At 57.3% G+C, this 56889-nt stretch carries 53 protein-coding genes (2 of these 53 cut by a window edge); 32 read left to right on the forward strand and 21 right to left on the reverse strand.

Annotated features, from left to right (window positions below):
- The 5 genes from EM595_RS16755 to EM595_RS16775 all read right to left on the reverse strand — a co-directional run.
- A protein-coding gene (locus tag EM595_RS16755) for a molybdopterin-dependent oxidoreductase (RefSeq protein WP_067434759.1) crosses the window boundary here: on the reverse strand, nt 1-645 show its 5' portion. Its footprint begins 105 nt before the window's first position; the window shows 645 of its 750 coding nt (coding positions 1-645); the start codon lies at nt 643-645; the stop codon falls past the left edge of the window.
- On the reverse strand, nt 638-1249 hold the full coding sequence (locus EM595_RS16760) for a cytochrome b/b6 domain-containing protein (protein WP_067434762.1): 612 nt from the start codon (nt 1247-1249) through the stop codon (nt 638-640). Before EM595_RS16760 ends, EM595_RS16755 begins: the two co-directional genes overlap by 8 nt.
- Before the next feature lie 11 nt (nt 1250-1260).
- On the reverse strand, nt 1261-1875 hold the full coding sequence (locus tag EM595_RS16765) for a hypothetical protein (protein ID WP_067434765.1): 615 nt from the start codon (nt 1873-1875) through the stop codon (nt 1261-1263).
- 130 nt (nt 1876-2005) lie between these two features.
- Nucleotides 2006-2434: an organic hydroperoxide resistance protein gene (locus EM595_RS16770; RefSeq protein WP_067434770.1), complete on the reverse strand. Its 429-nt coding sequence runs from the start codon at nt 2432-2434 to the stop codon at nt 2006-2008.
- 82 nt (nt 2435-2516) lie between these two features.
- On the reverse strand, nt 2517-2975 hold the full coding sequence (locus EM595_RS16775) for a MarR family winged helix-turn-helix transcriptional regulator (RefSeq protein ID WP_067434773.1): 459 nt from the start codon (nt 2973-2975) through the stop codon (nt 2517-2519).
- A 62-nt stretch (nt 2976-3037) separates the two neighbouring features.
- Between EM595_RS16775 and EM595_RS16780 the strand changes: the two genes are divergently transcribed.
- Nucleotides 3038-3622, forward strand: a complete 585-nt coding sequence (locus EM595_RS16780) for an HD domain-containing protein (RefSeq protein ID WP_067434776.1) — start codon at nt 3038-3040, stop codon at nt 3620-3622.
- 63 nt (nt 3623-3685) lie between these two features.
- Here EM595_RS16780 and EM595_RS16785 read toward each other — a convergent pair whose 3' ends face one another.
- Nucleotides 3686-3982, reverse strand: coding sequence for an HTH-type transcriptional regulator (locus EM595_RS16785; protein WP_067434779.1), 297 nt, complete (start codon nt 3980-3982; stop codon nt 3686-3688).
- Between the two features lie 545 nt (nt 3983-4527).
- Here EM595_RS16785 and EM595_RS16790 point away from each other — a divergent pair.
- From EM595_RS16790 to EM595_RS16855, 13 genes are all read left to right on the forward strand, one after another.
- On the forward strand, nt 4528-5235 hold the full coding sequence (locus tag EM595_RS16790) for a FadR/GntR family transcriptional regulator (RefSeq protein WP_067435589.1): 708 nt from the start codon (nt 4528-4530) through the stop codon (nt 5233-5235).
- A complete protein-coding gene (locus EM595_RS16795; protein WP_067434782.1) occupies nt 5232-6239 on the forward strand; it encodes an ABC transporter ATP-binding protein in 1008 nt (335 codons plus the stop codon). The genes EM595_RS16790 and EM595_RS16795 overlap by 4 nt, the downstream gene beginning before the upstream one ends.
- Nucleotides 6236-7309, forward strand: coding sequence for an ABC transporter ATP-binding protein (locus EM595_RS16800; RefSeq protein WP_067434785.1), 1074 nt, complete (start codon nt 6236-6238; stop codon nt 7307-7309). The genes EM595_RS16795 and EM595_RS16800 overlap by 4 nt, the downstream gene beginning before the upstream one ends.
- 4 nt (nt 7310-7313) lie before the next feature.
- Entirely contained in the window at nt 7314-8828 is a 1515-nt protein-coding gene (locus tag EM595_RS16805; RefSeq protein ID WP_173645385.1) for an ABC transporter substrate-binding protein, read from the forward strand.
- A gap of 15 nt (nt 8829-8843) precedes the next feature.
- The gene (locus tag EM595_RS16810; protein ID WP_067434787.1) at nt 8844-9785 is read left to right on the forward strand and encodes an ABC transporter permease; all 942 of its coding nucleotides are present in this window, start codon (nt 8844-8846) and stop codon (nt 9783-9785) included.
- A 2-nt stretch (nt 9786-9787) separates the two neighbouring features.
- The gene (locus EM595_RS16815) at nt 9788-10663 is read left to right on the forward strand and encodes an ABC transporter permease (RefSeq protein ID WP_067434790.1); all 876 of its coding nucleotides are present in this window, start codon (nt 9788-9790) and stop codon (nt 10661-10663) included.
- Between the two features lie 16 nt (nt 10664-10679).
- On the forward strand, nt 10680-12281 hold the full coding sequence (locus EM595_RS16820) for a gamma-glutamyltransferase family protein (protein WP_067434793.1): 1602 nt from the start codon (nt 10680-10682) through the stop codon (nt 12279-12281).
- A gap of 1201 nt (nt 12282-13482) precedes the next feature.
- Nucleotides 13483-14199, forward strand: coding sequence for a DUF3053 domain-containing protein (locus EM595_RS16830; RefSeq protein WP_067434799.1), 717 nt, complete (start codon nt 13483-13485; stop codon nt 14197-14199).
- Between the two features lie 440 nt (nt 14200-14639).
- Nucleotides 14640-16577, forward strand: a complete 1938-nt coding sequence (locus tag EM595_RS16835; protein WP_067434802.1) for a PTS mannitol transporter subunit IICBA — start codon at nt 14640-14642, stop codon at nt 16575-16577.
- A 91-nt stretch (nt 16578-16668) separates the two neighbouring features.
- Nucleotides 16669-17817, forward strand: coding sequence for a mannitol-1-phosphate 5-dehydrogenase (gene mtlD / locus EM595_RS16840; protein WP_067434805.1), 1149 nt, complete (start codon nt 16669-16671; stop codon nt 17815-17817).
- An 80-nt stretch (nt 17818-17897) separates the two neighbouring features.
- Nucleotides 17898-18431 carry an MltR family transcriptional regulator gene (locus tag EM595_RS16845; protein ID WP_067435593.1) on the forward strand — a complete coding sequence of 178 codons (534 nt, stop codon included), beginning with the start codon at nt 17898-17900 and terminating at the stop codon, nt 18429-18431.
- An 87-nt stretch (nt 18432-18518) separates the two neighbouring features.
- Nucleotides 18519-18881, forward strand: a complete 363-nt coding sequence (locus EM595_RS16850) for a YibL family ribosome-associated protein (RefSeq protein ID WP_067434808.1) — start codon at nt 18519-18521, stop codon at nt 18879-18881.
- A 515-nt stretch (nt 18882-19396) separates the two neighbouring features.
- The gene (locus EM595_RS16855; RefSeq protein ID WP_067434811.1) at nt 19397-21172 is read left to right on the forward strand and encodes a sensor domain-containing phosphodiesterase; all 1776 of its coding nucleotides are present in this window, start codon (nt 19397-19399) and stop codon (nt 21170-21172) included.
- Between the two features lie 6 nt (nt 21173-21178).
- Here the strand turns inward: EM595_RS16855 and EM595_RS16860 are convergent, their stop codons facing one another.
- The 3 genes from EM595_RS16860 to EM595_RS16870 form a co-directional block, all read right to left on the reverse strand.
- Nucleotides 21179-22120, reverse strand: a complete 942-nt coding sequence (locus tag EM595_RS16860; protein WP_067434814.1) for a VirK/YbjX family protein — start codon at nt 22118-22120, stop codon at nt 21179-21181.
- 222 nt (nt 22121-22342) lie between these two features.
- Nucleotides 22343-22960 carry a superoxide dismutase [Mn] gene (gene sodA / locus EM595_RS16865; protein WP_067434817.1) on the reverse strand — a complete coding sequence of 206 codons (618 nt, stop codon included), beginning with the start codon at nt 22958-22960 and terminating at the stop codon, nt 22343-22345.
- Between the two features lie 164 nt (nt 22961-23124).
- Nucleotides 23125-24471: an aspartate aminotransferase family protein gene (locus tag EM595_RS16870; RefSeq protein WP_067434820.1), complete on the reverse strand. Its 1347-nt coding sequence runs from the start codon at nt 24469-24471 to the stop codon at nt 23125-23127.
- 182 nt (nt 24472-24653) lie between these two features.
- Here EM595_RS16870 and EM595_RS16875 point away from each other — a divergent pair, with 182 nt between their 5' ends.
- The gene (locus EM595_RS16875) at nt 24654-25436 is read left to right on the forward strand and encodes a DeoR/GlpR family DNA-binding transcription regulator (protein ID WP_067434823.1); all 783 of its coding nucleotides are present in this window, start codon (nt 24654-24656) and stop codon (nt 25434-25436) included.
- On the opposite strand, the gene fdhD is transcribed toward EM595_RS16875, so the two are convergent.
- The gene (fdhD, locus tag EM595_RS16880) at nt 25428-26207 is read right to left on the reverse strand and encodes a formate dehydrogenase accessory sulfurtransferase FdhD (protein ID WP_067435595.1); all 780 of its coding nucleotides are present in this window, start codon (nt 26205-26207) and stop codon (nt 25428-25430) included. The two genes, EM595_RS16875 and fdhD, sit on opposite strands and share 9 nt — an antisense overlap.
- Nucleotides 26208-26511: 304 nt before the next feature.
- On the opposite strand from fdhD, the gene fdhE reads away from it, so the two are divergent.
- Both fdhE and EM595_RS16890 read left to right on the forward strand, forming a co-directional pair.
- On the forward strand, nt 26512-27438 hold the full coding sequence (gene fdhE / locus EM595_RS16885; protein ID WP_067434826.1) for a formate dehydrogenase accessory protein FdhE: 927 nt from the start codon (nt 26512-26514) through the stop codon (nt 27436-27438).
- Between the two features lie 30 nt (nt 27439-27468).
- Nucleotides 27469-28080, forward strand: a complete 612-nt coding sequence (locus EM595_RS16890; protein WP_067434829.1) for a glutathione S-transferase — start codon at nt 27469-27471, stop codon at nt 28078-28080.
- 58 nt (nt 28081-28138) lie between these two features.
- Here the strand turns inward: EM595_RS16890 and glyS are convergent, their stop codons facing one another.
- Both glyS and glyQ read right to left on the reverse strand, forming a co-directional pair.
- Entirely contained in the window at nt 28139-30208 is a 2070-nt protein-coding gene (gene glyS, locus EM595_RS16895) for a glycine--tRNA ligase subunit beta (protein ID WP_067434832.1), read from the reverse strand.
- A gap of 9 nt (nt 30209-30217) precedes the next feature.
- Nucleotides 30218-31129, reverse strand: coding sequence for a glycine--tRNA ligase subunit alpha (glyQ, locus tag EM595_RS16900; protein ID WP_067434835.1), 912 nt, complete (start codon nt 31127-31129; stop codon nt 30218-30220).
- Nucleotides 31130-31344: 215 nt separating this feature from the next.
- Between glyQ and EM595_RS16905 the strand changes: the two genes are divergently transcribed.
- A complete protein-coding gene (locus tag EM595_RS16905) occupies nt 31345-32340 on the forward strand; it encodes an acyltransferase (RefSeq protein ID WP_067434837.1) in 996 nt (331 codons plus the stop codon).
- Here the strand turns inward: EM595_RS16905 and EM595_RS16910 are convergent.
- The 4 genes from EM595_RS16910 to xylA all read right to left on the reverse strand — a co-directional run bounded on the left by EM595_RS16910 (nt 32325) and on the right by xylA (nt 36752).
- On the reverse strand, nt 32325-33260 hold the full coding sequence (locus EM595_RS16910) for a GlxA family transcriptional regulator (protein ID WP_067434840.1): 936 nt from the start codon (nt 33258-33260) through the stop codon (nt 32325-32327). The genes EM595_RS16905 and EM595_RS16910 overlap by 16 nt on opposite strands.
- On the reverse strand, nt 33257-33805 hold the full coding sequence (locus EM595_RS16915; RefSeq protein ID WP_067434843.1) for an isochorismatase family protein: 549 nt from the start codon (nt 33803-33805) through the stop codon (nt 33257-33259). The genes EM595_RS16910 and EM595_RS16915 overlap by 4 nt, the downstream gene beginning before the upstream one ends.
- 143 nt (nt 33806-33948) lie before the next feature.
- A complete protein-coding gene (xylB, locus tag EM595_RS16920; RefSeq protein WP_067434846.1) occupies nt 33949-35415 on the reverse strand; it encodes a xylulokinase in 1467 nt (488 codons plus the stop codon).
- 14 nt (nt 35416-35429) lie between these two features.
- Nucleotides 35430-36752 (reverse strand): xylose isomerase, encoded by a 1323-nt coding sequence (xylA, locus tag EM595_RS16925; protein WP_067434849.1) that lies wholly within the window; start codon nt 36750-36752, stop codon nt 35430-35432.
- A 369-nt stretch (nt 36753-37121) separates the two neighbouring features.
- On the opposite strand from xylA, the gene xylF reads away from it, so the two are divergent.
- The 5 genes from xylF to cybB all read left to right on the forward strand — a co-directional run bounded on the left by xylF (nt 37122) and on the right by cybB (nt 42809).
- Nucleotides 37122-38114 carry a D-xylose ABC transporter substrate-binding protein gene (gene xylF / locus EM595_RS16930; RefSeq protein ID WP_067434852.1) on the forward strand — a complete coding sequence of 331 codons (993 nt, stop codon included), beginning with the start codon at nt 37122-37124 and terminating at the stop codon, nt 38112-38114.
- 57 nt (nt 38115-38171) lie between these two features.
- Nucleotides 38172-39698 (forward strand): xylose ABC transporter ATP-binding protein, encoded by a 1527-nt coding sequence (locus tag EM595_RS16935; protein WP_067435598.1) that lies wholly within the window; start codon nt 38172-38174, stop codon nt 39696-39698.
- Nucleotides 39691-40866: a xylose ABC transporter permease XylH gene (gene xylH / locus EM595_RS16940; RefSeq protein WP_067434855.1), complete on the forward strand. Its 1176-nt coding sequence runs from the start codon at nt 39691-39693 to the stop codon at nt 40864-40866. Before EM595_RS16935 ends, xylH begins: the two co-directional genes overlap by 8 nt.
- An 83-nt stretch (nt 40867-40949) precedes the next feature.
- A complete protein-coding gene (gene xylR, locus EM595_RS16945) occupies nt 40950-42128 on the forward strand; it encodes a D-xylose utilization transcriptional activator XylR (RefSeq protein WP_067434858.1) in 1179 nt (392 codons plus the stop codon).
- A gap of 141 nt (nt 42129-42269) precedes the next feature.
- Nucleotides 42270-42809: a cytochrome b561 gene (gene cybB / locus EM595_RS16950; protein WP_067434861.1), complete on the forward strand. Its 540-nt coding sequence runs from the start codon at nt 42270-42272 to the stop codon at nt 42807-42809.
- A gap of 14 nt (nt 42810-42823) precedes the next feature.
- Here cybB and EM595_RS16955 read toward each other — a convergent pair whose 3' ends face one another.
- Nucleotides 42824-43036: a hypothetical protein gene (locus EM595_RS16955; RefSeq protein ID WP_067434864.1), complete on the reverse strand. Its 213-nt coding sequence runs from the start codon at nt 43034-43036 to the stop codon at nt 42824-42826.
- A gap of 221 nt (nt 43037-43257) precedes the next feature.
- Here EM595_RS16955 and EM595_RS16960 point away from each other — a divergent pair, with 221 nt between their 5' ends.
- Nucleotides 43258-44343 (forward strand): aldo/keto reductase, encoded by a 1086-nt coding sequence (locus EM595_RS16960; RefSeq protein ID WP_067434867.1) that lies wholly within the window; start codon nt 43258-43260, stop codon nt 44341-44343.
- A 466-nt stretch (nt 44344-44809) separates the two neighbouring features.
- Here EM595_RS16960 and dnaC read toward each other — a convergent pair whose 3' ends face one another.
- From dnaC to EM595_RS16980, 4 genes are all read right to left on the reverse strand, one after another.
- A complete protein-coding gene (gene dnaC, locus EM595_RS16965; RefSeq protein ID WP_067434870.1) occupies nt 44810-45550 on the reverse strand; it encodes a replicative helicase loader DnaC in 741 nt (246 codons plus the stop codon).
- 2 nt (nt 45551-45552) lie between these two features.
- A complete protein-coding gene (gene dnaT / locus EM595_RS16970) occupies nt 45553-46095 on the reverse strand; it encodes a primosomal protein DnaT (RefSeq protein WP_067434873.1) in 543 nt (180 codons plus the stop codon).
- Between the two features lie 114 nt (nt 46096-46209).
- Nucleotides 46210-46869 (reverse strand): hypothetical protein, encoded by a 660-nt coding sequence (locus EM595_RS16975; protein ID WP_067434876.1) that lies wholly within the window; start codon nt 46867-46869, stop codon nt 46210-46212.
- Between the two features lie 111 nt (nt 46870-46980).
- A complete protein-coding gene (locus EM595_RS16980) occupies nt 46981-48969 on the reverse strand; it encodes an autotransporter outer membrane beta-barrel domain-containing protein (RefSeq protein ID WP_067434879.1) in 1989 nt (662 codons plus the stop codon).
- Nucleotides 48970-49111: 142 nt separating this feature from the next.
- On the opposite strand from EM595_RS16980, the gene EM595_RS16985 reads away from it, so the two are divergent.
- From EM595_RS16985 to EM595_RS17020, 8 genes are all read left to right on the forward strand, one after another.
- Nucleotides 49112-49672 carry a DNA-3-methyladenine glycosylase I gene (locus EM595_RS16985; protein WP_067434882.1) on the forward strand — a complete coding sequence of 187 codons (561 nt, stop codon included), beginning with the start codon at nt 49112-49114 and terminating at the stop codon, nt 49670-49672.
- 108 nt (nt 49673-49780) lie between these two features.
- On the forward strand, nt 49781-50440 hold the full coding sequence (locus tag EM595_RS16990) for an OmpA family lipoprotein (RefSeq protein ID WP_067434885.1): 660 nt from the start codon (nt 49781-49783) through the stop codon (nt 50438-50440).
- 139 nt (nt 50441-50579) lie between these two features.
- Nucleotides 50580-51602, forward strand: coding sequence for a LacI family DNA-binding transcriptional regulator (locus EM595_RS16995; protein ID WP_067434888.1), 1023 nt, complete (start codon nt 50580-50582; stop codon nt 51600-51602).
- 180 nt (nt 51603-51782) lie between these two features.
- Nucleotides 51783-52532: a sugar phosphate isomerase/epimerase family protein gene (locus tag EM595_RS17000; RefSeq protein WP_067435601.1), complete on the forward strand. Its 750-nt coding sequence runs from the start codon at nt 51783-51785 to the stop codon at nt 52530-52532.
- A 3-nt stretch (nt 52533-52535) separates the two neighbouring features.
- Nucleotides 52536-53489 carry a sugar kinase gene (locus EM595_RS17005; protein ID WP_067434891.1) on the forward strand — a complete coding sequence of 318 codons (954 nt, stop codon included), beginning with the start codon at nt 52536-52538 and terminating at the stop codon, nt 53487-53489.
- A 59-nt stretch (nt 53490-53548) separates the two neighbouring features.
- Nucleotides 53549-54832, forward strand: coding sequence for an MFS transporter (locus tag EM595_RS17010; protein ID WP_067434894.1), 1284 nt, complete (start codon nt 53549-53551; stop codon nt 54830-54832).
- A gap of 60 nt (nt 54833-54892) precedes the next feature.
- Nucleotides 54893-55867: a glyoxylate/hydroxypyruvate reductase GhrB gene (ghrB, locus tag EM595_RS17015; protein ID WP_067434897.1), complete on the forward strand. Its 975-nt coding sequence runs from the start codon at nt 54893-54895 to the stop codon at nt 55865-55867.
- A gap of 111 nt (nt 55868-55978) precedes the next feature.
- On the forward strand, nt 55979-56889 hold the 5' portion of the coding sequence (locus tag EM595_RS17020) for a valine--pyruvate transaminase (RefSeq protein ID WP_067434900.1). 340 nt of this gene lie beyond the right edge of the window; only the first 911 of its 1251 coding nucleotides appear in the window; the start codon lies at nt 55979-55981; its stop codon lies beyond the right edge, outside the window.

A 56889-nucleotide genomic window follows, 5' to 3' on the forward strand; every position in this document is an offset into this window, starting at 1 on the left:
CTTAGTCGGCACACGCAGTCGCAGCGGATAGCCGTAATCGGGCGGTAACGGTTTACCATCAAATTCCAGGGCCAGAATAGTCTGCGGATGTAGCGCAGTGGCCATATCCAGACTGGAGTAATAGCGGTCGTCGCATTTGAAGCCGACATAGCGCGCATGGGTATCGGCACCCACCTGCTGCAACAGCGTGCGCAGCGGCACCCCGCGCCAGTGGCCAATGGCGCTCCAGCCCTCAATGCAAATCAGGCGAGTGATCTGATCGTCCTGCGGCAGACGTTGCAGCTGTTCCAGCGTCCAGGAAGCGGGTTTCGCTACTTTGCCGCTGACTTCCAGCCGATAGTTAGGCACGTCAATCTCCGGCACGTTGTATTCCGGATAAAAAGCGTTGAAGCGAAAAGGCCGGGTAATCTGATCGGGGCGATAGGTTTGCGCCAGCTTGTCACCGCTGAACAGCCACGCCTGCACGCGATCGTTCCAGCGTGACATCGCCCACAGGGCGCGATCTACGCTGTCGCCATCCTGCAGATTACAGCCGGTAAGCATAGAAACCGCACCCAGCGTCAGGCCGCCGCGCAACAGCATGCGGCGCTGTAAATTGATCAGCTGTTTACGCTGATCGGGCTCCAGCGGCCGATTGTCAGCCATCCTGATGTTCCTCTTTTCGCCCACCGGTGATCATCGCCACCAGCGTTTTGGGGACCAGCAGCACCATGATTGCGTGAATGAGCGCAAACAGCAGCACGGCGGCCATACAGTAAAAGTGCACGTAACGGGCGATGTCAAAGCCGCCCATCAGCGCCACCAGCCCGCTGAGCTGCACCGGCTTCCAGATCGCCAGCCCTGACAGCACCAGCAGAAATCCCACCACCAGCACGCCGACATACATCAGCTTTTGCACCGCATTATAACGGCCTGGCGTATGGTGTAATTTGCCGCGCAGCGCCTGCCAGCCATCAATAACCAGCTGGCGCGGCGTAAAGGAGAAGAAATCGCGCCGGAAATGCCCACTGCTCACACCCCAGATCAGGTAGAGCAGCGCGTTGCCTGCCAGCAGCCACATTACCGCAAGATGCCAGGCGATGTGCCCACCCAGCCAGCCGCCGAGAGTCAGCCAGGCTGGAAAGGAAAAATCAAACAGTGGCGAGGCGTTATAAATGCCCCACCCGCTCATGACCATAAGCACCATCACCAGCACGTTGAGCCAGTGGCACAGGCGAACAGGCCAGCTATGTTGGCGATCTCTCTTCACAGGCGCACTCTTTACATTGGCGGTGTTAAGCCATCTTTACCGGCAGAAATGCCACGCGCAACCAGCTTGCCATCGTCGCCTTTCTGACCAAACAGCACCACTTTAGTGCCTGGCTTGAGTAGCGAGGTGTTACCTGGCTCAATCAATACCACGGGCACATCGTCCGGCACGTTAACGGTTTTGGCTTTATCACCATATTTGACCGTCAGAGTACGGCCCTGGCTGTTTACCAGTTTACCTACGGTGCCGTTGGTCATGGTATTGACCTTGCCATCGGCGGATTCAAACGGGTTGAAGCCTTCACCGCTGCCGCGCAGCGAGGGTGCAAAAACGTGAACTTCCAGCGCGCGCAGCGTGCCGTTAGGCTGTGGTACCGCGGCGGTGCCGATAAAGCTGTCGGGTTTGATGTCGCTCATCTGCGCTTTGCTGACGCTGTTAACGCGCGTTTTATCGGTCACGTCGACGCTGAGCTTTTCGCCCTGGCGAGTGGTCAGCTGCAACGTATGGCCGTTGAACTGGTCAATGGTGCCGCGAGTCGGCTTAATCACCTGATCGGCAGGCACGGCGGCAGCACCAAAGGTGGCGAACAGCGAGCCGAGTACCAGCGCACGGAAAGGATGCATCATAAAAAACTCCGGAAAGAGAAAGAGATGTGTGCGTTAAGCGTAGGCAAAGGCGGATAAAGCGGGGTGCAAAGAGTGTATTTAAACGTAACGATAAAACGGTAGCGGACCGGCGAACCGGCCCGCGCGATCATCAATTTTTGATATTGAGGGTCACATCGATGTTGCCACGGGTGGCGTTAGAGTAAGGGCAAACGATATGCGCTGCATCAACCAGCTTTTTCGCTTCCGCTTCGTCCATGCCCGGCAGGTGAATATCCAGCTCAACTTCAATACCGAAACCGGTTGTGATTGGGCCAATACCCACTTTGCCTTCAATAAACGCCTCTTTCGGCAGGGTGATTTTGTCGCGGCCAGCAACAAACTTCATGGCACCGAGGAAACACGCAGAATAACCCGCAGCAAACAGCTGTTCCGGGTTAGTGGCTTCGCCGCCCGCGCCGCCCATCTCTTTTGGCACGCCCAGCTTCACGTCCAGCACGCCGTCAGAGGAGGTCGCGCGTCCGTCACGGCCGCCGGTGGCTTTTGCTTCTGCGGTATAAACAACTTTTTCTAATGACATGGTGAATCCTCTTTTATACGCGATTCAATCGCGAGCGATTTACATGATTAAGGAAGATGATGACGCGGCCACGCTGGCAGCGTTATCGATTTAAGTTATCGCGCAACATATCAAGCTGCGCCTTCAGCGTGCTGATGGTGTCGATATCACAGGAGGATGCGCACTGCACCGCCTGCGGAATCGCCTGCGCCTCTGTTTTCAGCGCCTGGCCTTTGGCGGTTAACGTGACAACCACCTGCCGCTCATCGCGACGCGAACGCTGGCGATTCAACAGTCCGGCCGCTTCCAGTCTTTTCAGCAATGGCGTCAGCGTGGCGGAATCCAGAAACAGCCGTTCGCCAATTTCCGACACCGTAATATCATCCTGTTGCCACAGCACCAGCATCACCAGATATTGCGGATAGGTGATCTCCAGCGGCAGTAGCAGCTGACGGTACACTTTATGCATCGCCAGATTCGCGCTGTAAATCGCGAAACAGAGCTGCTGATCGAGCAGCAGTGGCGCGCCTTGTTCTTTTTTGTCATCTTGAGATGTCGTCATGAAAGAAAATATAGATAGCGCACTACATAATTGCAAACTATTTTTTACCGGGAAGGGTAATAATGAAAGATTCTCTGGAAGAGCAGGCGCGGCAATACGCCACTACCGTGCATGCTGAAGCGGGTCAGCGGCGGAAATATACCGATGAACCTTATATTGTGCATCCTGCTGCCGTGGTCGAGCTGGTGCGCAGCGTCACGGATAATGAGCATCAACTGGCCGCCGCGTGGCTGCACGACACGGTGGAAGATACCGGCAGTACGCTGGCCGACATTGAAAATTTCTTTGGCGCGGAGGTTGCCCGGCTGGTGGGCATGTTAACCGACACCACACAGCCAAAAGCGAAAAATCGCGCGGCGCGTAAGGTGGCGCATTTCCGGCATACCGCGGAGGCATCGCCACAGGCGCAGACCATCAAGCTGGCGGACATCATCGACAATACGCGTGCCATCGTGCAGTTCGACCCGCATTTTGCGCGGATTTATCTGGTGGAAAAGCGCGTGCAGATCGACCTGCTGAAAGCGGGCGATGAAACGCTGTGGCAGCAGGCGTCAACGATAATTGAACGTGGCATTGCCCAGCTCAGAGAGCCGCCTTATAACGTGCCGGAGAGTTGGTTTGCAAAACAGGAAGGAAAGTATCGTTAATTCACGGGGCTGAGTTGGCGTGCGCCACAAAACAATAACCCGCCAGCGGCGGGTTACTTTGCTTTATTCCAGCAACTGCTGGCCGAGGCGCGGGTTGGCATGCAACAGCTGCATCAGTTTGCGTGCGGTAGCCGAAGGCTTCGACTGGCTGGTTTCCCACTTCTTCACTGAGGAAACCGTAACGCCCATCACACGAGCAAACTCGTCAATTTTCATGCCGGTCAGTTCACGCAAACGCTGTGGTTCAGGCACGATTTCAGGCTGGGCCTGGAGAGCAGGAGCCACTTTGATTGTGTCACGCGATAAAACTATCTGCTCAAGGCTGCTGAGCAGTTCACCCATTGGGTCTTTAAACTCCATAGAGAACTCCTTAAAACTCACTATGTACCACGCGAAAGAGACAGAGGTGGGGGCCTGAGGGCCAGGCCCAAAAGCCGGAATGGTGGAGCCCGTAAAAAAGAGAGGAGCATCACAACAACAAACCGGGATCCTAATTATTAGATGAAGAATTATTTTTTGCCTGAGCTTTTTTGACTATTTTTTGATCCTGCTTTCTGGCCTGCCAACCCCCCTTCACCCGACAGAACAGCTAGCAATTTCCATGCCTGAAAATATTCCCATTTACATCAAAGAGCTAGCGCTGAATCGCATCAGTTCTCTGCCTCTTTTTGCAGCAGCCTGCACCAGAAAAAGGCACCTTTTTCTCGCATTTTGCTGCGGAAAAATTACCGATGGTGACGCGATAAATTAAAAAGCCTTGTTAATCAATCCTTAACGAAAATTTCTCCGCTATTTTCCTGAACCACTTCCAGATTGGTTCGGATATTGCCTCTCTTATCCTCATCAACTCTGTGATGCGTGCCGTCGGATTGGCGGGCAAAGGTGAAAAAGTGAGCGAACCAATTCTGGGTGATTCTGCTGTAAGTTCCAGCTCTGCGCTGGAAAAGCTACGTCAGCTGATCCTGCAACATGAAAAGACGCCAGAAGTGGCGCTGCCAGGCGAACGCGAGCTTACCGAACGCTTTTGTGTCGGCCGTAGGGCGCTGCGTCGGGCGCTGGACGTACTGGAAGAAGAGGGTCGCATCTGGCGCAAACAGGGCAAGGGCACCTTTGTCGGCCCCGCTGCCCCGGTTCAGCCGCTGATTTTGCAGGGTTTGCCGCAGCAGTCGAACCTGCTGGAAGTGATGGAAGCGCGCCTGCAGCTGGAACCGGGCCTGGCGCGACTGGCGGCACTGCGCGCCACACGTGAGCAAATTGCCCTGCTGCAACGCCTGAAAGAGCGCATGCATGACATCAGCCTTAGCGATGGCGATCAGCATGAGCTGTGGGACAGCGCCTTTCACCGCGCCATTGCCGAAGCAGCAGGTAACCGACTGATGCTCAGCCTGTTTGACGCCATTGATGCCGTGCGTCGCGATCCGGGCTGGCAGCATTTGCGTATCCGCGCCCGCACGCCAGCGCGTCTCGACAACTACGACAATCATCATCATCAGCTGGTGACGCATATCGCTCGTCGTGAACCGGCCGCCGCCGCCGCGGCGATGCGCGAGCATTTACTGGCGTTGCAGCAGGCGCTGATGGAAGCCATTCATCAGCAGGAGGATCTGACATGACGCTTTCCCCGCACGCTGCCCCGGTGCTGACCATCAACCAGCTACGCGTACAGTTTCGTGGCTCACCGGTTACCGTGCTCGACAACATTTCGCTTAGCGTGCAGGCCGGCGAAACCCTGGCGCTGGTTGGCGAATCGGGCTGCGGCAAAAGCATCACGTCTCTGGCGCTGATGGGTTTGCTCCCGGCCAGCGCCACCATTCTTGAGGGTGAAATGCGCTTTGCTGGCGAGGATCTCCGCCACATTAGCCCGCGACGTTACGCCGATCTGCGCGGCAACCAGCTGGCGATGATTTTTCAGGAGCCGATGACCTCGCTCAATCCGGCGTTCACTCTTGGCGATCAGCTCAGCGAGGCGGTGATGCGTCATCGCCAGGTCAGTCGTCGTGAGGCGATGGCCGCGGCGCTGGAGATCCTGCACAAGGTGCAGATACCGGCAGCAGAGATGCGGCTGAAAGCCTATCCGCATCAGCTTTCCGGTGGCATGCGCCAGCGCATTATGATCGCCATGGCGCTGATTAACCGCCCGCAGCTGCTGATTGCTGATGAGCCAACTACCGCACTCGACGTCACCATTCAGGCGCAGATCCTGGCGTTATTAAACCGGTTGAAAGCTGAAACCGGCACCGCGGTGCTGATGATTACGCACGATCTCGGCGTGGTCGCCGAAGTGGCACAGCGCGTGGCGGTGATGTACGCCGGGCAGGTGGTGGAAACCGGCGATGTCGCAGCCATTTTCAACGATCCCCAGCATCCGTACACCATCGGCCTGATGGCCTCGATTCCCGGCAACGGCGCGCGCCACGGCGATCTGGCCACCATTCCGGGCAGCGTGCCGTTACCGGAACAGATGCCTGCGGGCTGCCGTTTTGCCACCCGCTGCCCGTTTGCGGAAATGCGTTGTCATCAGGCGCGACCGCCGCTGCAGGATATTGGCGTGGCGCATCAGGTCGCCTGTTTTCGCGCGCCGCTGGAACATCATCTGTCGCTGGAGGAGCGTGCATGAGCATCCCTATTCTGGAATGTCGCGATCTGAGCAAAACCTTTTCCGGCCCGCCGCGGCTGTTTCACCGCACCAGCCAGGTTACGGCGGTGGATCGTATTTCATTGCAGGTGCGGGCAGGCGAAACGCTGGCGATAGTCGGAGAATCTGGCTCCGGCAAATCGACGCTGGGCCGCCTGCTGTTGCGCCTGCTCACCGCCAGTCAGGGCGACGTTTTTTATCAGGGCGAGGCGATCACCCAGGCCAGCGGCGCCCGTCTCAACCAGCTGCGGCGCGAACTGCAAATCATCTTTCAGGATCCCTTTGCCTCACTCAATCCACGCATGAACGTGGAGTCGATTGTTGGTGAACCCCTCTGGCTGCATGAATCGCTCTCTCGCGAGGCGCGGCGTGAGCGAGTGCATGAATTACTCCGTACCGTTGGCCTGCCCGCCGCCTGGGCGCAGCGCTATCCGCATGAGTTTTCCGGCGGCCAGCGGCAGCGCATCGGCATTGCCCGGGCGCTCGCCTCCGGCCCCAAACTGCTGCTCGGCGATGAGCCGGTATCGGCGCTGGACGTCTCGGTGCAGGCGCAGGTGGTCAATCTGCTTGAAGGGCTAAAACAGCAGTTTGGCCTGACGTTAATCATCGTGGCGCACGGTCTGGCGGTGATTCGCCACATGAGCGATCGCGTGGCGGTGATGTATCTCGGGCAAATTGTCGAGCTGGCCAGCGTCGAAGAGATTTTTGATGCGCCGCTGCACCCTTATACCCAGGCACTGATCGCCTCAGCGCCGCAATTGCAGCCCGGTGCCAGCCGTACGGTGCCGATGCTGCAGGGCGATCTGCCCAATCCCGCCGCACCGCCTTCCGGCTGCCGTTTTCATACTCGCTGTCCGTGGGCGACCGACGAGTGTCGTCGGCTGGAGCCAATCAACCAGATTTTACCGGGCGGGCGCCAGGTGGCTTGCCATCGCTGGCAGGAGATTAACCGCGACCGCAGCGTCATTACGCTGGCGCCGCCTTCCGCCAATTTTTTGCGTCGCCGCGCCCTGTTTGAGCGGGCCGTTACCCTTAACTCTGTGGAGAAATAACCTGATGAAGCTTCGCCATTCTCTGTTAACCGCCCTCAGCGGCCTGATGTTGCTTGGTGCCAGTGCCCAGACGCAGGCGGAAAGCGTGATCCGCATTGGTCTCGGTGCCGATCCCGATATGCTCGATCCCCATCTGGCGCGCACCTATTACGGACGCTTTGTGTTTGCCGCGATGTGCGATCGTTTGGTTGATATCGATGAGAAGTTGCAGGTGGTTCCCGGCCTGGCCACCAGCTGGGCATGGAGCGATGAGGGGAAAACCCTGACCATGAATCTGCGCGAAGGCGTCACCTTTCACGACGGCGAGAAGTTCGATGCCAGCGCGGTGAAGTTCAACCTCGAACGCGCGCTGACGCTGCCTGGCTCGCTGCGTAAAAGCGAGCTTTCGTCGGTGGAAAGCGTTGAGGTCAGCGGCCCGTTGCAGGTGAAGATTCACCTGAAAACCCCCGATGCTGCGCTGCTCAGCCAGCTGACCGATCGTGCTGGCGCCATGCTGGCACCGCAGGCGGCGGGCAAAGCAGATTTTGTCACCCATCCGGTCTGTTCCGGCCCCTATCAGTTCGACAGCCGCGTACAGCAGGATCGTATCGTGCTGAAGCGCTATGAAGGCTACTGGAACAAGGCGGCCTATCATTTCGACAAGGTGATTTTCCTGCCAATTCCTGACGCCTCGGTACGCCTCGCCAACCTGCGCGCCGGCGATCTCGATCTCACCGAGGGCATCGCCGCCAGCGATGTCAAAACCCTGCAGGGCGATGCGCGTCTGAGCATGGCAAAAGTCACCGGCCTGGGGTATCAGGGCATTACCTTTAACATCGCCAACGGCAAAGTGGACGCCAACAGCCCGCTGAAAGATGCGCGCGTTCGTCAGGCATTCTCACTGGCTATCGATCGCGATGCGCTGAATCAGGTGGTGTTTGAAGGCTTATATACCCCGGCCAATCAGGCCTTCTCTCCGGTCAGCCCGTACCATGTCAAACTGCCGGTGGCACCGCGCAACGTTGAAAAAGCCAAAGCGCTGTTGCAGGCCGCAGGGGTGAAAACGCCACTCAACGTTACGCTGCTGGTCACCAATAATCCCACCGCGCAGCAGGTCGGCCAGGTGATTCAGGCAATGGCCAGCGAGGCGGGATTCAACGTCAATCTGGAGATGAGCGAATTCGCCAGCCTGCTCGATCGCCAGCAGCGTGGCGATTTTCAGCTCAGCCTGTCGGGTTGGTCAGGTCGTCCCGATCCTGACGGCAGCATCTACGCCTTTATTAACAGCAAGGGTACGCTCAATGACGGGCACTACAGCAATGCGCAGGTAGACAGCTGGCTCAGCGAAGCCCGCCGCACCAACGACACTGCGGCCCGCCAGACGCGCTACAACGACGTGGTGAATCAGCTGCAAACCGACATGCCGATCGCGTATCTCTATTTTGAGCCACGCATCTTCGGCATGAGCAAAAAGCTGCAGGGCTTCAAGGCCTGGCCAGATGGTCTGGTTCGCCTTGCCGGTGTCACTCTGGCTCCCTGATGATGAGGTGCATTGATGCTTGAATTGATCGGTAAACGTCTGCTGCTGGCGATTCCTACACTGCTGCTGGTTAGCATGATGGTCTTCGCTCTGCAAAAGCTCCTGCCGGGCGATCCGGTGCTGGCGATGGCGGGCGAAGAGCGCGATCCGGCGGTGATTGCCCAACTGCGGGCGGAATATCATCTGAACGATCCGATTCCGCTACAGTATCTGCACTGGATCGGTAACGCGTTGCAGGGAGATTTAGGCATCTCGCTGCGCACCAAAGAGCCGGTGACCGCGCTGATCGCCAGCAAGCTGCCGGTGACGCTGGAACTGTCGCTGCTGGCGATGCTGGTCGCGCTGCTGGTGGGTATTTCAATGGGTATTGTCGCGGCGGTGCGCAAAGACAGCTGGGTCGATCACACCACCAACTTTGTGGCGCTGTCCGGTATTTCAGTGCCGCATTTTTGGCTCGGCATTCTGCTTATTCTGCTGTTTTCGGTGCATCTGCAATGGCTGCCCGCCTCTGGCTACGTGCCGCTCAGTGAAGGCGTGCGACAAAACCTGACCACCCTGCTGCTGCCAGCGCTGGTGCTGGGTACCGGACTGGCCGCCACTCTGATGCGCCACACACGCGCCGCGATGATTGGCGTGTTGCAGGCTGACTATATCCGCACCGCACGCGCCAAAGGCTTGCTGCCAAAACGGGTGATTTTCAAGCATGCCTTTCGCAACGCGCTGGTGCCGGTGATCACGCTGACTACGCTGCTGTTCGGCGAGCTGCTGGGGGGAGCGGTGTTGACCGAGCAGGTTTTTACCCTGCCCGGCTTCGGCAAGATGATCGTTGATGCGGTATTCAACCGCGATTATGCCGTGGTGCAGGGCGTGGTGCTGGTGGTGGCGATCGGCTTTTTGCTGCTTAATCTGCTGGCCGACGTGCTCTATGTGTTGATTAACCCGAAAATGCGAGGCTGACAATGAGCGAAGTCTTAACCGCCGGTGAGGCCGCGCCGCTGCGAAAAGCGGAAAATCGGGTGCTGAAAAAATTTCTGCACAACAAAAGCGCGATGGCCGGTGCCATTATCGTGCTGCTGTTTGTCGCGCTGGCGCTGCTGGCGCCCTGGCTCGCGCCTTTTGATCCGATCAAAGCTAACTTTCTGGCGGTGCGCAAGCCGCCTTCGGAACTCTACTGGTTAGGCACCGATGAGCTGGGACGCGACATGTTATCGCGGCTGATTTGGGGAGCGCGCACCTCGCTGATGGCCGGTTGCGTCTCTGTGCTGATCGCTATCTTGATCGGCGTGCCGCTTGGGCTGATTGCTGGCTACTGGCAGGGAATCTGGGACGGCGTGATTTCACGCTTTATTGAAGCGCTGCTTGCCTGTCCTTTTTTGATTCTCGCCATCGCGCTGGGCGCGTTTCTCGGACCCAGCCTTGGCAACGCGATGATCGCTATCGGCCTGTCGGCGATGCCGATTTTTGCCCGTCTGACCCGCGGTCAGGTGATCGCTATTCGCAATGAAGAATATATTGAGGGTGCACGGGCCATCGGGCTGCCGGACCGCTGGATTGTGCTGCGTTACGTGCTGCCTAACGTGATGTCGCCGATTCTGGTGCAGGCCACGCTGGCCATCGCCTCTGCCATCATTACCGAAGCGAGCCTCTCTTTTCTCGGTCTTGGTCAGCAGCCGCCAAACCCCTCCTGGGGCGCCATGCTGAACACCGCCAAAGGCTATCTTGAACAGGCGCCGTGGATGTCGATTTTTCCGGGCGTCGCCATTTTTCTTGCCGTGCAGGGCTTCAACCTGCTGGGCGACGGATTACGTGATGCGCTTGATCCGCGCAATGACTGACTATTAAGGAACCGCGATGAGTGGAGAACTGGATTATCTGTCGGCTTACGCCTCCTGGCGCGCGCCAATGATGGGGCATAACGCCGTAGCGACCTCACAGCCGCTGGCGGCGCAGGCGGGCATACGCATGCTACAACAGGGCGGCAATGCGGTAGATGCCGCGGTGGCGACCGCCATGGCGCTGACCGTTGTGGAACCCACCGGCAACGGCATCGGCAGCGACGCGTTTGCTATCGTCTGGGATGGCAAAAAGCTGCATGCACTCAACGCATCAGGCCGTGCTCCGGCGGCCTGGCAGCATCAAACCTTTGCCCATCTCGACGCCATGCCCGAGCTGGGTTGGGATGCGGTCACCGTGCCCGGCGCGGTATCGGCGTGGGTCGCATTGGCGGAAAAGTTTGGCACGCTGCCGCTGACCACGCTGGTGCAGCCCGCCGTTGAGTATGCGCGCAACGGTTTTCCGGTCTCGCCGCTGATTGGCCAGCTCTGGCAGCGCGGCTATCAGAAGCTGAAGGATCAGCCGGGCTTCAGCGCCTGCTTTGCGCCGCAGGGTCGTCCACCGGCGATTGGCGAGCTGTTCCGTAATCCCGATCAGGCTGCCACGCTGGAAAAAATTGCCGCCACCAACGGCGAGGCGTTTTATCGGGGTGAGCTGGCGGAAAAAATCGCCGCCTTCGCCCGTGAACACAACGCCGCGCTGACATTGGAAGACTTGAAAAACCATCGCGCCGACTGGGTCGACATGCTGTCACGGCCTTTTGCCGGTGGCTCGGTGCATGAGTTGCCGCCCAACGGTCAGGGCATCGCCACGCTGATTGCGCTGGGCATTCTTGAGCAGTGGGATATTGGCCGCTATACGCCCGATTCCGTACCCTGGCTGCACCTCTCCATCGAGGCGATGAAGCTGGCGCTGGTCGATCTCCAACGTTACGTCGCCGATGAAGATCATCTGGAGTTTCCGGCAGCGCATCTGCTCAGCGATGAGTACCTTAAAAGCCGTGCGGCGCTGATCAATCCCGATCGGGCGGGCGATTTTACCTTTGGCGCTCCGACGCAAAGTGGCACCGTGTATCTGGCCACCGCGGATGCCAGCGGCATGATGGTGTCGTTTATTCAGTCCAACTACATGGGATTTGGCTCTGGCGTGGTGATTCCAGGCACCGGTATCAGCATGCAAAACCGCGGCGCAGGCTTCGCACTGGATCAGGGGCATCCCAACGTGGTGGCTGGCGGCAAGCGCGCTTTCCATACCATTATTCCCGCCTTTGCTCTCGACGCAGCCGGTCAGCCATTAATGTCATTCGGTGTAATGGGCGGGCCGATGCAGGCGCAGGGTCATCTACAACTGGCGCTGCGCATCATGCTGCACAAACAGAATCCGCAGGCGGCGATCGATGCGCCACGCTGGCGCGTCGTGGCCGGTCGCGAAGTGATCGTCGAGCCTTCACTGGATCGCAATACGATCGCTGCCCTGCGCGCAATGGGCCATAACATTGTGCTGGAAGATCCGTTGCAGTCGTACAATTTCGGCGGCGCACAGGCGATAGTGCGCGATCCGCAGGGATTTTATATTGCGGCTACCGAGAGTCGCAAAGATGGGCAGGCACTGGTGTACTAAAGGGGGCGTTTTGCCTTGCAGGCGGGCTTTTAGGGTCAATGTCTTTAAGGTCAATGTCTTTAAGGTCAACGGCCATTTCGTTCTGCCTTGCAGGCAGCCCGCTTAAAGGCCAGGTCAACGGCCATTTCGTTCTGCCCTTCGGGCAGCCCGAGCAGGGGCGGCAGTCGCCCCGCCCCTGCACCCCGGCTATCCGGCAAACACAACCGCCCGCCGCAGGCGGGTACCTTCGTCGGTTCACATTTCTTCACGGACCGCTCGCGATTCGCTCCAAGCTCAACGCTCCCTTGTCCCGCCATCCATGGCGGGACATCCTAAAATGTTTACCTCCTCAGCGGTGGTGATGCCTCCTCAAGGTCAAAACCCAGGTCAAAACCCAAAACACTTAGACAGGAATCCAAAATAAAAACCCAACCCAAAATCTAAAGCCAATGCTCAATGCCTGAAGCTTAAAAGGTCGGAACAAAGAGAGGGATTAAGGTTTGGGTTTGGGTTTTATTTAAGACTTTGCTTTTAGTTTGTTTGGTTTTGACCTGGGTTTTGACCTTTAAGAGGCATCACAAACGCCGAGGGAAAAGCGTATTCCAGGGCGAGCCGCAGGGATGCGGCGAGAATAAGCGCCGCGCCGGGAGCGCGTCGCGCATGGTCCGTCAGGAAAACGCTTTTGCTGAGGGTACCCACGAAGTGGGCGATTGTGTTTGCCGGATAGCGCGGGTGCAGGGCCGGGGCGACTGCCGGCCCTGCTCGGGCAGGCTTTAGCCTGTACGAAATCGCCGTTGACCTTGACCTGGGTTTTGACCTTTAAGAGGCATCACAAACGCCGAGGGAAAAGCGTTTTCCAGGGTGAGCCGCAGGGATGCGGCGAGAGGGCGCGCTGAGCCGGGAGCGCATCGCGCATGGTCCGTCAGGAAAACGCTTTTGCTGAGGGTACCCACGAAGTGGGCGATTGTGTTTGCCGGATAGCGCGGGTGCAGGGCCGGGGCGACTGCCGGCTCTGCTCGGGCTGCCTTCAGGCAGAACGAAATGGCCGTTGACCTTAAAGACGTTGACCTTAAAGACCTTGACCTGAAAAGCCCGTCTGCAAGACAAAAAGGCTGCCCACCGCGCACCGACTCCGCTTGCACAAACCTCTCCCGTCCCTCTATGCTTTAGTACCACTAATCAAAAGCAGTAAAATTCCCTTTCACTGACAGGAGTTGCAGCTATGACGTCAGGAATTTCCCGCGTCTGGACCCGTTTTTTTATGCCGTTGGCCGTACTTTTTTTCGCCCTACAACTGGTGGGTTGCGGCGATAAAGAAGGCGATCAACGGAAAGCCTTTATCGATTTTCTACAAAATACCGTGATGCGCAGCGGTGAACATCTGCCTGGTCTGAGCGAAGACCAAAAACAGCGTTTTGGCCCTTATGCAGGTGATTACGCCATCATTTATGGTTTTGCTCAGGAAGTGAATAAGGCCGTTGATAACGGCATGAAGCCGGTTGTTGATGAGCTGGCGGCAATCCGTGTACCGCAGGATTATCTGACCCGTCGTGATGCGCTGCGTCAGGCAAGCGGTTCGCTGAACGTGCTGACCCAGCAGATTCAAAGCGCCAAAATGCAGGCAGACAGCAGCAAAGCCGCACTGAAGCAGCCAGACGATCTCAAAACGGTTTACAACAACGTCTATAACAAAGTGGTGACTCAGCCCGCTAATGCGCTGATTCCTCTGCTGCCTTCGCTGCAGGATTTGAGCCAGCAGGCAGTACAAACCGGTGATTTCCTGCAGCAGCAGGGTACGCGCGTTTCCTTTGATAACAATGGCGTGCAGTTCCCGACGCAGGATCAGGCCACGCAGTACAACACCTTAATGAGCAACCTGGCGGCCAAAGCTCAGGCGCTGCCGCAGGCGCAAGCCGCCGTGCAGGGTACCTGGCAGTAATGCCTTTCGGGGATGACGTTCGTCATCCCCTGTTTTCTCTGGTCCGAACTTTCATCCTATGTTGCTTTACGTCTCTTCCACAAAAGAAGTGTGATCTGCCGCATTTTTGACCAAAAAAAGATTGTGATCAATATCACATTTATGCAACAAGTGCTGCTTTTGATGGTGTGATAAAGATCACATAAAAGGTCATTCACTGATTAATTTACAGACAAAACATTAGACAGTCGCCTCTTTTTTGTGATCCAAGTCACTAAAAATACCCCCATCCCCCGTCTAACTGAGTGATCTGGATCACACATAGCCACCTCACTACGCAGTAACAATTTGGCGTGCTAGAGTCCGCCTGCATACAGCTGAACGGCTCTTTGCCGTCATGTCTCAACAAAAATAGCGCGCTCCCTGACTGGTCAGCGCGTACCAATTAAGGGGTGAGTTCTATGTCCTCATCAGTGAAGGTCAAAGTACAAAGCTTTGGTCGCTTTCTGAGTAATATGGTGATGCCAAATATCGGTGCGTTTATCGCATGGGGCATCATCACCGCGCTGTTTATTCCAACCGGCTGGATTCCAAACGAAACGCTGGCGAAGCTGGTGGGTCCGATGATCACCTACCTGCTGCCGCTGCTGATCGGCTTCACCGGTGGTCGTCTGGTCGGTGGCGACCGTGGCGGTGTGGTGGGTGCCATTACCACCATGGGCGTGATCGTCGGCGCCGACATGCCAATGTTCCTCGGTTCGATGATTGCAGGCCCGCTGGGCGGCTGGGCGATTAAGAGCTTTGACCGCGTTATCGACGGCAAAATCAAAAGCGGCTTTGAGATGTTGGTCAACAACTTCTCCGCCGGCATTATCGGCATGCTGATGGCTATCCTGGCGTTTCTCGCCATTGGTCCGCTGGTTGAAGGCCTGTCGCACGTTCTGGCGGCTGGCGTTAACCTGATGGTGCAGAATAACCTGCTGCCATTGACCTCAATCTTTGTCGAACCGGCAAAAATCCTGTTTCTGAACAACGCCATCAACCACGGTATTTTCTCACCGCTGGGCATTCAGCAGGCGAGCGAAGCGGGCAAATCGATCTTCTTCCTGATCGAAGCGAACCCGGGCCCGGGTATGGGCGTGCTGATGGCCTACATGTTCTTTGGTCGTGGCAGCGCGAAACAGTCTGCTGGCGGCGCGGCAATCATCCACTTCCTCGGAGGTATCCACGAAATTTACTTCCCTTATGTGCTGATGAGTCCACGTCTGCTGCTGGCGGTAATTCTTGGCGGCATGACCGGCGTGTTTACGCTGACGCTGCTGAACGGTGGTCTGGTTTCTCCTGCCTCACCGGGTTCTATCCTGGCGGTGCTGGCGATGACGCCAAAAGGCGCCTACTTCGCCAATATTGCAGCGATTGCCGCCGCCTTTGCGGTCTCCTTCGTGGTTTCTGCCATTCTGCTCAAAACCAGCAAGGTGAAAGACGAAGACGATATCGAAGCAGCAACGCAGCGTATGCATGACATGAAAGCGCAGTCCAAAGGCCAGGCCGGCACCGCCGCTGTGCCTGCATCGGCTGATGCGATGAATGGCGACCTGAGCCACGTGCGTAAAATCATCGTGGCCTGTGACGCGGGCATGGGTTCCAGCGCCATGGGTGCGGGCGTGCTGCGTAAGAAAGTGCAGGACGCAGGACTGACGCTGATTTCGGTCACGAACACCGCCATCAACGCCCTGCCCGGCGACGTGGATATCGTGATTACCCATCGCGATCTCACCGAGCGTGCAATGCGTCAGGCACCCCAGGCCCAGCACATTTCGCTGAATAACTTCCTCGACAGCAACCTTTACAACAACCTGACGCAGCGTCTGGTTGATGCAAGCCGCAGCGCCGGGCATCGCGAAAAGGTTAACAGCGCGCTGAGCGACAGTTACGATACCAGCAACGCACACCTGTTTAAGCTGGGCGAAAACAACGTCTTCCTCGGCCTTTCCGCTACGCATAAAGAGCAGGCAATTCGCTTTGCTGGCGAACAGCTGGTGAAAGGCGGCTACGTGCAGCCGGAATACGTTGAGGCGATGCTGGAGCGTGAAAAACTGACGCCAACCTATCTTGGCGAATCCATTGCCGTGCCGCACGGCACCGTGGAAGCCAAAGATCGCGTGCTAAAAACCGGCGTGGTGTTCTGTCAGTATCCGCAGGGCGTGCGTTTCGGCGAAGATGAAGATGACATTGCCCGTCTGGTTATTGGCATTGCCGCCCGTAATAACGAGCACATTCAGGTCATTACCAGCCTGACCAATGCGCTTGACGATGACAGCGTGATTGAGCGACTTGCCTCAACCACCAGCGTGCAGGAAGTGTTGGATCTGCTCTCGGGCAGCACCACGAAAGCCTGATCGCACTGAATTTTCCCTGGGGCTGGTATGCCCGGCCCCATTTCGGGTCGGGTGTGCCCGCCCCATTGTCATTAGAAGGGTCGAGAAAATTATGAAAGCTTTGCATTTTGGTGCCGGTAACATTGGCCGCGGTTTTATTGGCAAGTTACTGGCGGATGCCGGCGTTGAGCTGGTGTTTGCCGACGTGAATCAGGCGGTGCTTGATGCGCTTAACGCCCGCCATGAATATCCGGTACATGTTGTCGGCGAGCAGGCGAAGGTGGAGACGGTACGTAACGTCAGCGCGGTGAACAGCACCAGCGATGAGATCATCGATTTAATCGCCGAGGTGGATCTGCTGACCACCGCGGTAGGCCCGCAAATCCTTGAGCGCATTGCCGCCAGCGTGGCCAAAGGCCTGATTAAACGCCACGAAGAAGGCAACGCACGCCCGCTGAATATCATCGCCTGCGAAAATATGGTGCGCGGCACCAGTCAGCTGAAACAGCATGTGCTGAAGGCGCTGCCAGAGCAGTATCACAGCTGGCTGGAGGCGAACATTGGCTTTGTGGATTCCGCCGTGGATCGCATCGTGCCGCCGTCCGCAGCGGACAGCAGCGATCCGCTGGAAGTCACGGTGGAAACCTTCAGCGAGTGGATCGTCGATAAAACCCAGTTCGTTGGCGAGCCACCGGCGATTGCCGGCATGGAGCTGACCGATAACCTGATGGCCTTTGTTGAGCGCAAGCTGTTCACTCTTAACACCGGCCACGCGATCACCGCCTATTTGGGTCAGCAGGCGGGTCATCAAACCATTCGTGATGCCATTCTGGATGGTCAGATTCGCGCGGTGGTTCAGGGCGCAATGGAAGAGAGCGGCGCGGTGCTGATCAAGCGCTACGGCTTTGATGCAGAGAAGCATGCTGCCTACATTCAGAAAATCCTTAGCCGCTTTGAAAATCCTTACCTGAAAGATGACGTTGAGCGCGTGGGCCGTCAGCCGCTGCGTAAGCTCAGCGCGGGCGATCGCCTGATCAAGCCGACGCTCGGCACACTGGAATATCAGCTGCCGCACGACAATCTGGTCAAAGGTATTGCCGCCGCCCTGCACTATCGTAGCGATCAGGATCCGCAGGCGCAGGAACTGGCCACGCTGCTGGAAAAACAGGGCGTGCAGGCCACGCTGGCACAGATTTCCGGCCTCGATGCGCAAAGTGAAGTGGTCAGCGCAGCGGTAAAGGCGTATAACGCTACCGCCTGATGCAGAGACTTTTTACCGCACGGCAGCAAGGGCACGGTGACACCGTGCCCATCAGCGTCACGACAGATACGCAGGCCACAATGGAAGAGAAGCAAGCTTTTGAAAACCAGGTGCTTGAACGCCTGAACGCCGGTCGCTCGGTGCGAAGCTTCCTGATCGCGGCGGTGGATCTGCTCAGTGAAGCCGTCAACGGGCTGGTGCTTCAGGTTTTTCGCAAGGATGATTACGCGGTAAAATATGCCGTCGAACCGCTGCTGCTGGGCGATGGCCCGCTTGGCGAGCTGTCGGTGCGCCTGAAACTGATTTACGGCCTGGGCATTATCAGCCGTGGCGAATATGAAGATTGCGAACTGCTGATGGCGCTGCGTGAGGAGCTGAATCACGATCACAGCGACTATCGCTTTGTGGATGATGAGATCCTCGGACCCTTTGGCGAACTGCACTGCGTGGCTGCCTGGCCGCAGGCCCCTGCCCTCTCGGGCGATGACGAGATGCTGCGCGCAATGCAGCAGCAGCGTTATCAGCAGGTAGTACGCTCCACCATGGTGCTGTCGCTGACCGAGCTCATTTCACGCATCAGCCTGAAGCAGACGTTCAAAAAACCTGGCAGCTAAGGGCATGTAGAAAGAAGCGGGTCGCTGATGCGCATCGCGGCCGCTTTTCGTGTATCCTTTGCCGCAGTCAACGAATGAGTGGTCAACATGAAAGAGCAGGAAAAAGCTGAAATCAAACGTCTGAGCGACCAGCTCGACGCCCTGAACCATAAAGAGCAGCCGCTGCTCGACGCGGGCGATGCCGAAAAGCTGGGCGAGCTGCTGAGAGAGAAAGATAAGCTGCTGGCTGAAATTGAACGCCTCAAAGGCGTTCGCGTGCAGAAGCTGAGCAAAGAAGCACAGAAGCTGCAGCAGATGCCGTTCAGCCGTGCCATCACCAAAAAAGAGCAGGCCGATATGGGCACGCTGAAGAAAACGGCCCGTGGCCTGATCGTGGTTCATCCGATGACCGCGCTGGGACGTGAGATGGGCCTGACCGAAATGACCGGCTACGCTAAAAAGGCGTTCTGAGTCCGCATTTCGGGTAAACCTGTGCGCCCGCCGCACAGGTTCATTACCGCCGCTGTTATCTTTGCCCTGCTACTCCAGCCGTTAATATCATCAGCCTTACTTAATGTACGATTTTATCGCGCCGCTTTTATCGGCATAACAAAATTTGATTTAAATAAAAGTTCGTAATGAAAATAAGGTTAATGCTATTAACGAGCAGATCGTTAAGTCAAATATGAAAATCGTGCTGCACGGTTATTATGTTGCAACAAAAAATCGCTGACGTTTATTTACCTGCGCCCAACCCTTCCGTTTAAAATCTATTTATTCACTGCGTAAACGTTATTTATTTTATCGTGAGCCGTTTAAATGCAGATGGTCAAAAGCGTTGCCACAGCGTATGCTGGCCTCTCCAGCCACACTGCGCTGAGCCCAGTCGTGGCAGACAATGCACTCCTGCAAAAACGCAAAATCTGCAACTACTTCAAATAACAGGAAAAGCTTCGCTTTGTCGGAGAATATAAGAGTCAACAATTATGCTTATCACCGTTAACAATAATCACAAAGCGCGTAATTTAACGCAGGACGTATTAAAAAAGGCCGATCTGACCCGCGATGCGTTTCTGCAATCTTTTGTGGAGTTAACCGGGCGGGCACTTAATATTCCCGGCAGTTTTATTTCAGTGCTGGATGACGAACACCAGTATATAAAAGCGAGCTGCTGCTTTGAGTTAAACACGACCCCGCGACAGGATTCATTTTGCCGTTATGCGGTGGACAGCGATTGTGTAGTGGTGGTGCCGGATACTACGCTGGATCCGCGTTTCAGCAGCCATCGTCTGACACTGGGCGCGCCTTTTATCCGTTTTTATGCTGGCGCACCGCTGAAAACCCTTAGCGGCGACGTACTCGGCACGCTCTGCGTAACCGACAGCCAGCCGCATGACTTCTCCAGCGAACAAGCGGAGACGCTGCAAAAGCTGGCGCGTATGGCTACACACTATCTGGAAACCTGGCACAGCGCCGGGTTTACCGATGCCATCACCAGCCTGCCAAACTGTCAGGCGCTGCTGCGCGATATCGAACAGCTCGCCAGCAACACCAGCAACGCACACCGTCTGATTCTGATCGACTGCCTGGATGTGCCCCGCGCCTGGGAGATGACCCGTTCGCTTGGCGCGGCGGTGGTCGATAACCTGCTGCAGGATCTTACCCTGATGCTGCATCAACTGCTGCCTGGCGTTGAGAATATTTATGCCAACGCCACCGGCCGCTTTGCGCTGCTGCTCGACGATGCGCATCCGTTAACCGCCACTACTATCGCCGAACGGATCCGCGGCCAGCGCGCGCAGCTCACCAGCGATATTCTGGTCGATCTACAGATGTTCGTTGGCGAAACCCATTTTCTGCCGGGCACCATCAGCACGCAGGAAGTTTACCGCCGGGCGGTGAGCGCGCTGCATAACGCCGTGGCGCTGGGCGTACCGTGGCAGGGTTACGATGGCCAGATTGACCAGCAGCACAGCAACGACTTTCGCCTGCTGAACGAACTGGCGCTGGCGCTGCGTGGCGGCTCCGGTCTCTATCTGGTTTATCAGCCAAAGGTCGATCTGCGAAACAGCGCTATTATTGGTCTTGAAGCGCTGATTCGCTGGCGTCATCCGCAAAAAGGGGACATTCCACCGGCGATGTTTCTGCCGCTGGCGGAGCAGACCAGCCTGATTGGCGAGATCACCAACTGGGTGATTGAGCAGGCGTTACAGCAGTTGAAAACGTGGCATGACCAGAGCATTTTCCTGCCGGTGTCGATTAACATCTGCGCCAGCGATCTGTCGCAGCCGGATTTCGCCGATCGTCTCGAAGAGCGCATCCTGCAGGCAGGCTTGCCGACCAGCATGCTCGGAATTGAATGCCTGGAAACCGAGAAAATCAACGACAGCAAGGCGGCACTGCACGGTATGGACATGCTCAAGCTGCGCGGCTTCTGCCTCTCGCTCGATGATTTTGGTTCCGGTTACAGTAACATTAGCTATTTACGCCAGATGCCGCTGGATATCATCAAGCTCGACCGCCAGTTAATTAGCGGCCTGCTCAACGACAGCGGCTCGCGCATCATCGCCCGCAGCATTATCAGCATGCTAAAGGCGCTGGATTATCAGGTGCTGGCGGAAGGGGTGGAAGACGAAGAAACCGCGCAGCTGTTGTTGCACTATGGCTGCGATCAGGCGCAGGGCTACTATTTCTCTCGCCCGTTTATCGCCGATGCGTTACAGCCGTGGCTGGAGGCGCAGCGGCCGCAACGCGCCGGTTAACCGCGATTACAGCAGGTGCTGCCGACCTGCACGCACCTGCTGTTGCAGCTCATCCAGCAGCTGATAACGACGGCGATACTCAGCGCGCTTTTTGCTGGCGATCGCGTCCAGCGTTTTGCGCTCCAGCCGCGCAGGCAGCCGGTAAAGACCATCGGCCTGGCGCTCACCGCCAATAGACAGCCAGAACTCACTGTAGCTGGCATGAAAGTAATCACTTTTACTGTGGCGATAACGCAGGCTACGGAAAACATGGGTCTCTTCGCTCACCGCCATAATTTGCGCCATGCCGCAGCGCTCACTGATAATAAACAACGCCTCGGTTAATACGCGCTTGGGAAATAAGCCGTGGCACGCTTTAGTCGCCTCTTTAATTACCTCGCTGGAAATATGTTTACGCGGTCCCTGTAATCCGCCAATTAATAATGTTTTCACGCCGGATTTATTAATTAGCGAAAAAGAGAGCGATGCAATAACCGCCTGATTAAATAACAGTTCCAGTGTGACTTCGCCTTCGCGATCGAAGCGTCCCGGCGCACACTGCAGCGTGATCGACTCTTCCTGCCGTCCAAACAGCTGAGCCATCACCGTGGCCGTGGCGCTTTGCAGCTGCTGTTGTAACAGGCCATCCTTCATCTGGCTCAAAAAACGATAATGATCGGTGATGGCGGCAGCGCGCCCGGCCACGCTAAGCCCGGCGTAGAGGTAGGGACGGTGTGGTTTAGCCGGTAGTAATCCCTGAATTGACAGTGCCTGCGCCATATCGGGTAAGGCCGAAAACTGGCGCATGTACTTTACCGTGGTAACGGGAAAAACCAGCGAGCGCAGCAAAAATTTGGCGCGAAAACGACGACAAAGCCACAGCTTATCCGGGACGATGTTACCCAGCATCAGCTGTTTAAATAATGAGGTTGAGGTTTCAGCAGCAGCGTGTGTCGTAATAAGTGACATAATGGCATCTTCTGTAGAACAGGATTGATGACCTATTTTATTGCCGTCACTATAAACGAAGGGTTAATGCCCTTTGGGCGAAATGTCTTATCCAGCGGTTTTAATTAAACGCCAGCTCAACAAGCGATAAATGACCGCAGTGAATCGACATTGTGCCCGCTGCAGCCATAAAAAAACCGGCGGCAAAGCCACCGGTTTATTCACACGCGTAAGCGGGAGAAATTACTTAGCGGAAGCGAAACGTGCTGCTGCTTCGTCCCAGTTTACTACGTTCCAGAACGCCTTGATGTAATCCGGGCGCTTGTTCTGATATTTCAGGTAGTAAGCGTGTTCCCACACGTCCAGGCCAATAATCGGGAAGCCTGACGCGCCAGAGATCGCTTCGCCCATCAGCGGGCTGTCCTGGTTTGCAGTGGACACCACCGCCAGCTTGTCGCCTTTCTTAACCAGCCACGCCCAGCCTGAACCGAAACGGGTTGCTGCGGCTTTCTCAAACTCTTCCTGGAATTTTTCCACGCTGCCGAAATCTTTTTCGATGGCGGCTTTCAGATCGCCCTGCAGGGTGGTGCCGATTTTCAGGCCTTTCCAGAAGAAGCTGTGGTTAGAGTGGCCGCCCGCGTTGTTACGCAGTACGGTTTTCTTGTCAGCCGGAACCTGATCCAGTTTGGTGATCAGTTCGTCAACCGGCAGGTCAGCGAATTCGGTACCTTCCAGCGCTGCGTTAGCGTTGTTAACGTAGGTCTGGTGGTGTTTGGTGTGATGGATTTCCATCGTCTGCTTGTCGAAGTGCGGTTCCAGTGCATCATATGCATAAGGCAGGGATGGCAGTGAATAACTCATGTTCATCGTCTCCATTGAGGGTTTGGACGGTGCTTGTCATCAGGTGAGCACCGCGTAAGCAGTCGAATCATTATAGTTAAATAATTGATCGGGAAAAGGTCAATCAATGCCCCATTAATGCTAAGGGTTTGACGCGACTGCATAAGCGGCACAAAAATCGCCCGCTAACGCCCCTGTGTTAATGCTGCCAGCGAACGATCCAGCGCACCCACCAGCCAGTCAATATCCTGCACCTGAAACGCCATTGGCGGACGCAGTTTCAGCACATTGCCATACGGCCCCGCCACCGACGTCAGCACGCGGTTTTCGCGCAGCTTTTCAATCAGGTTCAGCGCCAGCGTCTTGTCCGGCGTTTTACTCTCCCTGTCGGTCACCAGCTCAAACCCGATAAACAGCCCAGCACCGCGCACATCGCCAACACAGGCATATTTGTCCATCAGCGTGCGCAGCTCAGCCAGCAGCTGCGCGCCAACGACGCGGCTGTGCTCCTGCAAATTCTCTTCTTTAATCACCGTTAGCACCGCCTGCGCAGCCGCCATCGCCACCGGATTACCGCCAAAGGTGTTGAAATAGGGAATGTCGTCGCTAAAGGCGGCCAGCACGTCGCTTTTTGCCAGCAGGCCAGAGACCGGAATGCCGTTGCCCATCGGTTTGCCGGTGGTAACGATATCGGGTATCACGCCGTGACGGGCGAATCCCCAGAAGGTGTCGCCGGTGCGGGCAAAACCTGGCTGCACTTCGTCGGCGATAAAAATACCGCCGTTGCGATGCACCACCTCAACCGCTTGTTGCAGGAAACCCGGCGGATTTGGCAGCACGCCGTCGGAGGAGAAAATCGAATCTGCCAGGAAACCGGCAAACTTAATGCCGTGCGCTGCCATGTCATCAATCTGCTGCTGAATCTGATCGGCGAACCAGTTGCCGAGGTCGGGCGCGTTGACACGATACGCATCCGGCGGTGGCACCAGGCGTGTGGTCGCCGCCAGCGGTTGTCCGCTGCCGAGTGCTGGCGAGGCACCCGACGTCAGATCGCTGGTGCCGTGATACGCTTCCTGGCTGACGATAATGCCGGTGCCGCCGCTGTACGCTCGTGCCACGCGGATCGCCAGGTCATTCGCTTCAGAGCCGGTACACATATACATGGCCCGATCGATCGCCGATGGCAGGGTGGCCAGCAGCGCCTCCGAGTAATCCAGAATGCCCTCATGCAGATAACGGGTGTGCGTATTGAGCTGCATCATCTGCTGATGCACCGCCTCGATCACCGCTGGATGACAGTGGCCAATGCTGGCCACATTGTTGTAAACATCGAGATATTTATCACCGGCAGCGTCCCATAAATACTGGCCTTTGCCGCGCACCAGATGAACCGGCTTTCGGTAAAACAGGCGATAGGATTCGCCAAGCACTTTGCTGCGCTTATCGGTCAGCGCGCGCACATCCGCATCCAGCGCGGCGGCATCTTCTGCCCGAAAACTGTTGGTATCCATAATGGTGGAGCGTGTGGCCATGGTAACTCCCGTTGCGAAAAGCGTGATCGCCCAGAGGCAGGATAAACATCGACCCTTTTATCATGGCTATTTTTCGGACAAATGCAACAAAATACACAAATGCAATAAATTACACAAAACATAGCGTCGCTGACTCAGGTAGACTAAGCCTGTTCATTTATCTCTTGCCGATCGGGAACATCATGCTGCAGGAAACCCGCTTACATCGTATTCGCGCGCTGTTGACCACGTTGCATCAGGTCAGCACTGAACGCATTATCACCGAGTTAGGTGTGTCGCGGGAAACCGCTCGCCGCGACATAATTGAGCTGGAGGCGCAGGGCGTCGCCCGTCGCGTACACGGCGGGCTGGTCGCGCTGGAAGGTGCCGCCGAGCCGCCGTTGCGCGTGCGCAGCGCGGTCATGGCGCGAGAAAAGCGCGCAATTGCGCAGGCCGCCGTGCAGCGGCTGCATTCCGGGCAAACGGTGTTTCTGGATGCGGGCAGCACCACCACGCTGTTGGCAGAGGCACTGCGCACCATGAGCGGCCTGACCATTATTACCAACAGCCTGCAGGCGGCGCTGGCATTAAGTCAGGGCGAGGAGCGCGACACGCTCAGTAACGAGGTGATTTTACTGGGAGGATCGATGATGGCGGGCGCCCAGCAGACACGCGGCGACATTACCGTCGGCGAGATCCACCGCTTTCGCGCCGATGTGGCGCTGCTGTCGCCGGTGGGTATTGAGGCAAACGCCGGTGCCACCAGTTTTTATCCGCATGAAGCGGCCATTGCACGCGCCATGACTGAGCAGGCCAGCCAGCTGATTCTGCTGGCCGATCGCAGCAAGCTCGGCGTCATCAGCCGCATGCAGTATGCGGCGCCCACGGCGGTAACGCTGCTGATCACCGATAGCGCCGCGGCAAAAGAGCACGGCGCCGCGCTGGCTGCCTTAACGCAGGCGCTGCCTGAGGTCGTGTTAGCGTAAGCGTTGCGGATGCGAATACACGGTCGCGCGGCCAGGCTTGCTGAAACCGACCAGCGTCAGATTGCTGCGCTCTGCGACCTCGACCGCCAGCCGGGTAGCGGCGGAAACGGCGAATAAAATCTCCACGCCGCACATCGCCGATTTCTGTACCATCTCGTAACTGGCGCGGCTGGACACCAGCACCGCGCCCTGCGTCCAGCCTTGCTGGCTGCGGTATCCCAGCAGCTTATCCAGCGCGACATGGCGTCCCACATCTTCACAGCCGCCGACCAGTTCACCTTGCGGATCCATCCAAGCGGCGGCGTGCGTACAACCGGTGAGCTGTCCCACCGGCTGAAAGGTTTTCAGCTGGTGCAACGCCTCATCCAGCCGTGCGAGATCGAACGTCTGGGTAAACGGTAGCGGCGCGATCGGCTTGCCAATGTCATTCAGCTGTTCCACGCCGCACACGCCACAGCCGGTGCGGCCCGCCATGGCACGCCGCTGGGCTTTTAATGCCATAAAACGTCGGCTGGAAAGCTCAATCTGCACTTCGATGCCGTTACAGCCAGGCACCACGTCCATGCCGTAAATGTCGCCGGGCGCGTCGATAATCCCTTCCGACAGCGAAAAGCCGATGGCAAAGGCTTCCAAATCCTTTGGCGTCGACATCATCACCACATGAGAAATACCGTTGTAAACCAGCGCGACCGGTACTTCATCCGCCAGCCAGTCGGTCTGAGCCTCCGCCAGCGCATCGCGCTGCCAGACCTGCGTTTGCGCAACGCCGATATGCGCCGCGGCGTTATCGACGGAGAGCCTGTCATTCTGTTTCACGGGGATCCTGCCCGGCACAGCGTGCCGCCTGTCATAAGAAATTATTCGGCAAGTTTGAACCTGTTTAGCCACACGCGCAATGCGCAGCGGCGCTATCCGCAGGCTGGCAGCACGGCAGGTTTAACGCAACGACGATGCGCACTGGCGCTAATTTCAGGCAGAAGAGTCGGTTATGGGCTGCTATCATCAGGTAAGTATCCCTTGGGCAGTCGCCTGTTACCGCTGCCCTGTTGCCGCCCTTTTCTTAACAGGATAACCGATGACTATTCGCATCATCCCGCAGTCCGCGCTGGAGCGAAGCGATAAGCCAGCCCCAGAAGCCATTCCGCCGCTGCTGTTTCCACGTTTGAAGCACCTTTACAGCCGCCGCGCTGGCCGTCTGCGCCAGCTGGCGGAAAAAAATCCGCTGGGCGATTACCTGCGCTTTGCCGCGGTGATTGCGCAGGCTCAGGAGATCATCCTCTACGATCATCCGTTGCAGATGAACATGCACGCCCGGCTGGTGGAGAGCGATCGTCTGGGTAAACCGCCGCTGGATATCCGCTCCCTGCCGCGCGATGCGCACTGGCAGCGCCTGCTGCACTCGCTGATTGCGGAACTGAAGCCGGAGATGAGCGGCCAGGCGCTGGCGGTGCTGGAAAATCTCGAAAAGGCGTCGGTACCTGAGCTGGAAGCGATGGCCGACAGTCTGCTCAATCACGATTTTGCTCAGGTCAGCAGCGATAAATCGCCGTTCATCTGGGCGGCGCTGTCGGTGTACTGGGCGCAAATGGCGGCCCTGATTCCGGGTAACGCCCACGTCGAGAGCGGCGAGCAGCGCCAGTTCTGTCCGGTGTGCGCCAGCGTGCCGGTCTCCAGCGTGATCCATATGGCGGAACAGCCGGAAGGCCTGCGCTATCTGCACTGCAACCTGTGTGAAAGTGAATGGCATGTGGCGCACGCCCGCTGCAGCAACTGCGAGCAAACCCGCAATCTGCACTACTGGTCGCTGGATGCGGAACGCTCGGCGATCAAGGCGGAAAGCTGCGGCGACTGTGGCACTTACCTGAAGATGTTTTACCAGGAGAAAAACCCGGCGGTTGAGCCGGTCGCCGACGATCTCGCGTCGCTGGTGCTGGATGCGCGCATGGAGCAGGAAGGCTTTGCGCGCAGCAGCCTGAATCCTTTTCTCTTTCCAGGCGATTAGCCTGCGAACCACTGCTAGCGGGGGAACAACATGAAATTGATCGGCAGTTATACCAGCCCTTACGTGCGCAAGATTTCGGTTATCCTGCTGGAAAAGGGCATTACCTTTGAGTTTGTGAACGAATCGCCGTGGCATGAAGAGAGCAAGGTCACCGAGTACAACCCGCTGGGTAAAGTGCCGGCGCTGGTTGCCGACGGCACGACCTGGTTTGACTCGCCGATCATTGCCGCCTGGCTTGAGCATCAGAATCCGTCCCCCACGCTGCTGCCGCACGATGCGCTGACGGCATTGCAGGTGCGCCAGCTGGAAGCGCTGGCTGACGGTGTCTGCGACGCCGCGGCGGTCATCGTGCGTGAACAGATGCGTCCGCCGGAAATGCAGTCAGCGGATGTGCTGGTTCGCCAGCGGCAAAAGATTCAGTACGGGCTGGATGCACTGGAGCGCGCGGCCAACGCCGGGGACGTGCTGAACGGCAGTGAGATAAACCTGGCAGATATCGCCACCGCCTGCGCCATCGGTTTTCTTAACTTTCGTCGCGTGGCGCCGAACTGGTGCGTCGATCGCCCGGCGCTGGTGAAACTGGTGGAAAAGATGTTCCAGCGGGAAAGCTTTGCCCGCACCGTGCCGCCCGGCACCGTCTGAAAGCCATAAAAAAAGGGCGACTCACGTCGCCCTTTTTACTGCTGATGTTGCGGCAAAATTACTGCAGCAGCGAAATATCCGCTACCTGCAGGAACAGCGCGCGCAGCTTAGCCAACAGGGTAAGGCGGTTAATCCGCACCGCCGGATCGTCCGCGTTCACCATCACTTTGTCGAAGAAGTTATCCACCGCTTCACGCAGCTGGGCCAGTTCGCTTAACGCGTCCTGATAGCGCCCTTCGGCAAACAGCGGCTGCAGCTTGCTGCTCAGCGCGGTCACAAAGGTCGCCAGCTGAATCTCTTCATTCTCTTTCAGCAGGGACGCCTGCACGCTGTCGTTCAGCGTTTCAGTCGACTTCGCCAGAATATTGGAGACGCGTTTGTTGGCAGCGGCCAGCGCGGCAGCGGCATCCAGCGTGCGGAAGTGCGAGACCGCCTTCATGCGCGCATCGAAATCAGCCGGACGGGTTGGACGACGCGCCAACACCGCCTGCAGCGTGTCGACGCTGTGGCCCTCTTCCTGATACCAGCTGCGGAAACGACCGAGCATAAAGTCGATCACCTCATCCACCACCTTGCCGTTGCTCAGCTTGCTGCCGTACAGGCGCACCGCTTCTTCGGTCAGGGTTTGCAGATCCAGCGGCAGGTTTTTCTCGACGATAATGCGCAGCACGCCAAGCGCGGCACGACGCAGCGCAAACGGGTCTTTATCGCCTTTTGGATGCTGGCCAATGCCGAAGATGCCCGCCAGGGTATCCATTTTATCGGCGATCGCCAGTGCGCAGGCCACTGGATTCGACGGCAGATCGTCACCGGCAAAACGCGGCTGATACTGCTCGTTCAGCGCCACCGCCACATCTTCCGCTTCGCCGTCGTGACGCGCATAGTGCATGCCCATCACGCCCTGCGTATCGGTAAACTCGAACACCATGTTGGTCATCAGGTCGCACTTGCTGAGCAGGCCAGCACGCGTGGCGTGATTCACATCGGCGCCAATCTCACCGGCAATCCAGCCCGCCAGCGCCTGAATGCGATCGGTTTTGTCGCGCAGCGTGCCCAGTTCTTTCTGGAACAGCACGGTGGAAAGGCGCGGCAGATGATCTTCCAGACGTTTTTTGCGGTCGGAATTAAAGAAGAACTCCGCATCCGCCAGACGTGGACGCACCACTTTTTCGTTACCGGAGATAATCTGCTGCGGATCTTTCGATTCGATGTTGGTAACAAAAATGAAGTGCGGCAGCAATTTGCCGTTGGCGTCGTAGACCGGGAAATATTTCTGGTCGCCCTTCATGGTGTAGACCAGCGCCTCGGCCGGTACGGCAAGAAACTTCTCTTCGAAGGTCGCCGTTAATACCACCGGCCACTCCACCAGCGAGGTTACCTCTTCCAGCAGGCTGTCGCTGAGATCGGCGGTGCCACCAATCTGACGTGCAGCCGCTTCGGCGTCCGCTTTGATCTGCGTTTTACGCGCGTGGTAATCCGCCTGCACTTTACCGCGTTCCAGCAGCATCTGCGGATAGTGGTCAGCGTGGTCGAGCGTGAATGACGCTTCGCCCATAAAACGGTGGCCGCGAATGGTACGCGCCGAGGCAACACCCAGCACGGTCGCCTCCAGCAGCTCGTCACCCAGCAGCAGCGTCACGGTATGAACCGGACGCACAAACTGCACGTCGGAATCGCCCCAGCGCATCAGTTTAGGTACCGGCAGCTTGCTCAGCGCGGTGTTCACCATCGCTGGCAGCAGCGCCTGCGCCGCATTGCCTTTGACATGGGCACGCCACACCAGCCATTCGCCTTTGTCCGTTTTCAGGCGATCGGCCTGATCCACGGTAATGCCGCAACCGCGCGCCCAGCCTTCGGCCGCTTTAGTTGGCGCACCGCTGGCATCAAACGCAGCGGCAATCGCCGGGCCACGTTTTTCTACTTCACTGTCTGGCTGCGCGGCACTGAGCTGCGCCACTTTCAGCGCCAGACGGCGCGGCGACGCATACCAGGTCACCTCGCCGTGGGCGAGATTCGCAGCATCCAGCTCGGCGGTAAAATGCGCGGCGAACAATTCGGCCAGATTACGCAGCGCTTTTGGCGGCAGCTCTTCGGTGCCGATCTCCACCAGAAAAGTTTTATCAGTCATGGCTGCCTCTTATTTCTTGTTGTTGCACATCGGGAAGCCCAGCGCCTCGCGGGAGGCGTAATAGGCTTCAGCCACGGCTTTGGTCAGGGTACGAATACGCAGAATGTAGCGCTGGCGCTCGGTGACCGAGATCGCTTTGCGCGCGTCCAGCAGGTTAAAGCTGTGCGCGGCTTTCAGAATGCGTTCATAGGCTGGCAGCGGCAGCGGTTTTTCCAGCGCCAGCAGGGTCTGCGCTTCTTTCTCATACTGCTCGAAACAGGTGAAAAGGAAATCCACGTCGGCATATTCGAAGTTGTAGGTCGACTGCTCCACTTCGTTCTGATGGAAAACATCGCCGTAGGTGGTTTTACCCAGCGGACCGTCGCTCCAGACCAGATCGTATACGCTGTCCACGCCCTGGATATACATCGCCAGACGCTCCAGACCGTAAGTGATCTCGCCGGTAACCGGCTTGCACTCAAGGCCGCCAACCTGCTGGAAATAGGTGAACTGCGTCACTTCCATGCCGTTCAGCCACACTTCCCAGCCCAGACCCCAGGCACCCAGCGTCGGGTTCTCCCAGTTATCTTCCACGAAGCGGATATCGTGAATGGTCGGATCCAGCCCCAACGCCTGCAGTGAGCCGAGGTACAGCTCCTGAATGTTGTCTGGCGAAGGCTTGATGATCACCTGAAACTGATAATAGTGCTGCAGGCGGTTCGGGTTTTCGCCGTAGCGACCGTCGGTCGGGCGGCGTGAAGGCTGCACATAAGCGGCGGCAATCGGCTCCGGGCCAAGCGCACGCAGGCAGGTCATCGGGTGTGAGGTGCCAGCGCCCACTTCCATATCCAGTGGCTGGACGATGGTGCAGCCCTGACGTGCCCAGTAATCCTGCAAGGTCAGGATCAGGCCCTGAAAGGTCTTGGTATCAAACTTTTGCATGTTGATTAATTTCGCACGCGATTGGGGTGGATGAAAAAAGTGTGCGCCAGTATACCCTTTGACCGCCGGATATGCAGCCGGAAATCGGGCGGCACCTCCGCCGCTTTTTCTCTGGCGAAAAGGCCACAGATCTCTCTTAATCAGCCGCTCAAGGCTTGTTGTCCATCGCGTGTCTGGCTACGCTTTGCCGCACGCAAAAAGGCGAAGAGGGAGCCATGCAGCAAAAGATAAACTGGATAGACAATTTACGCGCCGTCGCCTGCATGATGGTTATCATGATCCACACCACCACCTGGTACATTACCGGCGGCAATAAAATCAGCGAACAGAGCTGGGATCTGGCCAACGTGCTTAACTCCGCCTCGCGCGTCTGCGTGCCCATTTTCTTTATGATTTCCGGTTTTCTGTTCTACGGCGAACGCAGCGCCCAGCGGCGCCATTTCCTGCGCCTGGTGCTCTGCCTGCTGTTCTACAGCGCGGTATCGCTGATTTATATCACCTGGCTGACGCCGATCAGCGAGGGCCGCTCGATCATGAAGCTGCTGGAAAAGCCGGTGTTTTATCACCTGTGGTTCTTTTTTGCGCTGATTGGCATTTATCTGCTGTCGCCCCTGATTCAGGTAAAACAGGTCAGCGCGCCTTTTTTGCTGGTGTTGGTCCTGGTGCTGGCGGTGCTGGCGAACCCCAATACGGTCAGCAAGTCGGTGGGCACCTTTCACTGGTTGCCGATGAATCTCTACGTCAGCGGCGACAGCTTCTATTACGTGCTTTATGCCCTACTCGGACGCGCGGTGGGCACCATGGAAACGCAAAAGCGTGGCGTCAGCGCGCTGGCCGGTCTCGCCTTTATCGGCTGCGTGATCGGCATTACCCTGGGCACCAAACATGAGCTGCACGTCAACGGCGCTTTCTCCGATACCTGGTATCTTTACTGCGGTCCGCTGGTGTTTATCGCCGCCATCAGCCTGATGGTGCTGTTCAAAAACTGTTTAAATCAGCGCCCGCTGCCGGTGCTGGCAACCATTTCACGCTATTCATTGCCGATTTATGGCCTGCATGCGCTGTTTATCCACTTTCTGCGCACCCGCCATCTGGATGATATGTCACGACCGCTGCTTGATATTCCGTGGATATTCGGTGTGACGCTGGGCGGCAGCCTGCTGCTGGCGATGGTCCTGGCAAAGCTCGACAAACGTCACTTTGTTAGCTGATCGTCGGCCCAGCGCTGGTGGGCGCGACGCAGCTGGCGCGAAGAGGAAAAGCCCGCCGCCTGCGCGGCACGCTCAGCGCCCTCGCCCTGTTGCAGTCGCTGACGGGCGATCGCCAGCCGCAGCTGCTCGTGATAGTCGCGCACGCTGATGCCCAAATGCAGGCGAAACAGTCGGGCAAGATGACGCTCGCTGACGTGCGCCCTTGCCGCCAGCTGCGGCAGCGTCCAGCCCGCTTCCGGCTGCTGAAGCAGCGCATCCTGCGCACGATGAATCGCCGGATGCAGATGATTACGGTAGCGCAGCCAGGGCGACAGCTGCGGATCGTCGCCTGAACGGCGAAACCACACCACCATTTCCCGCGCCACGTCCAGCGCCACCTGCGAGCCGCATCGACGATTGATCAGATGCAGTGCCAGATCGATACCCGCAGTAATACCGGCGCTGGTCCAGACGCCGCGATCTTCCACAAACACCCGATTCTCTTTCACCAGCGCGCCGGGTGCCGCCTGACGCAGCCGATCCAGCACGTCGTGATGAGTAGTGCACTGCAATCCCTCCAGCAGTCGCGCCCGGGCAGCCAGCAGCGCGCCGGAGCAGATACAGACCAGTGTGATCGCCTGGCTATGAATCTGTGGTTGCAGCCGCATCAACCAGCGGGACGTCTGTTGAGCCTGCGGCGTAGCAAACCAGCGCTGAGAATCGCTGGCGCCGGGCAGCAGCAACAGACTGCCCGCAGGCAAGGTTTCCGGCAGCGGTGCTATCTGGCTGATGGTCATGTCGGTGGAGGTGATCACGCTCTCCTGCGGCCCGATATAGCGCAGGGAAAAGTGTCCCTGCGCCAGCTGTAGCGCTTCGGCAGGCCCGGTGAGATCCAGCGTCATGACGCCGGGCAGGGTCACTATCCAGACCGGCGTGCTCATGATGATGACAACGCCTGTAAGCAGCTCTCCACCGTATGAATCGTGGCAAAACGGCCATTCAGTACGGTTTCAGTGCGGTGAAAAAGATCGGCGACGCTGAGGGTAATGCCATTATGCGTCATAGGAAACGTCAGGGTAGCTTCGGTGACAAATATCACCTGATAGCCGAGATCGGCCGCCACGCGCGCGGTGGTTTCGCAACACTGCTCGGTGCGTATGCCACACACAATCAGCTGCGTGATGTTCTGCTGTTGCAGCCAGTGTTGCAGGCCCGATTCGGTCAGCGCGTTATGCACGCGCTTATAGAAGGTGACGTCAGGCACATGGTGCAGAAACGGCATGGGCGTGACCAGGCCAGACGCAAGGTCAAAAGGACCGTCGCCGTCGGCATGCAGCACGTTGATCACCGGCACGTTGCGCGCCTCACAGCCCGCGATCAGCTGCGAGACGGCCTCTTTAAAAGCGGGAAAATGGTCTTCGCACCAGTAATCGCGGTGAAAGAATGACGACTGTACATCAATGACCAGCAGTGCGCTGTGGGACATTTTCGGACTCCATGTAAGGATTGCCTGTACCAATCATCCTCGCACTTCGCCCGTTCGTGAAGACCAAAAACGGACATCATTACGTCATGCCCGGCTGAGCCGTTATGCGCGTGCGGTCAGTGGCCGATAAGAGCCGCCCAATATCACGCCTCCAGCTCCTGCATCAACGGTGCCAGCCGCTGATAAAGCTGGGCAAATACCGCCCGCTTGCGCTGGTAATTCGCATGTTTATCGGCATCGGGCTGATGGCGCTGCTCCAGCGGTAGCGTCGGCAGCAGCGCGGCCATATTGCCCTGCGGCGTCATCGCCAGCCTTGCTAAGCGCGCAGCGCCCAGTGCCGGACCGACGTCGCCGCCGGTGCAAAAATCCAGCGTCTGACCGCTGATATCTGCCAGCATTTGCCGCCAGTATGCGCTGCGCGCGCCGCCGCCGATGAGCATGATGCTGCGCGGCGCAATGCCGCTGGCGTGCACCGCATCAATGCCCTGCGCCAGCGCGTAGCCCACGCCTTCCAGCACCGCGTTCGCCAGCTCGGCACGGCCATGCTGATGCGTCATACCAAAAAATACGCCTTTAGCCTGGGGATCGTTGTGCGGCGTGCGCTCGCCGGAAAGATAAGGCAGAAACCAGATGGGCGGCAGCGTCACCTGCGCCTGCTGTGCTTCCGCCAGCAACTGCGGCACATCAGCACAGCCGGTGAGTTTGGCCGCCCAGTCGAGACAGGATGCTGCGCTGAGCATCACCGACATCAAATGCCAGCGCTGCGGCAGCGCGTGACAAAAGCTGTGCACCGCCGAGGCGGGGTTAGCCATAAATCCCTCGCTGACCAGGAAGTAGACGCCAGATGTGCCCAGCGACAGCATGCCCTGGCCGACATTGACCATGCCGACGCCGACCGCGCCCGCCGCGTTATCGCCACCTCCGGCCACCACCTGAACGTCGCCCATTCCCCACCCGGCGGCGATGTCAGGCCGCAGCGTGCCGGTTGGCTGGTTGCCCTCAAACAGCGCGGGCATCTGCTGACGCGTTAAGCCGCAGGCGGCCAGCATGACGTCGCTCCAGTCGCGCTTTGCCATATCCAGCCACAGCGTTCCCGCCGCATCAGACATATCGCTGGCGCAGACGCCATTCATGCGCCAGCGTAGATAATCCTTAGGTAACAGCACCTTACCAATGCGGGAAAACAGCTCAGGTTCATGCTGTTGTACCCAGAGCAGCTTCGGCGCGGTAAAACCCGGCATCATCAGATTGCCGGTGATGGTGCGGGAATCGGGCACCCTTTGCTCAAGCTGCTGACACTGCACCGCGCTGCGGCCGTCGTTCCACAGAATAGCCGGACGCAGCACGTTAAATTGATGATCGAGCAAGGTGGCGCCATGCATCTGGCCGCTGAGACCGATGGCGCGCACCTGGCTGAGATCCTGCTCCGCCGCCAGCGCGCGCATCGCGCCGTCGGTGGCCTGCCACCAGCTTTCGGGATCCTGTTCACTCCATAACGGGTGTGGACGTGACACGCTCAGCGGTTGCGTCTGGCTGGCGACCAGTTCGCCGTGTTCATCCAACAGCACCACTTTCACACCTGAAGTGCCCAAATCGATCCCGATATACATAGGTAGCGGCTCCGTTATTTTACGAAAAGATAGTGATTCACCAGGTTTTCCAGCTGCTCCTGACGCCCGCTTTGTGGTTGCGGATCCAGGCGTTGCTCAGCAGCATACGCCGCCAGCGTCTCCAGCGAGTGTTCACCTTTAAGAATTTGCTGGCCCAGTTCACCGTTCCAGCCGCTGTAACGGCGCGCCACGCGACGGTCCAGCTCGCCATCCGCGATCATGTTCGCCGCCACCTTCAGCGCCAGCGCCATGGTATCCATGGCGCCAATATGGCCGTAAAACAGGTCATATTTATCGATACTCTGTCGACGGACTTTGGCATCAAAATTCAGGCCGCCGGTGGTAAAGCCGCCCGCTTTGAGGATTTCATACAGCACCAGCGCATTTTCCTCAACGCTGTTAGGGAACTGATCGGTATCCCAGCCGACCTGCGGATCGCCGCGGTTGGCATCCACCGAACCAAAAATGCCCAGCGCAATGGCACTGGCAATTTCGTGGTGAAAAGAGTGGCCCGCCAGCGTGGCGTGGTTCGCCTCGACGTTAACCTTGATCTCTTTTTCCAGCCCAAATTGCTGCAGAAAGCCGTAGACCGTCGCGACATCAAAATCATACTGGTGCTTGGTCGGTTCCTGCGGCTTGGGTTCAATCAACAAGGTGCCGTGGAAGCCCATTTTATGCTTCTGCTCTACCACCATATGCATGAAGCGGCCCAGCTGCTCACGCTCCTGGCGCAGATCGGTGTTCAGCAGCGTTTCATAGCCTTCACGACCGCCCCACAGAACATAGTTCTCTCCGCCAAGACGATGGGTGGCGTTCATCGCCGTGAACACCTGCGTCGCCGCCCAGGTAAAAATTTCCGGATCGGGATTGGTGGCGGCCCCCGCGGCATAGCGCGGATGGGTAAAGCAGTTGGCAGTGCCCCACAGCAATTTCACGCCGGTTTGCGCCTGTTTCTCCGCCAGCACGTCGGTCATCGCGGCAAAATTATTGATATAGCTTTTCAGCGAATCCCCTTCCGGCGACACGTCAACATCGTGAAAGCAGTACCAGGGCACATTCAGCTTATGGAAAAACTCGAAGGCGATATCCGCTTTGCGCTTTGCCTGTTCCAGTGCGTCACCCGGCTGCTGCCACGGACGCTGAAAAGCGCCGCTGCCAAACATGTCAGCACCGTTCCAGCAGAAGGTATGCCAGTAGCAGGCGGCAAAACGCAGATGATCTTCCATGCGTTTGCCAAGCACGAGTTCATCGGGATTGTAATGGCGGAAAGCCAGCGGATTGGTGCTTTGCGTTCCTTCATAACGGACGCGATCGAGCTGATCGAACCAGGATTGCATGTTTATCTCCTTAACCATAAAGCAGCTGAACGCTCAGCGGCAGGTGAGATTATTGTGGTGAGCGAATAAAGCGCGCTCAATTACGTTATTTAACACTGAGGTTGAGATAATTATTAATTGTGCGACAGCTCGCAAAAAATAAAGCGAGAACGGGAAAAAACGCAGCAAAACGCCTCACAGAATTGCGCAACACGGTGAGCTAAAAAAGATAAAAATCCGATCGACCTCATAAAATTTTAAATAAACCAAAAAACATAACCGCAAGACGAAAATCTGTAATTGCTGGCGGCAAACTGAACGATAACAATTCATCAGCCTGTTATCGCACTGGCTGTTTTTACCCTTACCTCAACCTGGAAGGTCATAAAAATGAAAATGAAAACGACGTTGCTCGCCCTCTGCGCCGCACTGGCGCTGGTTAGCCAGGCAGGCCTGGCCAAAGAAGTAAAAATTGGCATGGCCATCGACGATTTGCGGCTTGAGCGCTGGCAAAAAGACCGCGATATTTTTGTGAAAAAAGCAGAATCCCTTGGCGCTAAAGTATTTGTCCAGTCGGCCAACGGTAATGAAGAAACGCAGATGTCGCAGATCGAAAATATGATCAATCGCGGCGTCGATGTGCTGGTGATTATTCCCTATAACGGTCAGGTATTAAGTAACGTTATTGCTGAAGCAAAACGTGAAGGAATTAAAGTGCTGGCTTATGACCGCATGATAAATAATGCCGATATCGATTTTTATATCTCTTTTGATAATGAAAAAGTCGGCGAAATGCAGGCGCAAAGTCTGGTACAGCGCGTGCCGCAGGGTAACTATTTTTTGATGGGCGGCTCGCCGGTGGACAATAACGCCCGCCTGTTCCGCAACGGCCAGATGAAAGTGCTGAAACCGCTGATCGACAGCGGCAAAATTAAAATCGTTGGCGATCAGTGGGTCGATGCCTGGCTGCCGGAAAACGCGCTGAAAATAATGGAAAACGCCCTGACCGCCAATGGCAACAAAATTGATGCGGTGGTGGCCTCCAATGACGCGACGGCGGGCGGTGCGATTCAGGCGCTGAGTGCGCAAGGCCTGGCGGGCAAAGTCGCGATCTCCGGGCAGGATGCCGATCTGGCCGCCATCAAACGCATCAATAACGGCACGCAAACCATGACCGTCTACAAGCCGATCAGCAAGCTGGCTAACGACGCCGCAACGATCGCCGTGGAACTGGGCGACGGCAAACAGCCTAAATCCAACGCCACGCTCGATAACGGCAGCAAAAAAGTTCCCGCCTGGCTACTGGAGCCGATCGCCGTTGATAAAACCAACATCGACAGCACCGTGGTGGCTGACGGCTTCCATAAAAAGAGCGATCTCTGATGCTGCTCACCGCCGTGCAAACGGCGGCTACCTCTATCAACTGCCGGGAGACGCATGATGGCCAGGCTGCTTGAAATGAAAAATATCACCAAGCTGTTCGGCGCGGTAAAAGCGGTGGACAACGTATCGCTGAGTCTTGAACCCGGCGAAGTGATGTCGCTGTGCGGCGAAAATGGCTCGGGTAAATCGACGCTGATGAAGGTGCTGTGCGGCCTGTATCCAACAGGCAGCTATCAGGGGCATATCTTTTTCGCCGGGGAAGAGCTGCGTGCCACCACCATTCGCGATACCGAGCGCAAAGGCATTGTCATTATTCATCAGGAGCTGGCGCTGGTCAGGCAGATGACGGTGATGGAGAACATTTTTCTCGGCGGCGAATTGACCCAACGCGGCGTGCTGGATGCCGACACCATGACACTGCGCTGCCAGACGCTGTTAGAGCAGGTGCGGCTGGATGTTTCACCGGAAACGCGCGTGGGTGAACTGGGTCTGGGTCAACAGCAGCTGGTGGAAATTGCCCGCGCGCTGAACAAGCAGGTTCGCCTGCTGATTCTGGATGAGCCCACTGCCTCGCTAACCGAACAGGAGACGCGGGTGCTGCTGGATATCATTCGCAATCTGCGCAATCACGGCATCGCCTGCGTCTATATCTCTCACAAACTCAACGAGGTGAAGGAGATCTCCGACACCATCTGTGTGATTCGCGACGGTCAGCATATCGGCACCCGCCGCGCCGACGCGATGAGCGAAGATGACATCATCACCATGATGGTGGGGCGCGAGCTGACCTCACTCTATCCGGTTGAACCGCATCCAGTGGGCGAGGAAATATTGCGGGTAGAAAATCTTACCGCCTGGCATCCGGTCAACCGCACCATTAAGCGCGTGGATAACCTCTCGTTCAATCTGCGGCGCGGTGAGATTTTGGGCATTGCCGGGCTGGTCGGCGCCGGGCGCACCGAAACCGTTCAGTGTTTATTTGGCGTCTGGCCCGGCCGCTGGGAAGGTCAGGTTTACGTCAACGGCGAGGCGGTACGCATTACCGATTGCCAGCACGCCATTGCGCAGGGCATTGCCATGGTGCCGGAAGATCGAAAGAAAGATGGCATCGTGCCGGTGATGGGCGTCGGCAAAAATATTACCCTGGCGGCGCTGGGCCAGTTCAGCAGCGCGTTTTCGGTGGTCGATGAAGCGCGGGAACAGCAGGCCATTGGCGAGGCAATGGCGCGTCTGAAGGTCAAAACGGCATCACCAGAGCTGGCGATTGGTCACCTGAGCGGTGGCAATCAACAAAAGGCGGTGCTGGCAAAATGCCTGCTGCTGAATCCACGCATCCTGATCCTCGATGAACCCACCCGCGGCATCGATATCGGTGCGAAATATGAAATTTACAAGCTTATCAACCAGCTGGCCCAGCAGGGGATCGCCATTATCGTGATCTCCTCAGAACTGCCAGAAGTGCTGGGTCTCAGCGATCGCGTGCTGGTGATGCATCAGGGCCAGCTCAAGGCTGACCTGATTAATCGCGATCTGACTCAGGAGAAGATTATGGAAGCGGCCCTGCGGAGTGAACACTATGCTTAAGACCGATTCAACCCAGCCCGCGGCACCGGTCGCCGCAGGCAAAAAAGCTGGCGTACCCATTAATCTGCAGGTGGGAGTAATGATCCTGGCCATTGTGCTGATTATGGCCTTCTTTACCTGGACCACCGACGGCGCCTACCTCAGCGCGCGCAATATCTCCAACCTGCTACGCCAAACCGCCATTACCGGCATTCTGGCGGTGGGCATGGTGTTTGTGATTATCTCCGCCGAAATCGATCTCTCCGTGGGTTCAATGATGGGCCTGCTGGGCGGCGCGGCAGCTATTTTTGACGTCTGGCTCGGCTGGCCGTTGCCGCTGACCATCGTGGTCACGCTGGTGATGGGGCTGCTGCTCGGCGCGTGGAATGGCTGGTGGGTTGCCTATCGCAAGGTACCGTCGTTTATCGTCACGCTGGCTGGCATGCTCGCCTTTCGCGGCATTCTGGTCGGCATCACCAACGGCACCACCGTGGCGCCGACCAGCCCGGCGATGTCGCAAATTGGCCAAAGCTACCTGCCTGCCGGTATTGGTTTTGGCTGCGGCGTGGCGTGCCTGGCACTATTTATCGTCTGGCAATGGCGGCTGCGGCTGCGTCGGCAAAAAGTCGGGCTGGCGATGCCTGCCGCTTCCGGCACTGTGACGCGTCAGGCGTTAACGGCGGTGATTGTGCTGGGTGCAATCTGGATGCTGAATGACTACCGCGGCGTGCCAACGCCGGTGTTGATTCTTACGCTGCTGCTGCTCGGCGGCCTGTTTGTCGCTACCCGAACCGCCTTTGGCCGACGTATTTACGCCATCGGCGGCAATATCGACGCCGCGCGTCTGTCGGGCATCAACGTCGCCCGCACCAAGCTGGCGGTGTTTGCTATCAATGGCCTGATGGTGGCGATTGCTGGCCTGATTCTCAGTTCGCGGTTGGGTGCCGGTTCGCCTTCGGCCGGTAACATTGCCGAACTGGATGCCATTGCCGCCTGCGTCATCGGCGGCACCAGCCTGGCGGGCGGTATCGGCAGCGTGGCGGGCGCGGTGATGGGCGCGTTTATCATGGCATCGCTGGATAACGGCATGAGCATGATGGATGTGCCGACCTTTTGGCAGTACATCGTCAAAGGCGCGATTTTGCTGCTGGCGGTCTGGATGGACTCCGCCACCAAGCGGCGCGTGTAGGCGATCACATGGCGGATGAATTTATTTCTGGTCATCACAGCACTGTGCTATTCAGAAAGCAGAATAAACAGTGGAACACAGCCATGTTTGAAAAACGTTTTCGCATTACCCTGCTGTTCAACGCCAACAAGGTTTATGACCGTCAGGTTGTGGAAGGCGTCGGGGAATATTTGCAGGCGTCGCAAACCGACTGGGACATTTTTATTGAGGAGGATTTTCGCTGTCGCATCGATAACATTAAAGAGTGGCTGGGCGATGGGGTGATCGCCGATTACGACGATAAACAGATCGAACAGCTGCTCAAAAACGTCGATGTGCCCATCGTTGGCGTTGGCGGCTCTTATCATCGCGACGAGGATTATCCGCCGGTTCACTACATCGCCACCGACAACGCCGCGCTGGTGAGAAGCGCGTTTCTGCATCTCAAAGAGAAAGGCGTTCACCGCTTTGCGTTTTACGGTTTGCCCGCTGCCAGTGGCAAACGCTGGGCGCAGGAGCGGGAATATGCCTTTCGCGAACTGGTGGCGCAAGAACGTTATCAGGGCGTGGTTTATCAGGGCATGGAGACCGCGCCGGAGAACTGGCAGCATGCGCAGAACCGGCTGGCGGACTGGGTGCAAACGCTGCCGCCGCAGACCGGCATCATTGCCGTCACCGACGCCCGCGCGCGGCATCTGCTGCAGGTTTGCGAACACCTGAACATCGCCGTACCGGAAAAACTCTGCGTGATCGGCATCGACAACGAAGAGCTGACGCGCTTTCTATCGCGCGTGGCGCTCTCTTCGGTGGCACAGGGGTCGCGCCAGATGGGGTATCAGGCGGCCAAGCTGCTGCATCGTCTGCTGGATCGGCGTCAGCTTCCGTTGCAGCGCATTCTGGTGCCGCCGGTGAAGGTCATAGAGCGGCGTTCCACCGACTATCGCTCACTGCGCGATCCCGCGGTGATTCAGGCGATGCATTTTATTCGCTACAACGCCTGCAAAGGCATCAAGGTGGAACAGGTGCTGGATGCGGTGGGCATATCGCGCTCTAATCTTGAAAAACGCTTTAAAGATGAAACCGGCGAAACCATTCACGCGGTGATTCACGCGGAGAAACTGGAAAAAGCACGCTCGCTGCTGGTGTCGACCTCATTATCGATCAACGAGATTTCACAGATGTGCGGCTACCCTTCGCTGCAATATTTCTATTCGGTGTTTAAAAAGGTGTATGCCAGCACGCCGAAAGAGTACCGCGATCGCTACGGTGAAATTACCGTTTGAAAGAGATGCCATGTTCTGGCGATGCTGAGCAGCAGCGGCGGGCAAAATTTTATTTCGGAGTTGGCGTTACCGGTTAATTATCATGGTCCGATCGGGTAAGGTAGCGGTTCCGCTTGTTCGCTAATGAGAACCTGACCCGCTATGCGCGATCGTTATTCCTCGCTCCACATTACGCTGCACTGGCTCACGTTTCTGCTGGTGATAATCGCTTACTGCACCATGGAATTTCGCTGGCTGGCGCAACGCGGTTCATGGCAGGGTTTTACTCTGATCGTCACCCACTTTAGTGCGGGAACGCTGATTCTGATCTGCATGCTGGCGCGCCTCTGGCTGCGTCTGCGCCATCGCACCCCAGCGATTGTGCCGCCGCCGCCGCGCTGGCAAACCGGCGTGGCGCATCTCACACACCTTTGCATCTACCTGCTGTTTATTGCCCTGCCGACGCTTGGCCTGTTTTCTCGCTACCTAAAAGGGCGCGACTGGTGGCTGTTTGGCCTGTCGATGCCGGTAGCAGAGCAGCCAAATGCTGAGCTGGCTGCCCTGCTGATTCACTGGCACAAAACGCTGGCGCCGCTGGGTTACTGGCTGATTGGTCTGCATGCGCTTGCCGCGCTGGCTCATCATTTTCTGTTCAAAGACAATACGCTACGGCGCATGTTGCCCACGCGCCGTACGCAGTAAAACCAGGCGTTTGTCTACACCTGATGCCGTGCGCGCTCCAGCGCGTGCCTGAACTGGCGGACCTCATGAAACAGCCAGTGGCGGCGGCCTGGCGGTGCCTTGTCCACCGCTTCAGGCAGCGGCACACCGTCCAGCGAACCACGGTTGCACAGCACGCGCACCAGCGTCGCCGGTGCCACGCCGATATAACGCGCCACCTCCGGCAGGGTCATCATTTCTCTGTTCATATCGCCTCCTCGTTTTCAACGTTTTCCATTGTTGCGCTGCACGAGGCATGCGGCGTTGATTACGATCAAAAGCACGACAGTGTGATTTTCTGCTTTGCACAGGAACAAGGCATTTCATAACTCCATGAATAGTAATATAAAAAACCAATAGTCTACGCTTTCTCTGGGGTGTCGCCTTAACCGCGGCACGGATTTCCCATGACACCAAAGAGGAAAAAGCAATGAAATACAGGAAGCTGGGCCATTCAGGTCTGATGATCTCTGAACTGACGCTGGGTACGGTTCCCTTTGGCGGCAAGGCGGGTTTTGAAAAGACCGGTAATGTTGATGCCAAACAGGCGCGCCGATTTCTTGATATTGCCCTCGAACACGGCGTCAACGCCGTGGATACCGCCGATCTCTATTCACACGGTGGCGCGGAAGAGGTGCTGAGTGATGCGCTGGCCGTGCATCGCGATAAACTGATTCTTACCAGCAAAGCGCGCAGCCCGATGAGCGACGATCCCAACGACAGTGGCGCCAGCCGTTTTCACCTGATCAAATCCTGTGAAAACAGCCTGCGTCGGTTGAAAACCGATCATATCGACCTTTATCAGATTCATAACTGGGATGGCGTCACCTCGCCGGAAGAGACGCTGCGGGCGCTGGAAGATCTGGTGAAAAGCGGCAAGATTCGCTATTTCGGTACCTCTAATTACACCGCCTGGCAGATGATGAAAACGCTGGGCTGTGCCGAGGTTAACCAACTGATGAAGCCGGTGAGCCAGCAAATCTACTACACGCCGGAATCGCGTGAGGCGGAGTATGAGCTGCTGCCAATGGCGATCGATCAGAATATTGGTACGCTGATTTGGGGGCCAATGGGCGAAGGTTTGTTGACCGGTACCGTGCGTCGCGGTCAGAAAACACCGGCAACCTCGCGTCAGGGCAACGGCTGGCCGGAACCCTACGTGCACGATATGGAACATGCCTGGGACGTTATCGACGTGCTCAGCGCGGTGGCCGAAGAAGCGAATGCCACCACGGCGCAGGTGTGCCTCGCCTGGCTGCTGACGCGTCCGGGTATCTCATCGCTGATTATCGGCAGCCGCACCGAAGCGCATCTGCAGGAGGATCTGGCCGCAGCCAGCCTGACGCTCAGCCCAGCACAGCTGGCGCGGATTGAGCAGGCGACGCGTCCGGCACCGCAGTATCCCTACTGGCACCGTTTCACCAGCGGCATGGACCGCATCGATCCGGCAGAGCAGCCGTTCCTTGATGAATACCGGCAGACGCTGGACAATCGCACCGATCTCGATCAGAAATAGTCGGTAACGATCGCTGGCGCGCTGACACTGCGCCAAAAAAATGCCCGCGTGTATTAACAGCGCGGGCATTTTTACAATCGGATTATAGTATCCACTCTTCCAGCACCAAATCAGGTAGTTTTTTGAAAGCCTGATCGCGGGTAACGATGGTCATAGTAAGGCTCAACGCCTGTGATGCGATGAGTTGAGTGACTTAAAACGCATCGTTAACGCGTGCTTTGCTCACGAGCTTAAGCACGTCATCCCAGTTATCAAGGTTAGCTGGCTTAAGAGAAAGAATGAGATTACCCGCCTCATCACGCCGGATATAAACCTGATCGCTGTTAAATTAAAATTCTAACGGTAATTAGGCAGCCTGATTTCTGCCATTTCTGAAAAGTTTTGCGGTACGTTCCATGCTGACCTCCCCGCTTATTAGCCCTGTGCCAAAGCATGTGCCACTTTCATGCTTTACCACAAGCCTCACTCAATACTCGTCGCCGCGTACCCGGCTGCGATAGCTTTCCCAATCGAAGCGCACCCACAGGCTGTTGCCGAGGCGCATGCGATCCATTACCCGCTCGCCGAGCAGCTGGTTCATGCCCGCATGATCGAGATTGGAGAGCATGCCGGTGGGCCGTTTCGAGCTGGATCGGCGATCGACAATCTGATTAATAATCACCTTCTCGTAACGCGATTCCGTTTGCATGCCGATCTCATCGATAACCAGCAAATCAACGGTACTGAGATCGTGCAGCAGCCGTTCTTCGGTGGTATCGCTGGTGCCGCTGAAGGTGCCCTTCATGTTGGACATCAGGTCAGCTACGGTCACAATCAGCACGCTTTTGCCGCGTAAAATCAGGTCGTTACCAATGGCTGCCGCGAGGTGGTTTTTGCCGGTGCCCGGTTTGCCGGAAAACACAAAGCTGGCGATGTTGCCTTCGAACTCGCTGGCATACTGACGCGCCAGCGCCAGTGCGCGCTGCTGGCCTTCGTTTTCCACCCGGTAGTTATCAAATGAACAGTTCATGTGCAGCTCGCGAATGCCGGAGCGGCCCATCACCCGCTGCATACGCATCGCACGGTTTTCACGCACGATCGACTCTGAACGCTGGCGGCCCTGCTCCTGGTTCCACTTAATTAGCTCTTCGCCGCTGGTGAATTTCGGCTTTACGTGCGCCGGAACCAGCCTTTGTAAACGGGTAAACAGTGTGGTCGGGCTTTTCATCGCTAACCTCGGAATCCATCAGGAATGGTGTGATCGGGCTCTGCAACCTGGGTCAGATCGCGTCGTGGCTGGCCGCCGTTGGTGGCGCGTCCAACCTGCAGGCTGCGCGCCAGCTTCTGCTGCCATTGAACGTGGTGAAACATGCGGCCTTCTGCCTGCCAGTAAGCAATAAAAGAGGCGAGCTCCGCGGGCGTGACCGGTGCGCTCAGCGGTACGCCCCAGACGGCGGCCAGCCGCACAAAATCGGCGTCGGGCTGCCAGCCATCATAGAGCGCAAATTTACCCGCCGGCACGGCAATGGCCACGGGCGATGCGGCATCATCCTGAAACAGATCCTCGTCCAGCGCGACATCGTTGCGCGCCTGCATCGCCGCCTCGGCTGCCAGCAGTTGCGCCAGGCGTTGCGGCGTGAGCGCATAGAATTGTGGCGCATTATTGGTGAAGACGGCCACGGCGCCCTGTTCAGTCGCCTGCAACGCCTGCGCCGGATCCTGACAAAAAGCGTCGATGCCGATAATGGTGGAAGTGAGAATTTTGACAGACATGATGGAATCCCGCATAGCAAATCGATTACCGCATTCAGGCGCCAGCGCCTGAAGCGATATTCTATCAAGTTTAGCGGTAAGGATCGCCTAATTCTGCGCGGCGATCGTGGGTAATCAGGCGACGTTCTGCCAGCGAATCGGCTGTGATTCGGTAGCGAAAACCATAGCACGGCGCGGTAAAAACAGCAGATAGCGCACGCTGGAAAGCAGGCACAGGCTGTAGCCCAACAGTTCCGATCCCTCTTCCGCCATGTTTTTTACCACATGATGAAAATTATCCGGCATCAGGTGCTGCCACAGGTCGTTCATGCCAAACAGGCGTGAAAACACCAGCGTGGTCAGCAGGCCCGCCGCCATCATATGCCAGGCGCGATGGCGCAGCAGCGTGACCAGCCCAGCCAGCGTGCGTGCCGGATGACGCAGCGCCACCAGCAGCGAAGTCAGCGCCAGGGCAAGGGCAAACCAGACCCAGCTGCCGTGGTGCAGCTCATCAAACAGAAAGTCCATTTCGCGGATCAGCATGCAGCCATAAAAACCGCCCACCAGCGCCAGACTGCCGCGCAGACGCGGGTGTTTCACCGCCTGCACAAAAAACAGACCGCAGATGATCGCCAGCATGACTTCCTGCGAAATCTCAGTAAATGAGTTCTCATGCAGGCCGTCGCTCATCCAGCTTACGTCAATAAAAATCAGCCCCATGATCAGCGTTAAAAACAGTCCCTGAGCCAGAAATACCAGCAGTTCATTGCGTATAATAATTAGATTGTCGCGCATAATGTTTCCTAAAAAATAAAAAGCGCGCTAATTATATTTCCAGCTCTCCGATCGGCTTCCCATTTGATGCCCTTTTCACCGCCAAAACGGCAAATAGCGCGCCTTTACCGCTTAAAAGCGGGCACTGACGCCGAGGTTATACATGAACTGCTCGCCTGTACTGAGGCCGCCGGTTTGGGTAAACGACGCGAACGCGGCGACATTTTCCGTCAACGGCAGGTTGGCACCGACGCTGACATCGACCCAGTTGCTGTCCTGCTCTGCGCTTTCACGACTGAAACGCGTGGCGGTGGATTTCAGTCCGCCGCTGGCGCGCCAGCGATTGTCGCCAAACTGATGGTTATAGCTCACTTCAGCCCACGGATTGATCCATCCCAGCCGCGAATCAACCCGCCAGCCCAGCGCACCAATCTGTGAATGATAGGTCTGATCGCCGAAGCGCATCGCCGTGCTGTCGCTGCCGTTCTCCTGATAACCGTCAACCCGGCTGTAATCAACGGCATATTTTGCCACCGGCCCGGTGGTCACCGCCTGTCCGAGTGGAAAATCCCAGCCGGTTATTACGCGGGCGCCCAGCTGGCGGCCATCGGTGCTGCCCTGTTCGCTGCGTGATGCCGGACCCAGTGAAATGTTACGCGTGATGTCATCGTAATCCGCAGAGGCGAAATGCAGATCCGCACTGACGTAACCCTGTTCAAACAGCGTAACGGCGCTGTAGGCCGAAACCAGCCAGCCGCGCATGCGGTAGTCGTAATCGGGCGTCGGATGCTGATTGTCGTTGGAGCCGGACGCCAGCACACCCACCAGCCAGCTGTCGGTGAGCTGATAATCGACACCCAGCGTCAGGTTGTGCGTCACCGCATCGCCGTCGCCTGCGCCGGTCTCGACATCGCTGTGCTGCCCGGCATAGCCGCCATAAACCGTCACCGCACCCGCTGATTGCTCACCGCTGCGCTGCTGTTGCAGACGGCTGTCCAGCGTGTTTTGCATATCTCGCGCCATTGCCATCGTCGCCTGATTCAACGCCGTCGCCTGCAACGGGCCATCCAGCACCGACTGAATATAATCACCGATCAGCAAATGGGTTGCCGGGCTGGGATGCAGCCGATCGGCGAACAGATAAGCCTGATCGCGCGAAAATCCAGGCGCGCTGCTGCTGCACTGTGCCGCCGATACGCCTGGCGGACAGGCCATGCCCGCGGTGTTGCTCAGGCCGTAACGCGCCGGATCGGCGATCACTTCGTTAAACAGGCCGTTGATATCAACGCGCACGATATTGCCGCGATATTGCGCCAGATAGCGCTCTTCCTGCTGGTTATAGCTGTCGGTCAATGCCTGCGCCTGCGTGCTCAGGGTTTGCCACGCCTGATAGAGCCGATCGGCAATCGCCTGTTGCAGTGCCGGCACAGCGGTTGCCGACCCCGCTGCGGCATAAAACGCGTTGCGCACGGCTTCATTACGTTCATTAGCGTTGGCCGTGCCCTGACTGGCCAGCGCGCTGAACGCCGCCTCTAATGCGTTGCCAGAGACCGGCGCAAGACCCACAGAGATGATCGCCTCCAGCAGCGCAGGCGTGGCGCCAATGTTGGGCACCGTGGGCACAATCACCGTCCCCGCACCGGCGTTAAGCAGCGTATTCACCTGGCTGGCGGCGGCAGCCGCGCTGCTGCTGACAATACGCTCGGCGGCCAGCGGATTTAACGCGGCAGCGGCCAGATCGTTGCCGCCCACCCAGTGCACATAAAGCCCGTTACCGTCGGCACGGCCACCGTTGGCGTTAAGATAGGTTTGTAGCTGCTGCTGCGTATTGTTGTCCGCATCCAGCGCGGGCGTGGCCACCGCGCCGCCCGCCGCATAGTTTGTGCCGCCTGCACTGGATGGCACCAGGCTTTGCTGAATTTTCTCTGCCAGAATGTCGTCATACAGCGGATGCGCGCTGCCATCCCAGGTATAACGGCCAACGTTACCGCTATCGCTCAGGCTGTCGCCAAACACATAGAATTGATCCCAGGCGTAGCCGGGCAACGGTGAGGCTAACAGTAATGCCGTGCTAACCGCGCCAGCAACAAGGCGAAGTGGATACTGAATTTTTTGCAGCATAAATGACTCCAGACAAGAGCCGAAAAAGGAAGTTACGCGTATGATTAACCGGCGCGGATCGCGCTGCTAATAACTATCGCCGCAATGGCCGTTACGTCAAGATAACTGATGAAAAATCCGCCAGAATCAAGAGGAAGATCGCATGCAACGCTGTGGCTGGGTTACTGAAGATCCGCTTTATGTCGCCTATCACGATCGGGAATGGGGCATTCCGGAAACGCGTCGCGAGGCACTGTTTGAGATGCTCTGTCTGGAAGGCCAACAGGCGGGCTTATCCTGGATAACGGTGCTGAAAAAGCGCGCTGCGTACCGCGAGGCGTTTCACCATTTTGATCCACAGGCGGTGGCGCTGATGGATGAACAGACGATCGATCGGTTAATGAGTAACAGCGGCCTGATCCGCCATCGCGGCAAACTTACCGCCATTGTCACCAATGCACGGGCGCTGCTGGCGATGGAAGCACAAGGTGACGCGTTTTCGTCGTTTATCTGGCAGTTCGTTGAGCATCAGCCGGTGATCAACCATTTTCCTGCGGGTTCGGCCGTACCGGCGAGCACGGCGGTCTCGGAAGCCTTATCGAAAGCGCTGAAAAAGCGCGGCTTTGCCTTTGTTGGCCCGACCATCTGTTACGCTTTTATGCAGGCGTGCGGTCTGGTAAACGATCATTTAACCGGCTGTTTTCGCCATCCAACGCATCAGTGACGCCGTTCTTTACAAAAATAAGACTTTTACCCAGACATTTCTTCATCTTTGGACGTCATAATCGTACCGCTTATAAATGGGTCTTTATGATTTTTTGAGGGATTTAAGATGAACAAGCGCATTTTCGCGTTCTCCTTGTTACTGAGCGGCACCATTGCGCTTTCTGGCTGTACGACAAATCCCTACACCGGCGAATCACAGGCGGGTAAATCGGGCATCGGTGCGGGCCTCGGCGCGCTGGCAGGCGCGGGTATCGGCGTGTTGTCATCATCTAAAAAAGATCGCGGCAAAGGCGCCCTGATTGGAGCGGCATCGGGCGCAGCGGTCGGCGGCGGCGTGGGCTACTACATGGATGTGCAGGAAGCTAAGCTGCGCGACAAGATGAAAGGCACCGGTGTTAGCGTAACGCGTAACGGTGACAACATCGTGCTGAACATGCCAAGCAACGTCACCTTTGATTCCAGCAGCAGCAGCCTGAAACCTGCGGGTGCGAACACGCTGACCGGCGTGGCGATGGTGCTGAAAGAGTATCCAAAAACCGCTATCAACGTGCTGGGTTACACCGACAGCACCGGTTCGCGTTCACTGAACATGAACCTGTCACAGCAGCGTGCTGACAGTGTTGCCAGCGCCCTGATTACCCAGAACGTGGCGGCTAACCGCATTCGTACGCAGGGTATGGGCCCGGATAACCCAATCGCCAGCAACAGCAGCGAAGCGGGCAAAGCGCAGAACCGTCGCGTTGAAATTACCCTCAGTCCTCTCTGATCGTTCGGGGCCTGATGGCCCCTTTTCGTTATGGCTGGTCCTCAATCAGCGATCAACCGCACCGCGGCGAACCAGCACTAACGGCCGCTTCGTAAGCTGTGCTAGTCTTCCGCTTTTCGCGTCATCCTGAAGGAAAATCATGAACCGCAAGGCCATACGCGCCACGATCAGCGACGTTGCTCGCGCCGCCAACACGGGTAAAACCAGCGTGTCACGTTACCTGAACGGCGAGCAGAACGTGCTGTCTGCGGATCTCAAACAGCGTATTGAACAGGCGATTGCTGAACTCGATTATCGCCCAAGTCAGATGGCGCGCAGCCTGAAGCGTGGCCGCACCCGCCTCATCGGCCTGATTATCGCTGATATTACCAACCCTTATTCCATTGATGTGCTTTCCGGCATCGAAGCCGCCTGTCGGGCGCACGGCTTTACCCTGCTGATGTGCAATACCAATAACGAAATCGATCTTGAGCAATATTATTTGCAGCTGCTTAGCAGCTATCAGGTAGAAGGCATCGTGGTTAACGCGGTGGGCATGCACGAGGCCGCGCTCAGCCAGCTGCAACAATCGCTGCTGCCAATGGTGCTGATCGACCGTAAAATCCCCGATTTTGTCTGTGATGTGGTGGGCCTGAATAACCAGGAAGCCGCCGCGATGGCGACACAGCATCTGGCCGACAACGGCTGGAAAAATTTGCTGTTTGTCAGCGAACCGCTGGGCCTGGTGAATACTCGCCGCGAACGGCTGCGCGCCTTTCAGGATACCGCAGCTGCGCTGCCGGGCGTCCTGGCTGAAAACATTGAAGTCCCGCTGACACAGCCAGCGCAGATTGACGAGGCGCTGCGCGCCTTTTATCAACGCCATCAGGGGAAATCCTGCGCGCTGATGGTCGGCAACGGCGCATTAACCTTGCAGGTGGCGCGCGCGTTACAGCGGTTAAAGCTGACCTGGGGCGAAGAGATTGGCCTGGTGGGCTTTGACGATCTGGAGTGGGCAGAACTGGCCGGCTCCGGCATCACCACGTTGAAACAGCCGACCTGGCAGATTGGCTATGCGGCGCTGGAACAGGTAATTCGCCGCATCGATGGCGACCTGACGCCGCCGGAAGAAAAGATGTTTTCCGGCGAGCTGATTGTCCGCGGCTCCTCCCGCCGCGCCTGAATCGCCTCCCCATAGCGAACTTTTCCCCGCATTTTTCATTTTCAGATTTTTTTCTCCCTGATTCTGCGCACATCGTGAGCAGGATCATAGTTTCACACTCCCCCGCTTTTCTTTGGAACCGGTTCCAATTACCGTTTTTGCTATGTCATGCGCGCAAACGCGGAAGACGCGGAGATGAAAATGAAAAAACAGGTAATTGTGGTGACCGCAGCTTACGGCTCGCAGAAGGTCGCTGAACTCGGCGGTCAGCAGGCGTTGCTGCCAGTCATCAAAGCGGCGGGCGCCGACGGTGTTGAGATCCGTCGCGAGCTGATGAACCCGCAGGCGTTAGGCGATCTGCCGGCCCTGACCGCCGCGCTGGCGGAGCACCAGCTGGTGGCATTCTATTCCGCCCCTGAATCCCTTTACACCGAACAGGGTGAGTTGAACCCACATCTTGATGCCCTGCTCAGCGAAGCGGACCAACTCAATGCGCGCCTGCTGAAGCTGGCGCTGGGCGGCTTCCCGCAACAGGCTGACTTCACTGAACTGCAACGCACACTGGCGAAATACCAGGCGCAGCTGGCGGTTGAGAACGATCAGACTGTGTATGGCCGACTGCCGATTATCAGCCGTTTTTTCCAGCAGGCCAGTGAAGCTGGCGTGCCGGTGGTGATGACCTTTGATATGGCCAACTGGCTGTGGACCGGCGAGGCGGCTGACGCGGCGGCAACGCAGCTTAGCGATGCCGTGCGCTATATTCATGTAAAAGCGGCTACGGCGCAGGGCGATACCTTCCGCGCGATCGCGTTGGATGAGGTGGGAGACGCCTGGCGCACGCTGTTGCAGCAATTGCCTGACGACGTGCCACGCGGCATCGAGTTCCCGCTGGAAGGCGACGATCTGGTTGCGGTAACACGTCACTACGTTGATCTGTTGCGGGAGGCGTAAACGATGCACAGCTTACAGAACGGTACGCTGGATGTGGTCACCATTGGCGAAGCGATGGCGATGTTTGTCGCGCTGGAGCCTGGCGATCTGGCGGCGGCAGAACGCTTTGTTAAACGCGCTGCGGGCGCTGAACTGAACGTAGCGATTGGCCTGGCGCGCCTGGGCCTCAATGTCGGTTGGGTGAGCCGCATTGGCGACGATTCGCTGGGGCAATTCATCTGCCAGCAGCTTGAGCAGGAGCGGGTCAATCATCAACAAGTCACCGTAGATGCCCGTTATCCCACCGGCTTTCAGCTGAAATCTAAAGTCGACGACGGCTCCGATCCGCGCGTGGAATATTTCCGCAAGGGTTCGGCAGCCAGCCACCTCTCCCCCGACGATTTCAATCGCGACTACTTTGGTGCTGCGCGCCACCTGCATCTCAGCGGCGTGGCGGCGGCGCTCTCCGCCAGCTCATTTGAACTGCTGCATCATGCGGCTAAAAGCATGCGCGCACAGGGCAAAACCATCTCTTTTGATCCTAATCTGCGCCCGGTGCTCTGGCCGAGCGAACAGACGATGGTGAAACAACTGAACCTGCTGGCGGAATATGCCGACTGGGTATTGCCGGGTGACAAAGAGGGCAAGATCCTCACCGGCTTCAGCCAGCCGGAAGCGATTGCCGATTTCTATCTCGATAAAGGGGTGAAAACGGTGATTATCAAGACCGGCTGTGACGGCGCCTGGTACAAAACGGCCGAGGGTGAAAAAGGTCAGGTTGCTGCGATTCGCGTTGATAACGTGGTCGACACCGTGGGTGCTGGCGACGGCTTTGCGGTTGGCGTGATCAGCGGCTTGCTCGACGGCAAAAGCCTGCCGGATGCGATCCGCCGCGGCAATAAAATTGGCTCTCTGGCTATCCAGGTGATTGGCGACAGCGAAGGATTACCGACGCGCGCTGAACTGGGTGACTTTTAGCCCCTCTTTTTTCGGGTTGGCGAAGCAGGCCGACAGCGACCTCAACAGAGGATATCTGGATGAAAAAGCACACAATTGCGCCTAAACGCTGGTGGTATATTATGCCCATCGTGTTTATCACTTACAGCCTGGCGTATCTCGATCGCGCGAACTTTAGCTTCGCCTCTGCGGCTGGTATCAATGACGACCTTGGCATCACCAAAGGCATGTCCTCTTTGCTGGGCGCGCTCTTTTTTCTTGGCTACTTCTTCTGCCAGATCCCGGGCGCGATTTATGCCGAACGTCGCAGCGTTAAAAAGCTGGTGTTCTGGTGCCTGGTGCTGTGGGGCGTTTGCGCCTCATTAACCGGCGTGGTGAGCAATATTCCGATGCTGGCCGCCATTCGCTTTGTACTTGGCGTCGTGGAAGCGGCGGTGATGCCAGCGATGCTGATCTACATCAGCAACTGGTTTACCAAATCAGAGCGCTCACGGGCCAACACCTTCCTGATCCTCGGTAATCCGGTCACCGTGTTGTGGATGTCGGTGGTGTCCGGCTATCTGATCAACGCCTTTGGCTGGCGCGAAATGTTTATTTTTGAGGGCATTCCCGCGGTAATCTGGGCGGTTGCCTGGTGGTTCCTGGTGCAGGACAAACCGGCACAGGCTAAATGGCTGAGCAGCGAAGAGAAATCTGCGCTGCAGGCGCAGCTGGAGAAAGAGCAGGAAGGCATTAAAGCGGTGCGCAACTACGGCGAAGCCTTTAAGTCACGTAACGTTATTCTGCTTTGTCTGCAATACTTTGCGTGGAGCATCGGCGTTTACGGTTTCGTATTGTGGCTGCCGTCGATTTTACGCAGCGGCTCACAAATGGGCATGGTCGAAGCGGGCTGGCTGTCAGCGGTTCCTTATCTGGCAGCGACCGTGGCGATGCTGGTGGTGTCATGGGCATCGGATAAAACGCAAAACCGTAAGCTGTTTGTCTGGCCTCTGCTGCTGATTGGCGCACTGGCGTTCCTCGGCTCTTATCTGGTTGGCTCAGACAATTTCTGGTTCTCTTATACGCTGTTGGTGATCGCCGGTGCGGCGATGTATGCGCCTTACGGTCCGTTCTTCGCCATTATTCCGGAGATGCTGCCACGCAACGTCGCCGGTGGCGCGATGGCGTTAATCAACAGCATGGGCGCGCTCGGCTCTTTCCTCGGGTCATGGGTGGTCGGTTACCTTAACGGTGCCACCGGCAGCCCGGCGGCGTCTTATATCTTCATGGGTGCAGCGCTGTTGGTCTCGGTGGTCCTTACGCTGATCGTAAAGCCGGCAGAGCAGAAACAGCCCGCGGTTAACCACGGCGCGAAACACGCCTGAACATCGTGCAGGGCGACGCAAGCCGTCGCCTTCGCTCACAGAATTCACAGGGAGTTATGCATGAAGCCTTCGATTATTCTTTATAAAAAGCTGCCGGACGATCTGCGCAGTCGTCTGGATGAGCACTTCACCGTTACCGAAATCAATAACCTCAATGCGGAGACCGTTGCGCAGCATGCGGAGGCGTTCCAGCAGGCGGAAGGCATCCTCGGCTCCGGCGGCAAAGTAGATGGCGAGTTTCTAAAAAAGGCGCCCAAACTGCGCGTGGCATCGTCGGTCTCGGTGGGCTATGACAATTTCGATGTTGATGCGCTCAACCAGCGCGGCGTGGTGCTGATGCACACGCCAACCGTGCTGACCGATACCGTGGCCGATACCATGATGGCGCTGGTGCTGACCGCCGCGCGGCGCGTGGTGGAAGTGGCCGAACGGGTAAAAGCGGGCGAATGGCAGGGCAGCATCGGTGCTGACTGGTTTGGCGTTGACGTACACCATAAAAAGCTCGGTATTCTCGGCATGGGCCGCATCGGCCTGGCGCTGGCGCAGCGGGCGCACCTCGGTTTTAACATGCCCATCCTCTACAATGCGCGTAAGCAGCACAGCGAGGCCGAAACCCGCTTTGATGCACAATACTGCGACCTGGATACGCTGCTGAAAGAGTCTGATTTTCTCTGTATCAGCCTGCCGCTGACCGATGAAACCCATCATCTGATTGGTGAAGCGCAGCTAGCCAAAATGAAATCGAGCGCCATCCTGATCAACGCGGGCCGTGGACCGGTGGTGGATGAGCAGGCGCTGATTGCCGCCCTGAAAAACGGCACGATTCACGCTGCAGGCCTGGATGTGTTTGAAGTCGAGCCATTACCGGTCAGCTCTGAACTGCTGACGCTGCCTAACGTCGTGGCACTGCCGCACATTGGCTCTGCTACTCATGAAACGCGTTATGGCATGGCACGCGACGCGGTGGATAACCTGATTGCGGCGTTAAGCGGCAACGTCGAGAAAAACTGCGTTAATCCTCAGGTACTGAAGTAAGTTCTGGCGGACGAGGCTCGCCTCGTCCCGCTTGGCTGCCCTTTCTCATTGCACCCATTTGCCACCGGCGTTAAGGTGGACCTCTACATCTCATTAACAAACGATCCTGCTATGAGCTTCTCCCAATTTGGTGAAAAATTTACGCGTCACTCCGGTATTTCCCGCTTAATGGAAGATATGGGTGAAGGCCTGCGCACGCCCGGTGCGATTATGCTGGGCGGCGGTAATCCGGCGCAGATTCCGGCAATGGATGACTATTTTCAGCAGCTTTTGCAGCAGATGCACAACGACGGCAAGCTGGCGGAAGCCCTGTGCAATTATGACGGTCCACGCGGCAAAGCCACGCTGCTCGATGCGCTGGCTGCCCTGCTGCGCGATCACCTCGGCTGGGATATTTCATCGCAGAATATCGCCCTGACCAACGGCAGCCAGAGCGCCTTTTTCTATCTGTTTAATCTTTACGCCGGTCGCTGCGCCGACGGCAGCAAAAAGCGCGTGCTGTTTCCGCTGGCACCGGAATATCTCGGCTATGCCGATGCCGGGCTTGATGAGTCGCTGTTTGTTTCTGCTCGCCCCAATATTGAACTGCTGCCGGAAGGCCAGTTTAAATATCACGTCGACTTTGAACATCTGCACATTGGCGAAGAGACCGGCCTGATTTGTGTCTCGCGGCCGACTAATCCCACCGGCAACGTGATCACCGATGAGGAGCTGCTTAAGCTCGACGTCCTCGCACAACAGCACAACATTCCGCTGCTGATCGATAACGCCTACGGCGTACCGTTTCCCGGCATTATCTTCAGCGACGTTCGCCCGCTGTGGAACCCTAATATCATTTTGTGCATGAGCCTGTCGAAGCTCGGCCTGCCGGGCGCACGTTGCGGCATCATAATCGCCGATGAGAAGGTAATTAACGCCATCAGCAATATGAACGGCATTATCAGCCTGGCGCCCGGCAGTATTGGCCCGGCCATCGCCTGCGAAATGATTAAACGCGGCGATCTGCTGCGGCTGTCGGAAGA

The organism is Duffyella gerundensis (assembly GCF_001517405.1).
Lineage (GTDB): Bacteria > Pseudomonadota > Gammaproteobacteria > Enterobacterales > Enterobacteriaceae > Duffyella > Duffyella gerundensis.

What these genes read in the sequence shown, in the direction of transcription:
- xylR (WP_067434858.1), top strand. Translation starts at nt 40,950, where the DNA reads ATGTTTGAAAAACGTTTTCGCATTACCCTGCTGTTCAACGCCAACAAG.
- mtlD (WP_067434805.1), top strand. Translation starts at nt 16,669, where the DNA reads ATGAAAGCTTTGCATTTTGGTGCCGGTAACATTGGCCGCGGTTTTATT.
- EM595_RS16870 (WP_067434820.1), bottom strand. Translation starts at nt 24,471, where the DNA reads ATGGCCACACGCTCCACCATTATGGATACCAACAGTTTTCGGGCAGAA.
- EM595_RS16805 (WP_173645385.1), top strand. Translation starts at nt 7,314, where the DNA reads ATGAAGCTTCGCCATTCTCTGTTAACCGCCCTCAGCGGCCTGATGTTG.
- EM595_RS16985 (WP_067434882.1), top strand. Translation starts at nt 49,112, where the DNA reads ATGCAACGCTGTGGCTGGGTTACTGAAGATCCGCTTTATGTCGCCTAT.
- EM595_RS16820 (WP_067434793.1), top strand. Translation starts at nt 10,680, where the DNA reads ATGAGTGGAGAACTGGATTATCTGTCGGCTTACGCCTCCTGGCGCGCG.
- EM595_RS16835 (WP_067434802.1), top strand. Translation starts at nt 14,640, where the DNA reads ATGTCCTCATCAGTGAAGGTCAAAGTACAAAGCTTTGGTCGCTTTCTG.
- fdhE (WP_067434826.1), top strand. Translation starts at nt 26,512, where the DNA reads ATGACTATTCGCATCATCCCGCAGTCCGCGCTGGAGCGAAGCGATAAG.
- EM595_RS16765 (WP_067434765.1), bottom strand. Translation starts at nt 1,875, where the DNA reads ATGATGCATCCTTTCCGTGCGCTGGTACTCGGCTCGCTGTTCGCCACC.
- EM595_RS16890 (WP_067434829.1), top strand. Translation starts at nt 27,469, where the DNA reads ATGAAATTGATCGGCAGTTATACCAGCCCTTACGTGCGCAAGATTTCG.
- EM595_RS16995 (WP_067434888.1), top strand. Translation starts at nt 50,580, where the DNA reads ATGAACCGCAAGGCCATACGCGCCACGATCAGCGACGTTGCTCGCGCC.
- EM595_RS16975 (WP_067434876.1), bottom strand. Translation starts at nt 46,869, where the DNA reads ATGCGCGACAATCTAATTATTATACGCAATGAACTGCTGGTATTTCTG.
- EM595_RS16955 (WP_067434864.1), bottom strand. Translation starts at nt 43,036, where the DNA reads ATGAACAGAGAAATGATGACCCTGCCGGAGGTGGCGCGTTATATCGGC.
- EM595_RS16780 (WP_067434776.1), top strand. Translation starts at nt 3,038, where the DNA reads ATGAAAGATTCTCTGGAAGAGCAGGCGCGGCAATACGCCACTACCGTG.
- EM595_RS16910 (WP_067434840.1), bottom strand. Translation starts at nt 33,260, where the DNA reads ATGAGCACGCCGGTCTGGATAGTGACCCTGCCCGGCGTCATGACGCTG.
- EM595_RS16785 (WP_067434779.1), bottom strand. Translation starts at nt 3,982, where the DNA reads ATGGAGTTTAAAGACCCAATGGGTGAACTGCTCAGCAGCCTTGAGCAG.
- xylH (WP_067434855.1), top strand. Translation starts at nt 39,691, where the DNA reads ATGCTTAAGACCGATTCAACCCAGCCCGCGGCACCGGTCGCCGCAGGC.
- EM595_RS16845 (WP_067435593.1), top strand. Translation starts at nt 17,898, where the DNA reads ATGGAAGAGAAGCAAGCTTTTGAAAACCAGGTGCTTGAACGCCTGAAC.
- xylF (WP_067434852.1), top strand. Translation starts at nt 37,122, where the DNA reads ATGAAAATGAAAACGACGTTGCTCGCCCTCTGCGCCGCACTGGCGCTG.
- EM595_RS16830 (WP_067434799.1), top strand. Translation starts at nt 13,483, where the DNA reads ATGACGTCAGGAATTTCCCGCGTCTGGACCCGTTTTTTTATGCCGTTG.
- dnaT (WP_067434873.1), bottom strand. Translation starts at nt 46,095, where the DNA reads ATGTCTGTCAAAATTCTCACTTCCACCATTATCGGCATCGACGCTTTT.
- EM595_RS16770 (WP_067434770.1), bottom strand. Translation starts at nt 2,434, where the DNA reads ATGTCATTAGAAAAAGTTGTTTATACCGCAGAAGCAAAAGCCACCGGC.
- EM595_RS16875 (WP_067434823.1), top strand. Translation starts at nt 24,654, where the DNA reads ATGCTGCAGGAAACCCGCTTACATCGTATTCGCGCGCTGTTGACCACG.
- glyS (WP_067434832.1), bottom strand. Translation starts at nt 30,208, where the DNA reads ATGACTGATAAAACTTTTCTGGTGGAGATCGGCACCGAAGAGCTGCCG.
- EM595_RS16860 (WP_067434814.1), bottom strand. Translation starts at nt 22,120, where the DNA reads ATGTCACTTATTACGACACACGCTGCTGCTGAAACCTCAACCTCATTA.
- EM595_RS16990 (WP_067434885.1), top strand. Translation starts at nt 49,781, where the DNA reads ATGAACAAGCGCATTTTCGCGTTCTCCTTGTTACTGAGCGGCACCATT.
- EM595_RS16850 (WP_067434808.1), top strand. Translation starts at nt 18,519, where the DNA reads ATGAAAGAGCAGGAAAAAGCTGAAATCAAACGTCTGAGCGACCAGCTC.
- EM595_RS17000 (WP_067435601.1), top strand. Translation starts at nt 51,783, where the DNA reads ATGAAAAAACAGGTAATTGTGGTGACCGCAGCTTACGGCTCGCAGAAG.
- EM595_RS16905 (WP_067434837.1), top strand. Translation starts at nt 31,345, where the DNA reads ATGCAGCAAAAGATAAACTGGATAGACAATTTACGCGCCGTCGCCTGC.
- sodA (WP_067434817.1), bottom strand. Translation starts at nt 22,960, where the DNA reads ATGAGTTATTCACTGCCATCCCTGCCTTATGCATATGATGCACTGGAA.
- xylB (WP_067434846.1), bottom strand. Translation starts at nt 35,415, where the DNA reads ATGTATATCGGGATCGATTTGGGCACTTCAGGTGTGAAAGTGGTGCTG.
- EM595_RS16855 (WP_067434811.1), top strand. Translation starts at nt 19,397, where the DNA reads ATGCTTATCACCGTTAACAATAATCACAAAGCGCGTAATTTAACGCAG.
- EM595_RS16815 (WP_067434790.1), top strand. Translation starts at nt 9,788, where the DNA reads ATGAGCGAAGTCTTAACCGCCGGTGAGGCCGCGCCGCTGCGAAAAGCG.
- EM595_RS17010 (WP_067434894.1), top strand. Translation starts at nt 53,549, where the DNA reads ATGAAAAAGCACACAATTGCGCCTAAACGCTGGTGGTATATTATGCCC.
- EM595_RS16795 (WP_067434782.1), top strand. Translation starts at nt 5,232, where the DNA reads ATGACGCTTTCCCCGCACGCTGCCCCGGTGCTGACCATCAACCAGCTA.
- EM595_RS16775 (WP_067434773.1), bottom strand. Translation starts at nt 2,975, where the DNA reads ATGACGACATCTCAAGATGACAAAAAAGAACAAGGCGCGCCACTGCTG.
- xylA (WP_067434849.1), bottom strand. Translation starts at nt 36,752, where the DNA reads ATGCAATCCTGGTTCGATCAGCTCGATCGCGTCCGTTATGAAGGAACG.
- EM595_RS16980 (WP_067434879.1), bottom strand. Translation starts at nt 48,969, where the DNA reads ATGCTGCAAAAAATTCAGTATCCACTTCGCCTTGTTGCTGGCGCGGTT.
- EM595_RS16935 (WP_067435598.1), top strand. Translation starts at nt 38,172, where the DNA reads ATGGCCAGGCTGCTTGAAATGAAAAATATCACCAAGCTGTTCGGCGCG.
- EM595_RS16915 (WP_067434843.1), bottom strand. Translation starts at nt 33,805, where the DNA reads ATGTCCCACAGCGCACTGCTGGTCATTGATGTACAGTCGTCATTCTTT.
- EM595_RS16960 (WP_067434867.1), top strand. Translation starts at nt 43,258, where the DNA reads ATGAAATACAGGAAGCTGGGCCATTCAGGTCTGATGATCTCTGAACTG.
- dnaC (WP_067434870.1), bottom strand. Translation starts at nt 45,550, where the DNA reads ATGAAAAGCCCGACCACACTGTTTACCCGTTTACAAAGGCTGGTTCCG.
- ghrB (WP_067434897.1), top strand. Translation starts at nt 54,893, where the DNA reads ATGAAGCCTTCGATTATTCTTTATAAAAAGCTGCCGGACGATCTGCGC.
- glyQ (WP_067434835.1), bottom strand. Translation starts at nt 31,129, where the DNA reads ATGCAAAAGTTTGATACCAAGACCTTTCAGGGCCTGATCCTGACCTTG.
- EM595_RS16800 (WP_067434785.1), top strand. Translation starts at nt 6,236, where the DNA reads ATGAGCATCCCTATTCTGGAATGTCGCGATCTGAGCAAAACCTTTTCC.
- EM595_RS17005 (WP_067434891.1), top strand. Translation starts at nt 52,536, where the DNA reads ATGCACAGCTTACAGAACGGTACGCTGGATGTGGTCACCATTGGCGAA.
- cybB (WP_067434861.1), top strand. Translation starts at nt 42,270, where the DNA reads ATGCGCGATCGTTATTCCTCGCTCCACATTACGCTGCACTGGCTCACG.
- EM595_RS16810 (WP_067434787.1), top strand. Translation starts at nt 8,844, where the DNA reads ATGCTTGAATTGATCGGTAAACGTCTGCTGCTGGCGATTCCTACACTG.